47 protein-coding genes (1 of these 47 running past the window's edge) are annotated in these 57,671 nt (G+C 72.4%); 30 read left to right on the top strand and 17 right to left on the bottom strand.

Annotated elements, in window-relative coordinates:
• On the bottom strand, positions 1 to 928 hold the 5' portion of the coding sequence (locus ADK65_RS25505; protein ID WP_053672985.1) for a ParB/RepB/Spo0J family partition protein. The gene continues 155 nt to the left of window position 1, outside the view; 928 of the gene's 1,083 nt are visible here — the first part of the coding sequence; the start codon lies at positions 926 to 928; its stop codon lies off the left edge, out of view.
• Positions 925 to 2,181, bottom strand: coding sequence for a ParA family protein (locus ADK65_RS25500; RefSeq protein ID WP_053673005.1), 1,257 nt, complete (start codon positions 2,179 to 2,181; stop codon positions 925 to 927). Before ADK65_RS25500 ends, ADK65_RS25505 begins: the two co-directional genes overlap by 4 nt.
• A 1,212-nt stretch (positions 2,182 to 3,393) precedes the next feature.
• Here ADK65_RS25500 and ADK65_RS25495 point away from each other — a divergent pair.
• The 6 genes from ADK65_RS25495 (at position 3,394) to ADK65_RS25470 (ending at position 9,412) form a co-directional block, all read left to right on the top strand.
• The gene (locus tag ADK65_RS25495; protein ID WP_053672983.1) at positions 3,394 to 3,846 is read left to right on the top strand and encodes a MarR family transcriptional regulator; all 453 of its coding nucleotides are present in this window, start codon (positions 3,394 to 3,396) and stop codon (positions 3,844 to 3,846) included.
• Positions 3,846 to 4,157: a hypothetical protein gene (locus ADK65_RS25490; RefSeq protein ID WP_053673003.1), complete on the top strand. Its 312-nt coding sequence runs from the start codon at positions 3,846 to 3,848 to the stop codon at positions 4,155 to 4,157. The genes ADK65_RS25495 and ADK65_RS25490 overlap by 1 nt, the downstream gene beginning before the upstream one ends.
• A 688-nt stretch (positions 4,158 to 4,845) precedes the next feature.
• Positions 4,846 to 5,958 carry a bifunctional DNA primase/polymerase gene (locus ADK65_RS25485; protein WP_078956137.1) on the top strand — a complete coding sequence of 371 codons (1,113 nt, stop codon included), beginning with the start codon at positions 4,846 to 4,848 and terminating at the stop codon, positions 5,956 to 5,958.
• Positions 5,955 to 7,463: a DNA primase family protein gene (locus ADK65_RS25480; protein ID WP_053672981.1), complete on the top strand. Its 1,509-nt coding sequence runs from the start codon at positions 5,955 to 5,957 to the stop codon at positions 7,461 to 7,463. Before ADK65_RS25485 ends, ADK65_RS25480 begins: the two co-directional genes overlap by 4 nt.
• On the top strand, positions 7,460 to 7,837 hold the full coding sequence (locus ADK65_RS25475) for a DUF6009 family protein (RefSeq protein ID WP_053672979.1): 378 nt from the start codon (positions 7,460 to 7,462) through the stop codon (positions 7,835 to 7,837). The genes ADK65_RS25480 and ADK65_RS25475 overlap by 4 nt, the downstream gene beginning before the upstream one ends.
• Positions 7,838 to 8,395: 558 nt before the next feature.
• Positions 8,396 to 9,412 carry an NAD-dependent epimerase/dehydratase family protein gene (locus tag ADK65_RS25470; protein ID WP_053672977.1) on the top strand — a complete coding sequence of 339 codons (1,017 nt, stop codon included), beginning with the start codon at positions 8,396 to 8,398 and terminating at the stop codon, positions 9,410 to 9,412.
• Here ADK65_RS25470 and ADK65_RS25465 read toward each other — a convergent pair.
• The 3 genes from ADK65_RS25465 to ADK65_RS25455 all read right to left on the bottom strand — a co-directional run bounded on the left by ADK65_RS25465 (position 9,409) and on the right by ADK65_RS25455 (position 11,638).
• Positions 9,409 to 10,080 (bottom strand): ScbR family autoregulator-binding transcription factor, encoded by a 672-nt coding sequence (locus ADK65_RS25465; RefSeq protein WP_053672975.1) that lies wholly within the window; start codon positions 10,078 to 10,080, stop codon positions 9,409 to 9,411. The two genes, ADK65_RS25470 and ADK65_RS25465, sit on opposite strands and share 4 nt — an antisense overlap.
• Before the next feature lie 216 nt (positions 10,081 to 10,296).
• Positions 10,297 to 11,295, bottom strand: coding sequence for a ScbA/BarX family gamma-butyrolactone biosynthesis protein (locus ADK65_RS25460; RefSeq protein ID WP_053672973.1), 999 nt, complete (start codon positions 11,293 to 11,295; stop codon positions 10,297 to 10,299).
• Positions 11,296 to 11,422: 127 nt separating this feature from the next.
• Positions 11,423 to 11,638, bottom strand: a complete 216-nt coding sequence (locus tag ADK65_RS25455) for a hypothetical protein (RefSeq protein ID WP_053672971.1) — start codon at positions 11,636 to 11,638, stop codon at positions 11,423 to 11,425.
• 689 nt (positions 11,639 to 12,327) lie between these two features.
• Here ADK65_RS25455 and ADK65_RS25450 point away from each other — a divergent pair.
• From ADK65_RS25450 to ADK65_RS25390, 13 genes are all read left to right on the top strand, one after another.
• Positions 12,328 to 12,951: a ScbR family autoregulator-binding transcription factor gene (locus ADK65_RS25450; RefSeq protein ID WP_234352951.1), complete on the top strand. Its 624-nt coding sequence runs from the start codon at positions 12,328 to 12,330 to the stop codon at positions 12,949 to 12,951.
• Between the two features lie 174 nt (positions 12,952 to 13,125).
• Positions 13,126 to 13,962 (top strand): AfsR/SARP family transcriptional regulator, encoded by an 837-nt coding sequence (locus ADK65_RS25445; RefSeq protein WP_053672968.1) that lies wholly within the window; start codon positions 13,126 to 13,128, stop codon positions 13,960 to 13,962.
• A gap of 109 nt (positions 13,963 to 14,071) precedes the next feature.
• Positions 14,072 to 15,037, top strand: coding sequence for an SRPBCC family protein (locus tag ADK65_RS25440; protein ID WP_053672966.1), 966 nt, complete (start codon positions 14,072 to 14,074; stop codon positions 15,035 to 15,037).
• A 20-nt stretch (positions 15,038 to 15,057) separates the two neighbouring features.
• The gene (locus ADK65_RS25435; RefSeq protein WP_053672964.1) at positions 15,058 to 16,542 is read left to right on the top strand and encodes a hypothetical protein; all 1,485 of its coding nucleotides are present in this window, start codon (positions 15,058 to 15,060) and stop codon (positions 16,540 to 16,542) included.
• On the top strand, positions 16,539 to 17,396 hold the full coding sequence (locus ADK65_RS25430; RefSeq protein ID WP_078956136.1) for a 4'-phosphopantetheinyl transferase family protein: 858 nt from the start codon (positions 16,539 to 16,541) through the stop codon (positions 17,394 to 17,396). Before ADK65_RS25435 ends, ADK65_RS25430 begins: the two co-directional genes overlap by 4 nt.
• A 181-nt stretch (positions 17,397 to 17,577) precedes the next feature.
• Positions 17,578 to 19,638 (top strand): condensation domain-containing protein, encoded by a 2,061-nt coding sequence (locus tag ADK65_RS25425; protein WP_053672962.1) that lies wholly within the window; start codon positions 17,578 to 17,580, stop codon positions 19,636 to 19,638.
• 104 nt (positions 19,639 to 19,742) lie between these two features.
• Positions 19,743 to 19,967 (top strand): acyl-CoA carboxylase subunit epsilon, encoded by a 225-nt coding sequence (locus ADK65_RS25420; RefSeq protein WP_053672960.1) that lies wholly within the window; start codon positions 19,743 to 19,745, stop codon positions 19,965 to 19,967.
• Positions 19,968 to 20,254: 287 nt separating this feature from the next.
• On the top strand, positions 20,255 to 21,112 hold the full coding sequence (locus ADK65_RS25415; RefSeq protein WP_053672959.1) for an AfsR/SARP family transcriptional regulator: 858 nt from the start codon (positions 20,255 to 20,257) through the stop codon (positions 21,110 to 21,112).
• Between the two features lie 74 nt (positions 21,113 to 21,186).
• On the top strand, positions 21,187 to 21,912 hold the full coding sequence (locus ADK65_RS25410; protein ID WP_053672956.1) for a phosphopantetheine-binding protein: 726 nt from the start codon (positions 21,187 to 21,189) through the stop codon (positions 21,910 to 21,912).
• Between the two features lie 22 nt (positions 21,913 to 21,934).
• Complete coding sequence (locus ADK65_RS25405; RefSeq protein ID WP_063788053.1) at positions 21,935 to 23,842, top strand: polyketide synthase; 1,908 nt, start codon at positions 21,935 to 21,937, stop codon at positions 23,840 to 23,842.
• Positions 23,839 to 24,681, top strand: coding sequence for a 4'-phosphopantetheinyl transferase family protein (locus tag ADK65_RS25400; RefSeq protein ID WP_078956135.1), 843 nt, complete (start codon positions 23,839 to 23,841; stop codon positions 24,679 to 24,681). The genes ADK65_RS25405 and ADK65_RS25400 overlap by 4 nt, the downstream gene beginning before the upstream one ends.
• Positions 24,682 to 24,915: 234 nt before the next feature.
• Positions 24,916 to 25,737 (top strand): AfsR/SARP family transcriptional regulator, encoded by an 822-nt coding sequence (locus tag ADK65_RS25395; RefSeq protein WP_053672952.1) that lies wholly within the window; start codon positions 24,916 to 24,918, stop codon positions 25,735 to 25,737.
• A gap of 112 nt (positions 25,738 to 25,849) precedes the next feature.
• The gene (locus tag ADK65_RS25390) at positions 25,850 to 26,521 is read left to right on the top strand and encodes an acyltransferase domain-containing protein (RefSeq protein ID WP_159038820.1); all 672 of its coding nucleotides are present in this window, start codon (positions 25,850 to 25,852) and stop codon (positions 26,519 to 26,521) included.
• A 14-nt stretch (positions 26,522 to 26,535) separates the two neighbouring features.
• On the opposite strand, the gene ADK65_RS25385 is transcribed toward ADK65_RS25390, so the two are convergent.
• Complete coding sequence (locus tag ADK65_RS25385) at positions 26,536 to 26,748, bottom strand: hypothetical protein (RefSeq protein WP_053672948.1); 213 nt, start codon at positions 26,746 to 26,748, stop codon at positions 26,536 to 26,538.
• Between the two features lie 345 nt (positions 26,749 to 27,093).
• Positions 27,094 to 27,375, bottom strand: coding sequence for a hypothetical protein (locus ADK65_RS38635; protein ID WP_053672945.1), 282 nt, complete (start codon positions 27,373 to 27,375; stop codon positions 27,094 to 27,096).
• A gap of 412 nt (positions 27,376 to 27,787) precedes the next feature.
• Between ADK65_RS38635 and ADK65_RS25375 the strand changes: the two genes are divergently transcribed.
• A complete protein-coding gene (locus tag ADK65_RS25375; protein ID WP_063788052.1) occupies positions 27,788 to 29,101 on the top strand; it encodes an aminotransferase class V-fold PLP-dependent enzyme in 1,314 nt (437 codons plus the stop codon).
• Between the two features lie 236 nt (positions 29,102 to 29,337).
• The gene (locus tag ADK65_RS25370; RefSeq protein WP_053672941.1) at positions 29,338 to 30,573 is read left to right on the top strand and encodes a helix-turn-helix domain-containing protein; all 1,236 of its coding nucleotides are present in this window, start codon (positions 29,338 to 29,340) and stop codon (positions 30,571 to 30,573) included.
• A 577-nt stretch (positions 30,574 to 31,150) separates the two neighbouring features.
• On the opposite strand, the gene ADK65_RS25365 is transcribed toward ADK65_RS25370, so the two are convergent.
• Positions 31,151 to 33,817 (bottom strand): AMP-binding protein, encoded by a 2,667-nt coding sequence (locus ADK65_RS25365; protein ID WP_053672939.1) that lies wholly within the window; start codon positions 33,815 to 33,817, stop codon positions 31,151 to 31,153.
• 335 nt (positions 33,818 to 34,152) lie between these two features.
• Between ADK65_RS25365 and ADK65_RS25360 the strand changes: the two genes are divergently transcribed.
• Positions 34,153 to 34,617, top strand: a complete 465-nt coding sequence (locus ADK65_RS25360) for a nuclear transport factor 2 family protein (RefSeq protein WP_063788051.1) — start codon at positions 34,153 to 34,155, stop codon at positions 34,615 to 34,617.
• Positions 34,618 to 34,644: 27 nt separating this feature from the next.
• Complete coding sequence (locus ADK65_RS25355; protein WP_053672937.1) at positions 34,645 to 35,028, top strand: hypothetical protein; 384 nt, start codon at positions 34,645 to 34,647, stop codon at positions 35,026 to 35,028.
• A 173-nt stretch (positions 35,029 to 35,201) separates the two neighbouring features.
• Here ADK65_RS25355 and ADK65_RS25350 read toward each other — a convergent pair whose 3' ends face one another.
• Together ADK65_RS25350 and ADK65_RS25345 are read right to left on the bottom strand one after the other, a co-directional pair.
• A complete protein-coding gene (locus tag ADK65_RS25350; RefSeq protein ID WP_053672934.1) occupies positions 35,202 to 36,434 on the bottom strand; it encodes a M20 metallopeptidase family protein in 1,233 nt (410 codons plus the stop codon).
• Between the two features lie 262 nt (positions 36,435 to 36,696).
• Positions 36,697 to 38,046, bottom strand: a complete 1,350-nt coding sequence (locus ADK65_RS25345) for a lysine N(6)-hydroxylase/L-ornithine N(5)-oxygenase family protein (RefSeq protein ID WP_053672932.1) — start codon at positions 38,044 to 38,046, stop codon at positions 36,697 to 36,699.
• Positions 38,047 to 38,356: 310 nt separating this feature from the next.
• On the opposite strand from ADK65_RS25345, the gene ADK65_RS25340 reads away from it, so the two are divergent.
• On the top strand, positions 38,357 to 39,001 hold the full coding sequence (locus ADK65_RS25340; RefSeq protein WP_053672929.1) for an FMN-binding negative transcriptional regulator: 645 nt from the start codon (positions 38,357 to 38,359) through the stop codon (positions 38,999 to 39,001).
• Between the two features lie 72 nt (positions 39,002 to 39,073).
• On the opposite strand, the gene ADK65_RS25335 is transcribed toward ADK65_RS25340, so the two are convergent.
• The 7 genes from ADK65_RS25335 to ADK65_RS25305 all read right to left on the bottom strand — a co-directional run bounded on the left by ADK65_RS25335 (position 39,074) and on the right by ADK65_RS25305 (position 46,280).
• Positions 39,074 to 39,733 (bottom strand): LmbU family transcriptional regulator, encoded by a 660-nt coding sequence (locus ADK65_RS25335; protein ID WP_234352949.1) that lies wholly within the window; start codon positions 39,731 to 39,733, stop codon positions 39,074 to 39,076.
• A 51-nt stretch (positions 39,734 to 39,784) separates the two neighbouring features.
• The gene (locus tag ADK65_RS25330; RefSeq protein WP_078956132.1) at positions 39,785 to 41,056 is read right to left on the bottom strand and encodes an acetylornithine transaminase; all 1,272 of its coding nucleotides are present in this window, start codon (positions 41,054 to 41,056) and stop codon (positions 39,785 to 39,787) included.
• Positions 41,053 to 42,030, bottom strand: coding sequence for an acetylglutamate kinase (gene argB / locus ADK65_RS25325; RefSeq protein WP_053672927.1), 978 nt, complete (start codon positions 42,028 to 42,030; stop codon positions 41,053 to 41,055). Before argB ends, ADK65_RS25330 begins: the two co-directional genes overlap by 4 nt.
• A complete protein-coding gene (gene argJ, locus ADK65_RS25320; protein ID WP_053672925.1) occupies positions 42,027 to 43,178 on the bottom strand; it encodes a bifunctional glutamate N-acetyltransferase/amino-acid acetyltransferase ArgJ in 1,152 nt (383 codons plus the stop codon). The genes argB and argJ overlap by 4 nt, the downstream gene beginning before the upstream one ends.
• Complete coding sequence (gene argC / locus ADK65_RS25315; RefSeq protein WP_053672923.1) at positions 43,175 to 44,203, bottom strand: N-acetyl-gamma-glutamyl-phosphate reductase; 1,029 nt, start codon at positions 44,201 to 44,203, stop codon at positions 43,175 to 43,177. The genes argJ and argC overlap by 4 nt, the downstream gene beginning before the upstream one ends.
• A gap of 49 nt (positions 44,204 to 44,252) precedes the next feature.
• Positions 44,253 to 45,440 carry a serine hydrolase domain-containing protein gene (locus ADK65_RS25310; RefSeq protein WP_053672921.1) on the bottom strand — a complete coding sequence of 396 codons (1,188 nt, stop codon included), beginning with the start codon at positions 45,438 to 45,440 and terminating at the stop codon, positions 44,253 to 44,255.
• Between the two features lie 93 nt (positions 45,441 to 45,533).
• Entirely contained in the window at positions 45,534 to 46,280 is a 747-nt protein-coding gene (locus tag ADK65_RS25305; protein ID WP_053672919.1) for a thioesterase II family protein, read from the bottom strand.
• A gap of 487 nt (positions 46,281 to 46,767) precedes the next feature.
• Here ADK65_RS25305 and ADK65_RS25300 point away from each other — a divergent pair, with 487 nt between their 5' ends.
• The 6 genes from ADK65_RS25300 to ADK65_RS25275 form a co-directional block, all read left to right on the top strand.
• Positions 46,768 to 46,983 carry an MbtH family protein gene (locus ADK65_RS25300; protein ID WP_053672917.1) on the top strand — a complete coding sequence of 72 codons (216 nt, stop codon included), beginning with the start codon at positions 46,768 to 46,770 and terminating at the stop codon, positions 46,981 to 46,983.
• 334 nt (positions 46,984 to 47,317) lie between these two features.
• A complete protein-coding gene (locus tag ADK65_RS25295) occupies positions 47,318 to 48,115 on the top strand; it encodes an LmbU family transcriptional regulator (protein WP_234352948.1) in 798 nt (265 codons plus the stop codon).
• A 94-nt stretch (positions 48,116 to 48,209) separates the two neighbouring features.
• Positions 48,210 to 49,796, top strand: coding sequence for an amino acid adenylation domain-containing protein (locus ADK65_RS25290; protein WP_053672915.1), 1,587 nt, complete (start codon positions 48,210 to 48,212; stop codon positions 49,794 to 49,796).
• A gap of 50 nt (positions 49,797 to 49,846) precedes the next feature.
• On the top strand, positions 49,847 to 50,077 hold the full coding sequence (locus ADK65_RS25285) for an acyl carrier protein (protein ID WP_234352947.1): 231 nt from the start codon (positions 49,847 to 49,849) through the stop codon (positions 50,075 to 50,077).
• Positions 50,078 to 50,305: 228 nt separating this feature from the next.
• A complete protein-coding gene (locus ADK65_RS25280; protein WP_053672911.1) occupies positions 50,306 to 51,493 on the top strand; it encodes an NAD(P)/FAD-dependent oxidoreductase in 1,188 nt (395 codons plus the stop codon).
• Between the two features lie 46 nt (positions 51,494 to 51,539).
• Positions 51,540 to 57,671, top strand: a 6,132-nt coding sequence (locus ADK65_RS25275) for a non-ribosomal peptide synthetase (RefSeq protein ID WP_053672909.1), incomplete at its 3' end; no start/stop codon positions are given.

The following is a 57,671-nucleotide window of genomic DNA, read 5'->3' as shown; positions in this document are numbered from 1 at the left end:
CTGTGGTATCGGCGGCGGGGGATTGGACGGGGAGAGTCGGCGAACCCTCTCCTGTGCGTGTCTGATCTTCAGCAGCTCCCTGCCTCGGAGAGGGCGTGGGCGGCACAGCGGAGCCGCCATCGTCTATTACGCCGTAATAGCCGTCGGTCTGCTCGGCTTCCTGGGTGGCCGGAGTAGCAGCTTGGGTCTGCTTCCCTCGTTTGCGCTCCTGCTTCTCTGCCTCCTTGCGGGCTCGTTCCTGCTTGAGTCCCGCGAGCACCGTCTCCTGCTGCTCGGGGGGCTTGCTGCCCACAGCACGCAGCAGGTCGATGGGCTCTTCACCGATACGGGCCTGGAGTTCCGGGGTGAGGCCGAGCAGAGCGAGCCGTTGTGAGACCCACCCCTGGGAGCGATGAAGCCTTTTCGCCAGAGCGGTTTGGCTGCCGTGGATGGCGAGGAGTCGTTGCAGAGCTCGTGCTTCGTCCAGCTCCGACAGGTCCTGGCGGTGGATGTTGGCGACGAGGGCGCTTTCGAGGAGCTCTTCGGAGTTGCCGCCCTGGTCGTCGCTGACCATCACTTTGATGGTGGTGAGGCCGGCGTCGCGTGCGGCGGCGAGTCGGCTGCTGCCGTCGATGACGACGTGGGTGGTGTCCGGTTCGAGGTCGGTCTCCCGCTCCGGGTTGGCCTTGATGTAGGCGTCCCGGTTCATGACCGTGATCGCTTGCTTCTGCCCATGGGTCTGAAGGCTGCCTGCGAGATCGGTGAGGTCTCCGAGGCTGGAGCGGGGGTTGTCGGGGTTGAGGCTGATCCGGTGTGGGGGGAGTTCCGTGGGAGGTGCAACGCCGTCGGTTGGCACGCCGGTCGCTGCTGCGACGGCCTGCCGGCGGGCGCTGACCGGCCGCGCTCCCCCGCCGAAGCGGCCGGCTCCCAGCTGGCTGGCCTTGCTCACGACACCTCCCGCGCCAGGGCTCGCATGCCGATCGCCTGCTGCGATTTGGGCGCGTATGACAGGAGCGGCTTCTTCACTCGTACTGCTTCCTTCTGTTCCTTGAGGTCGCCGATGAGGCCGACGACTCGCGGGTCCTTTATGTCGACCCAGCCTTGGAGTGAGGAGGTGGCGATGTAGCCGCGGCGGGAGTCGTAGAGGTTGACGACGATGCCGAGGTAGTCGATGTCGACTTGGAGGTCGGCGCGCAGGTCGTCGATCTGTGTGGTCAGCAGGTCGTAGGCGTCGGCGGAGCTGTCCTCGGCCTGGACGACGATCAGCGCGCCGGATTGTCCGGGTGCCTCGCTGTCGCGGCGGCGCCCGTAGTAGGCGGCGGCGTCCATGCTGAGGCCGAGGCTGGGTGGGCAGTCGACGACGATGACGTCGTAGTCGTCTTCGAGGGGGGCGAGGGCTCGTTCCAGGGCGGCTTCTCGGGCCCGTACCGCGGACAGGCGCACATCGAGGAGGAAGGCGTCGTTGCAGGCGGGCAGGAGGTGGAGGCGTCCTCCGAAGGCGTCGTCATCGATGGAGACGATGAGATCCCGGAGATCGCCCTTCGCGTCGCCTGCCATGTGGTTGGTGAGGCTGTCGCCGTTCATCGGCAGGGGAGAGGCGCCCAGTTGATTGGTGAGGTGGCATTGGGGGTCGAAGTCGACCAGCAGCACGCGCTGCCCGAGCCCGGGCAGGTTTTCCACGTCGAGGGGATCTGTCTCCTGCTCGTCGTGTACCTCGCTGGCGCGTAGGGCTTTCGTGAGGGCCTTGGCGACGCGTACGGCGTGGAGCGCGTTGGGGTCTTCGGCGAGGGCTTCGCCGAGGCCGGCCGTGATGGCGGTCTTGCCGACGCCGCCCTTCTGGTTGCAGACGATGATGCGCCGGGTGATGGAGGGCCGCTCGACGTCAGGGGCCGGGTTGGTGTCGAGCCACAGCTGGACGGCCTGGGCGAGGCCTTGGGCGAGGGAGACGCGGCGGTCGGATGCGGTGCGCGTGAACTCTTCCCACTGTCCGTGAGGGAGGAAGGTGGAGAAGGAGCTCGCGCCTGCGGTGTCGACCTGGGCGGGGGAGGAGGCCAGGGTGCACCAGTCTGCGATGCCCTGTTCAACGGCCGCCTGGATCTCGATGCCGTGCTGGGCGGCTCTGATTTTGAGGTTCTGCCGGAGCCATCCCGGCAGCTTGGATACGACCTTCTCGCGGTCGCTGGAAGTGGCAGGCGAACTCATGGAGGACACCATACTAACGTCCATGATCCTTTGTCGTCATTGACGCGTTAGTTTGTTACCTGTTGGGGTGTCAGGGAGCGCTCACGTCTGTCCGCGAGCTATTACGGCGTAATAACCCCCAGTGGCTGCGAGCACGTGCGCCATCTATTACGGCGTAATCGTCACAGCTCGGGGAGCTCTGAGTGCACCGACGTGAACATGGCCCTCGCCGTCGGCACGAACAGCCTGGTACCCCACGTCCACCGTCACTTATATGGGGGATCTCGGCTACGAGTGCGCCCGATTAAGGCATACGTCTGCTATAGGAACGGCCACGCGCTGGCTCTCCTGTCGGGGCGCGGCTTGCGCAGAAGTCTCCTGCTGGTACCTGCAGGAGGGCGGGTGCGGGTCACGGCCCAGGCCGCAGTCGCCACAGGCCGTCATGAGACTGCGGGCCGACGAAGAGTTCCGGGATGTGGCGGGGCGGCGTGGTACCAGGGGCCTTCGCCGGCCCCTGGACCCCGCTGCCCCGCCACATCCCGGCGCGAATCCGTTTCGTCGTGGCACAGGCCCGTACGCGCCGGGAAGTGACGGGTACGGGTGGGCAGGGGTTCCGTGGGACGAGCACCTTCAGTGTGGGTAGTCCTGGTTGTGACCGCGGGCCGGGACGGGGCTCGGCCGTGGGGTGAGGTCCGTTCGTTCCCCGCGAGTGGCATTCGATGGTGGTGACGAGACGAGCTGAGCACGCCGTCCGGCCGTGCACGAGTGCAGGGATTGCGTGGGCGGTCGGGTGAACGGCGCGGCTCCTGTCGAGGTAAGAGAGCGCGCTTCCCAATCAGCCTCTGACCTGCATAAACACCTCGAACGACCAAGACCGTAGGAACTGCCTGCCAGTTCCTACGACAGCGGAGGGCGATCAGAGGATCTGGGTGAACAGTTCCTACGGTCTTGGCACTCGGTTCTGGGAACCGCACACCACGATCCTGAGGACTGGCACCGCTGTTGCAGGATCGTGGTACCCAGATCCTGCAACAGCGGCAGATTGACGTGACGTACATGAGTCGGCAGTGGTGCGGTCGGATCCGGCAGACATGAATCCTGAGCGTTTCAGCAGGCGACACGGTCGGTGGGCAGGGTTGATTGACTTCCTGCTCATGTACGTTAAGTTCATCTGGTCGGCCTCCAAGCCGCCTCTCATGAACCGTCAGACAACCCCCGTTCACGGAGGGCCCGTTGGGAGCAGTACGCAGGCTGGTTGATGCCGAGACGGGCGAGGCGGTGCCCTATGCGCCGTACGCCTTCTCCGGCAGGCACACCCAGGTCGACAAGGCGCGCGTCGAGGCGATCACCGAATCCAAGGCCTTCACGCCCAGTCAGAAGTTCCTGGTCCTGTGGTGGATCGGAGTCTCGCCCGAGGGCATGGAACCTTTGAGAGCCACCGGAGCCGACATCGCCAAGCGGGTGGGCATGTCGGCCGACGCCGTCGGGAAAATCAACAGGAAGTTGGCCAAGCACCGCATCCTGATCGTCCGCGGACGCATCGGCAACTACAACTTCTACCGGATCAGCCCGTACATCGCCTTCCACGGCACAGGGCTCGAGCAACGTGAAGCGGTGAAGACGTGCAACCCGCCAGACATCCCCGGATTCAACGAGAACGTGCCTGCACGGTGGGAGGCCCAGTGATCAGCAGCGAAGACAAGCAGAAGAACCTCGAGCTGCTGGAGAAGACGGCCGGCATGACCGCCAACCAGCGTCTCGTCGTCATGCTGTACGCCCTGCATCCGACCGACCGGGCCGGCGCTGTTCTCGAGACTGCCGCCAACCTGGCCAAGCTCGTCGGTATGGCCGCGCCCGTCTTCTCCCGCACCCGGAAGCAGGTCATCGAAGCCGGCTGGCTCGAGGAGACCGAGAGGCTCGGGCACATCAGGTATTACCGGCTGGACCCCAAGCGCCTGGGCGAGAACGTCGTCGTCCCCCTTCGCCGGGCGACCTGACGTCCCACAGGCCGCACCTCATGTACGTCACGTACATGAGGTGCGGCCTGTGGGACGTCCTCCATGTAAGAAACGTTTCGTTCCGCCGGCAGCTTCCTGGTTCGGCTTCGACCAGGGCCTTGCCCGCGAGGCCCACCGCACCTCCGACCGCGTACGCGGCCAGCTCAGGACTCACGGCCCTCCTGCAGGACCACGGAAGACCTGACGGAGGCGTCTCGGTGGGTCGGCCCAGAGTCGCTGCAGGGTCGCTCAAGAGGCGCTGCAGTCGGCGCTGTCGACTGGGCCGGGGCGGGGGACAGCGACTGGTACCCGCTTCGGTCGCTCTCGGTCGCTGTTGGAAAAGGCCTGGTCAAGCAGGGGTTTTCCGCCGATCAGCGACCGAAGCGACCGAAGGCCGGAGTATATGGAGACATTTGCGCGCGTGTGTGCGCGTGCGCGTGGCGTCATATATAGAGACCTTGAGTCGCTTCGGTCGCTGATCGGTCACTGTCAGGGCCTGTGACCTGCTTCTTCGTCGAGCGGTGCGGGAAGCGGTGCGAGGATCTTCGGTCGCTGGGCTGCTCGTTGAGTCGCTCGGGTCGCTGGTGATGCGTTCCGGTCCAGTTCCTTCTGTGTCTCGTTTTGCCTCTCACGTTTCGCTAGTCTGTTTCAGTCGTTCAGTCGCTTGGGTCGCTAATGGGGGATGCGCATGGCTTCTGAGCTGCCGTTCTTATGTAGCGACTCACGGGGATCGGATGTCCGTCCGTCAAGCGTCGGTCGTCCGCTGGCAGTTGCCCGATGGTGTGCGGGCCGGGGCTGGCCGGTTCATCCGCTTGCACCCGGCCGCAAGACCCCGGCGGGCAACTGTGCGTCCTGCCGGGAGGAGGGGCACACCCACGTCGGGTGCGGCTGTCCTGCCGCGGGCCGCTGGTGTCATGGATTCCGCGCCGCCACGCTGGACGTGACCAGGATCGAGCAGTGGTGGGGGAACCACCCCGGACTCGGGGTGGGAGTCGCCTGCGGCCCGGCCGGGCTGGTGATCATCGACATCGACGCGCACGACACGCAATTACCCGACCGGGACCGTCTGCTGCCCGGTATCAGGATCCCCGTCGGCGTCGACCTGACCGGGCTGGCCAACGGGTTCCACACGATCGCCCTGCTGGCTGCCCTCCGGGGCGCCACCAGCCCCGCCGACGACGAGACGACCCTGCGGGTGCGCACCCCGTCCGGAGGCCTGCACGTGTGGTACCGGGCCCAGCGCGGGCACACCTGGCAGTGCTCCACCGGGTCGGGCGGCGGCCGGGCGCTGGCCTGGCAGGTCGATGTACGGGCCGGCGGCGGGTACATCGTCGCCCCGGGGACGGTGACCGAGGCGGGGGTGTACGAGGCCGTCGGGCCCGTGCGGGAGCCCGCCCCGCTGCCCGTGTGGCTCGCCCGGGAGCTGAAGCGCACCGGGCACCTGCCGCGGCCGCGAGTGCCCGCGTCCCGTCCGGTGCCGCCCCGGGCCCGGCTGGCCGTCCTCGCTGCGGGCGGCGGCCGTGGGGCCGCGGGGAGGGCCCTGGCGGCGCTGCTCGCCGACGTGGCCGGTTGCGTCGCCGTACCCGAGGGAGCGGCGTTCTCCGAGAAGCTGAACCGGGCCGCCTACACCGCGGGGGGTCTCGTGGCCGCCGGACACCTGGCGCAGGAGGAGGCGGAACGGGTGCTGACGGAGGCGGCCGAGCACGCCCGTCCCGGACAGGAACGGCGCTACGCGGCCATCATCCGCGGCGGCCTGGACGCCGGCCGGCTGCGCCCGCTGGCCCTGGGAGAGCGGACATGACCTCCCGACCCGACGGCACCCTCTTCGACGCCCAGGCGGTCGCCGTGCGGATCCTCGCCCAGCCCGAGGACCAGCCCGAGGACCAGCCCCGCGTGCCGGGCCCCCGGCGGGACGGCGAGGCCACCGCCGACGGGCTGCTGCCCGACACACTCAGCGACCGGGGCAATGCCAAGCTGTTCGTGAAGCTGTACGCCGACGACTACCGGCACGTGCCTGGCCTCGGCTGGTTCCGCTGGGACAGCACCCGCTGGCAGGTGGACGAGGACGACACCGTGATGTGGGCCGCCGGTGATCTGGCGGAGTCCCTCGCGAGCAACGATCCGCGCGGGGTGTTCACGGCGGCGGCGCTGCAGCGGCACCGCAGCCGTGCGCTGAGTACCAGCGGCATGAACGCGATGCTCACCCAGGCCAGGTCCGCTCCGGGCATGGTGCTCAACGCCTCCCGGCTGGACGCCGATCCGTACGCGCTGTGCACGCCGGCCGGCATCGTGGACCTGCGGAGCGGGGCGATCCGTACGCCGGATCCGAACCGGGACTTCCACTCCCGTTCCACGACCGCGGCGCCGCAGCCGATGCCCACCCCGCGATGGGACCGGTTCCTGGCCGACACCTTCGGTGACGGACACGAGGGCGCGGAAATGATCGACTTCCTGCATCTGCTGCTGGGCTACTCCATCACCGGGGACGTCGGCGGGCAGGTCATGCCGTTCCTGTTCGGCTCCGGCAAGAACGGCAAGTCGGTGCTTCTGGACGTACTGATGAAGCTGCTGGGCGACTACGCCGACGCCGCGCCGCCGGGGTTCTTGATGGCCCGGCCCTACGAGGGGCATCCGACCGATCTGGCCGAACTGCACGGCCGGCGCGTGATCGTGTGCAGCGAGGTGAAGCCGGGGGACCGTTTCGACGAGGCACGGGTGAAGCTGCTGACGGGCGGCGACCGGATCAAGGCCCGGCGCATGCGGCAGGACTTCTTCAGCTTCGAGCCGACACACAAGCTGTGGCTGCTGGGCAACCACCGGCCGGAGGTCGGGACCGGCGGGTTCGCGTTCTGGCGGCGGATGCGGCTGATCCCGTTCGAGCGGGTGGTGCCCGACGACCGCAAGATCGACAACCTGGCGGACATCCTCGTCACCGAGGAGGGCCCCGGCATCCTCAACTGGCTGATCGTGGGCGCCCGTCGGTACCTGAGCGGCGAGAGGGACCTGACCGGGCCGGAACGCGTCCGGATCGCCACCAACGCCTACGCGGAGACCGAGGACCACACCGGGCGATTCCTCGGTGAGTCCTGCCGGATGGAGGGCGGTCTCAGGGCGGAGCAAGCGAGGCTCTACGCGGCCTACAGGGACTGGTGCCAGAATGAGGGGTCCCCGGCCGTCTCGTCGCGTGCCTTCGCCGCACGGGTCCGAGAAGTGGTGGGACTGGCCTCTCCCAAGGAGATGATCCTGTCCAACCAGCGCAAGTACTACCCGGGCATCGGACTGGTCGCCGACGAGGAGACAGCATGAGCGCCCTCATCGAGGAGTGCGAGATCGAGAACGAGGTCGACCTCGTCTGGCTCGAGGACATCGGCGATCTCGACTACGTGCGCCAGAGCCTGGACCGGCTGCCGACGCGGCGCGGCAGGCCGGCGTACCACCGTGACGGGCGCATGGTCGGGTACGCGCTGCTGGGGCCCGGCGCGAAGCCGTCGCGCTCCTCGGGTACGTTCCGGCGCCGGGTGTTCTGGCTGCTGCCGCACGACCGCGACACCGATCCTGAGGGTCTGTATGCGATGGGGGCGCCGGCCGAGGCGGTGGACCCGCGCACGCTCTCGCCGGGGAGCAAGGGCCACAAGACCGAGCGGTCGGAGGGCGGGCCGGTGTCGTGGCCGGTTGTGTAGTGCCAGGGCGTGCCGCGAGTGGAGACCCTCATATGAGGCCGCGTTGTCAGATGGCCGCGCCGTGCAGGTGGAGTCCGCCGAGGTAGCCGACCGGGTCGTGCCGTGAAGGGTGGAAAGTCCGTGCCGGTTGGCCGCCGCGGTCGGTTTTCTCGGGTACCACCGCCCGGATCCCGCGTCCGCGCAGCTACGAAGGGGACCGCGTGCGGCCGTCGGCAGCGGCGGTTCGAACCCAGCGCACTCTTCGTCCGTGAGATGGCCCCCGAGTCATCCCGCCCGTCTCCCGTCCGGTCCCGGCCGGCCCGGCGAAGAAGCCGGACCCGTGATCGCAGTCGGCGGAGCACCGGCGACGGACGGGGTACGGAGCGGGGGGTGATTACGGCGTAATCGGCTGGGCTCAGATCCTCTGGGGCAGGTTACGCAGGCATCAGTACGCCCGGTTGTGCGACGAGATGCTTCCAGCATTGAAAAGAACCATCCGCCCGGTATATTTTACTGTCGGCACAGGGGCCCACATGTCACGTCGTCGGCACGAAGGTCAGTGCTCCAGGGGGAAGAGGCATGAGCGTGCTGCAGAGCGGAACGGCACCGGCCACCGGCGCGCCGACCTCGGTACGGCGCGGTGCGGGCACCGTGCTGGTGGCGGGTGGCAACGGCTTCGTCGGAAGTGCGGTGGTCGAGGAACTGCTCATACGGGGGGCTGCGGAGGGTGCGCCCGCCATACGCGTCCTGTCGCGTCGGCCGCCCCGCTTGTCCCACCGGCACCGCGTGAGCCATGTACCCGCCGACCTCGCACAGCCCGGTGCACTGCGCGGACTGTGCGCGGGAGTGGTGACCGTCGTCCACACGGCCACGTACGTGGGGCGGGATGCCGCTCTCTGCGAGACGGTCAACCACCACGGCACCCTTGCCCTCTTGGAGGAGGCCCACCGGGCCGGCGTCGAGCACTTCGTCTACGTCAGCACGGCCTCGGTCTACGGCGCCGGTCCGCATCGCGGAGCGGACGAGTACACCCTGACCCCGAACCCGGCGTCCCCCGCGAGCAGTTCACGGCTCAAGGCCGAACAGGCCGTTCTCGACTCCGGGGGGACCGTGCTGCGCCCGCATCTGGTTCATGGTGTCGGCGACGTGTGGTTCATCCCCACGATCGTCCGTCTGCTCACCCTGGTGGCGGCCTGGCCATCCGGTGCGACGTCACACAGTTCCATGATCGCGGTCCGGGACCTGGCGCGCTGCGTGGCGAGTCTGGTGACCGCTCCGAAGGCCACGGACCGGGCACGGGTGTACCACGCGGCCCATCCCCGGCCGGTGTCCATGGAGCAGGTGCTGCTCACCCTTCATCGCCGGCTCGGCCTTCCTCTTCCCCGCAGGGACATGTCCGTTCCGGAGCACCGGGCCAGGCTGGCCCGCGCCGCGACCCAACTGTCCGATCACCAGTACACCCTGCTCACGCAGGACCACTGGTACGACAGCGACGCCCTGTGGGCCCGCACCGGCGAGGCCCCGGGGCTGGGCTTCGAGGCACGTTTCGCCGAGGCCACGCACTGGTACACGGCCCACCTCGCGAGGCGCGACTAGTGGGCGTGGGCGTGAGCCTGCATCTCTTCGTGGGCCTTCTTCCCGGCTTCGTAGACCTTCCTCCCGCGGCCCTCGCCGAGGTCCACTGACGCCAGCACCGAGGGGACCGCGATGCTGGGCAGCAGGTGACGCAGCATCGCGGTCACCCGTGCGGGGAGGTCCTGGTGGCTGTTGATCACCTGGGACATGGTCTGTACGCCGGAGTACGCGCCCACGATGACGTTGGCGGTCTCGGCCGGCACGATGTGAGGAAGCAGTTCTCCCTGGGCCTGAGCCTTCTCCAGCCGCTCCTGGAATCTCTCGATCCAGGGGTTGAACGCCTCGCCGCGGTCGAGTCCGTCGGTCACCTGGGACATGGACAGCCGCGCCCCTGCCCGCACCATGGGGTCGGTCTGCAGGAGGTAGGTGTACCGCAGCAGGATGTCCACCACTTCCTGGATCTTGGACGGGTGGTCGGGAATGCCGAATTCCTGATGCTGGGCGGTGAGAACGGCCTGAGCCAGTTCCTCCTTGGAGGGGAAGTGGAAGTACAACGCTCCCTTGGTCACCTTGGCCTCGGAGAGGATCTCGGAGATCGTCGCCGCAAGGTACCCGCGTTCCTCGAAGACCTTGGCCGCGGCCAGCAAGATGGTCATGCGCGTACGGATGGCCCGCTCTTGCTCGGCCATGGTGCCCTCCGGTCGATCGACGTGCTGAGAAAGTCTCCAGATATCAAACCATCCGGTCCTTATTTTATCAGCGGGCCCATGCCGGCGGAACAGGGAAGCCAGTTTGGTTGTGGTGTCACCGATGAGGGTCGTGAGGTGTCTGCGGTGGTGAGACCGGAGGTGAGGCGGACGGCCCTGCACCCTCGAGGGTGCAGGGCCGTCCGCCTCACCTCACATTCAGCCGTGCGCCGCCGCGGTCACGGTGGCGATGAACGCCCGCTCACCGTGCTGATGCCCCGTCACCTCCACTGCCTCGGCGCCGCCGGGCGCGTCGGCGGGCAGGCGGCGTGCCTCGATCAGGCAGGGCTCGTCCAGCTCCACGTAACTGCTGAACTCGCTGGTGATGCTGAGCGGGAGGAAGGAGGAGTCTCCCAGGACCGCGGTCGCGCTCTGGCGGACGGCTTCGAGGAGCACCATTCCCGGGACGTGGTCGACCGGGTGGTCGAAGAGCACGGGGTGCCGGGTGTCCACCCTCAGCTGCCAACGGTTTGTTTCCTCGGTGGGCGAGAGGACCACATCGGCCGGCGATGTGCGCCCCACGCTCTGCGGTGCCACCGGGGCCGTCAGCGGCAAGGGGCGGTGTTCGCTGCTGAACACCCGCTCCGGACGCAGACGGCGGTACACCGATGGGGCGATGAGAGTGAGGGAGAGCCGCCCCATCGCCACCAGCTGCCCCTCGCGCAGCACCGCGGTCTCGTAGGACAGACCGCTCAGGCGGCGGCCTCGCATCTTGACGTCGGTGCACGTCACCTCAAGATCCAGCGAGGCGGGTACCTGGTACATCGGCAGCTGCTCGGGGTGCACGGTGAGGTCGAGCTGCTCCAGCAGGAACTGGTGGCCGAAAGGAACACCGAACTCCGCGTGGCAGAGCAGGGGAGCGATCTGCCTGATCGTTTCAGCAGCCATCAGCGGGTCGTAGTAGACCCCGTTGACGGGGGTGAAGAAGCTGTGGCTGCGCGGCCATTGGGCGCGCACATCGAACCGTGTGTCCTCCAGGCGGTCCCAGCCGGTGAGCATGACCTCGGCGTTGGCCGCACGGTGCACCAGTTCCCTGGGCACCGTGGTCGTCAGACCGGCGTGGCGGAGGGTGTCGATCCTGAAAGGTGAGGAGGTGGCTTGCACCGGACGCTGGTCGATGAGTGGGTTTTCGATCCGAAGCGTGCTCGTGATCGTCATCGCTCCCCCTGGACGAGAAGGACATTCGAGTGGTGGATGGGTCTGGCGTCGGCTTCGAGGTGCCACATCAGGAACCGGTGGCCGAACGGGACGCCGAACTCGTGGTGAAGAAGTCGTGCCGGAGGCGTCACGGGGCGGCCACGGTGAAGTGGGTGTCGTCCGTACGCTCCCAGTCCGTGAGCAGCGCTTCGGTGGCGCCGGCGAGATGGACCAGTTCCCCGGGAACCGTGGTGGTCAGGGAAGGGAAACGCGGCACGACGATCCGCGCCGACGTTGTGCTGTTCTCCTCGGTGTGGCGTGCGCCGGGTACCGGGTGTTCGACGCGGAAGGTGCTCGCAGGCATGCCTGTTCCCCCTGGGCTGCGGTGTGCGAAGTTTTTGTGTGCGCCCTCAGGCCGAGAAGATACATACCATCCGGTTTAGTTTCTAGCGGTAGCAAGCACTCCGCCTCTGGGGTTTCCGGAGCGGCCCATACCGGTTCACCGACGGCTCGCCGCAGGGGTCGAGGGCGTCATGTGACATGGTCATTCTCCTTGCGTGCAGGGCGAGTTGGCATTGATCCGGGGTGTCAGGGCGTTTCCGCGCCGGGGCCTCGCTCGTGCGGTCCGGGTCGCGAAGACGCCGGTCCTCGAGCGCTCCTTTCCAGTGGTTCCGCAGCGCTGTGGCGGAGCGTCCGCCTGGGAGGGAAGCGGCGCAGGAGGCGCCCCCAGTGGCGGTGTGCCCGGGCCGGATGGTCGATGAACAAGCCTTCGCTGTAAGGGAGTTACCAGGACGCGTGACATGCGCCCGAGGTGTCGCGGTGTGCAGTCCTGGCGGGCGTGCGGGCGTGTGCCGGGCTCGAGGCCGACTCGAGGCGGACTCGAAGTGGGCTCGCCCGTGCGATCGGTGTACCTGCAACGCAAATAACAGACCTATCATGCTGTTTCTGCTAGGGGATCGGTGCTCGGTCGGTGTACTGGCACGCGCGATTCGCGACGGAGCGTTCGCGACGGCAGCGGACCGGTGTCGGCCCAGGAGGTGAAGAGTGATGGTCATGCAGGTACGGGCGGCGCAAACGCGCCAGGCCCTCATCGCCGCGGCGGCGGAGGTCTTCGCTGACGAGGGCTACGTCAAGGCCTCCCTGCCCTTGATCTGCAAACGGGCCGGCGTGAGCTCCGGGGCCCTTCATTTCCACTTCGCCAGCAAGGACGCCCTGGCCAGGGAGGTGGAGGGCGCGGCCGTGGACGTGGCGGAGCAGCTGGTGCAACGCCGCCGGGCCGCGGCCGCGACCGCGCTGGAGTCGATGGTGGACACCACCAGTGCCCTGGTGCTCGCCATGGCCTCCGACCCCATGGTCAGGGCGGGTTTCCGGTTGAGTGGTGACCCCTCCCGCAAGGGCGGGGCGGAGCTGTTCCAGTGGTGGCGTGGCGCGGTGCGCGAACTGGTGGCGAGGGCACGGGCCGCCGGGGAACTGGCGCAGGACGTCTCGCCCGAGGACGCGACCGCGGTGATCATGGCCGCCACGGTCGGTTTCGAGACGCTCGCCGGGTGGGACGAGGAGTGGCTCTCGGCCGAGCGTGCGGAGCGCTTCTGGGCCTTCGTCCTGCCGCGTCTGGCGGCGTCGCCCGAAGTGATCCCGGACGGTGCGAGCCCCGGCGCGGGGGAGGGGCCTTCCTAGGGGCGGCCGGAGGAGGTTACCCGGAGTGGGCCGGAGGAGCAGGTCCGTGGGGCGGAGAGTCGCTCGAGTGGTGCGGGAGGACGAGTGCCGCGTTGACAAACCGCACGTGCTGTTTTCTACTCGGATGTCTGGCATGGCGCTTCACAAAGCCTGCGGCAGACGGGGGGAGAGGGCGTGGACATAGGCATACTCGGCTCATTGACGGTGCGGGAGAGGGGCGTCTCGATCACGCCGACCGCACCCAAACCGCGTCAGGTGCTCGCCCTGCTGGCCCTCCGCGCCGATCAGGCCGTGACCGTCCAAACGCTGACCGAGGAGCTCTGGGGCGCCGCGCCGCCACGCAGCGCGCGGCCCACCCTGCAGACCTACATCCTCCAGCTGCGCGAGCTCATCGCCTGCGCGCTCCGGCAGGGCGACGGCGGCGAGGAAGGGCAGCGCTGTGCCAAGGACGTCCTGCTGACCGTCCCCGGTGGCTACCTGCTCAAGACCGGGCAAGGCGCCAACGACCTGCGGGACTTCGAGCGGCTGGCCGGGCTCGGCTTCCGCGCCATGGACGCCGAGGACTACCCCGGGGCCGCCGCCCGGCTGTCCGAGGCGCTGGACCTGTGGAGCGGACCCGCACTCGCCGACGTGTCCGCGGGCTTCCATCTGGAGACCGAGACCCGGCGGCTGGAGGAGAGCCGGCTGTGCGCTCTCGACCAGCGGATCGAGGCCGACCTCAGGCTCGGCCGGCACCGCGAGCTGCTCGCCGAACTGACCGTACTGGTCAGCCGGTACCCCACCCACGAGAGCCTGTGCGGCCAGTACATGCTGGCCCTGCACCGCTCCGGGCGCCGGGGGGAGGCGCTCAACGCCTACCAGCAGCTACGCGCCAGGCTGGTGCGCAACCTGGGCCTCGAGCCGTCGGCCGCACTGGCCAAGCTCCAGCGTTCCATCCTGGTGTCCGGTCCGGCGGGCGCACCGGCACCCGCCGCCACGCCCGCCGCCGGCCGCCTCGCTCCGGTGGGCTGATCCTGCCGCCCGGTCCGGACACCTGATCCGGCCGGCCCGGCCGGGGCTCGAGCGGCGCTCGAGGCGCGCGGGACAGCCTGGCGGCGCACTGTGAGGAGAGGGGTCACTCATGCCGTCCCAGCGAGTGCACTCCACCCGGCGCACCGTCTCCGTGGCCGCACCCGCCCATGTGGTCTACGGCATGCTCGCCGACGCCCCGCGCTGGCCGGTGCTCCTGCCCTCGTACGTCCACGTCGAGCAGATGGACTTCGACGGTGCCGGGCAGACGCTGCTGGCCTGGGAGTTCGAGGCCGGCCGCGTCCGCTCCTCGCGCCTGCGGCGCACGCTGCGACCGCAGGCGCGCTCCGTCGACTTCGTACAGGAGGACCCCGCCTGGCCCGGTGACACCGTCGCCGGCTCCTGGAGTGTCGAACCCGACGGCGCCGAACGGTCGCTGGTGACCTTGCGGCACGAGACGCCGCACCCGTACACGGCTGCGGGGCCGGACGGCCTCGGCGCGGACGTGGACGAGCGGCTGGCCCGGCTGCGCGAGGCGGCCGAGCGGTGGGACAGGCTGGACGAACTGCTGCTCGCCTTCGAGGAGCGGCTGCGCGTCGACGGCCCCGCCGAACTCGTCTACGACTTCCTGTACCGCGTGGAGGACTGGCCCGAGCTGATCCCCCACGTCGACGACAGCAGCGTGCTGGAGGACCGGCCGGGCACGCAGGTCGTGGTGCTCGACACCGGTGCGCACGACGCCGGTCCCACGGCAGGCTCCGGCGAGGCGGGAGGCTCCGAGACCGTACGGCTGTGTTTCCCGCATGCCGGGCGGATCGTCTTCAAGGAGACGGCTCCGCCCGGGCCGATCGCCGCGCACAGCGGTGAGTGGAGCCTCGTACCGGACGAGTCGGGGCTGACGGTGGTGTGCGCGCACCGGGTGCTGCTCCGTGAGGAGTCGGTGGAGCCCGCCCTGGGGGCCGGCGCCCTGCCGGTGGACGCACGTCGACACGTGCGCGAGCGGCTGGGGCGGGAGAGCCGGGAGACGCTGCGCCTGGCCAAATGGCATGCCGAGAGCCCCGTACGCCGGTTGCGATGAGGACGAGGAGGAAGCAGGCGATGACGCTCACCCGACCGGATCCGCTCGCACCCCAGGAGGCCGCGGCGCCCACCGCGACGCCCCCGCACGCCGATGTGCCTTCTCTCGGCGACGGGCCGCTGTCCGCCGACGTCGTGCTGCGCGCACGGTGGCTGGAGGTGCTGCTCGGAGATCCCCTCGCCCCCACGGGTCCCTGCGGCCGTACGCCGTCGGAGGCCGCGCGGGAGGTCCCGGCCCCCTCGGGCGCGCTCGGCGCCGTGCTCCCCGGGCCGGCCGACGTGCGCCGTATCGGCGCCGCCGGGATCGTGCGCGTGCTGCGCCCGCTCTTCCGCCGCGACCTGGGCCTCGGCCACGCCTGGGCCGTCCGTCCCCTGTCCGGCGCCGTGGCCGGTACGCAGACGGGCCGGCCGGGCGGCGAACTGGGCGCGCTGCTCGGTCCGGCGGCGCTGATCGCGGCGGCGGGCGGCGCGCTGCACACGACCGCACGGCTTGTGGACTCCCTCGCCGCGCGCCAACCGGGCGTACGGCAGTGGCAGCCCGTGCTGGCCGCGGCCTTCGCCGACCTGCTGGCCTGCGAGAGCCTGACCGCGGTGGCGCTGCGGGCCCTGGACCTGACCGCGGGCGGGACGCCGGCCCTGACCGCCGCGGCCGGCTACGTGGTGCCCCAACTGGTCGGCCAAGTCCTGGACGACCTCGAACTCGCCCTGCACGAGAGCGGCTTCGGGCCGGACACCGTCGAACGCCGGGCCCTCGCCAAGCTGGCCGCGGACCATGTGGCGGCCGGGGCGGACCATGTGGCGGCCGGGGCGGACCCGGCGGCCGCGGCCGCCGCCCAGGCACGGCTCATCCGCGCGCTGCCCTCGCTCGCCGACCCGGCGGGCGGCGCCTTCCCGGCGGATGCGGAACTGGGGGAGGGCCGTGAACACGCCGTGTCACGTGAGGTGTTCCGGCTCGGGCGGCCGGGTGCGGTACGTACCGGGACGCGCGTGGGCGCGGTGTCCACCGCCGACGTCGCGGCGGCCCTGCCCCTCGCCGCCGCCCGGCTGGCCGAGCGCACCGACGACGATCCGGCCGTCGCCGCGCTCGCCCGCGTCGCCCGTCGGCTGGCGACCGAGCAGCGGACGCTGCGCCTGCCGTACCCGGCGGCCGGACACACCGGCCCGGCCGACCCGGTGGCCCGGGCCCTGGCGGACCGTCAGGCCCTTTTGCTGCTGGCCGCGGCCGTGCTGGGAGTCGGCCAGGAGGCCGGCGGTTTCCTCGGCCGCCCCCACTGGGCGCTGCTCGTCCTAACCCGCGTCATCCGGCGGCTCGGCGCCCCGCTGCCCGGGCCCGCCGTCGACCCGGCCGGTGACGTGTGGGCGGAGCTCGCCGAGCGGACCCGGCAAGGCGTCGACTGCGACGTGTACGGCTCGGAGTTGCTGTGGGCGGGGGCACAGACGAGGACTGGGGCAGGGGCAGGGGCAGGGACGGAGGCCGGCGTGCGGCGGGGCGGGGGCGGGACATGAGCGGCGTGGAGCCCTCCGGGGCGCCGCTGCACGTGGCCGGGCCCGAGGGGCCGTGGGACGAGGTCTGCGAACGGTTCGAGTCCGTCGGGCGGGCCGTCGTCCACACGACATGGGGCGAGTGGCTGACCGCAGCCCTGCTCGATCCGGAGCTGCGCGGCCTGCTCGGCCGGGACCGGCCGCGCTACCGGCAGAACCCCGCGGCGGCCGGGCGCCTCGCCTTCGCCGTGTCGCGCGTGGTCATGAAGCACACGGCCGCGGCGGTTCTCTACACCGCCCCGGCAGCCCTGGACATCGCCTACCTGCCCGGCGGTCAGCCCACGCTGCGAGGCTTCGCGGGCGAGCTGTGGCTGAGCCTGGCCCACACCGAGGAACTGGTCGTCGTCGCCGTGAGCCGCCACGGGCCGGTGGGCGTGGACACCGAGTCGGTCACCCGGCGGGTGTCCTTCGAGGCGCTGCACGGGCAGGTGTGCACCCCGCAGGAGGCGGAACTGCTCGCCGCGCTGCCCGACGACCGGAGGGCGGCCCGGTTCCTGCGGCTGTGGACGCTGAAGGAGGCGTACACCAAGGCGCTCGGGCAGGGGATGCGGCGCGGCTTCGGCACCGTCGGCTTCCGCTGGGACGGCGACGGGCACGCGGTGCTCGCCGACGACTCGCCCGCCGCCCGCGCCTGGTCCTTCACCACGAGCCTGGTCCGGGACCGCTACCTGGTCAGCGAGGCCTGCAACATCACGGGCCAGGTCCCCGGCCAGGTCGAGGACCGCTTGCGCGACGATCCAGACGCACTCGCGCGGACGGGCCCCTCACCTGCGCAAACAGTACGGTCTTGGGGGACTTGGAGCCCTGGTCGGCGATGAACGGGGGCGATGGGCGGGACGGCGAGCGGGCGCCGCGGACTGCGAGGTACCGGGTAGGGGGCGGGGTGCGGAAACGATGCCAGAGGAAGGCGGGGGAGCCGGTCCGCCGCGGCGCTAGTCAGGCCGGGGGACGACCGGTCCGCCGCGCCGCGACGGTGGTTCCAGGCGCCCGGGAGAGCGGATGAGCAGCCATGACGCGCAGCCAGGGGCCGTGTTGGCCGTGGTCCACGAGCCGGGCGGCGCGGCACCCGGCTCCGCGCTGGTCTTCGAACTGTGCGCGCCGCTCGGCACCGCCCAGGCCGAGGCGGTCGCGGCCAGGATCGCCACCCGGCACCGCGCGTACTCCGTCGCGCTGGAGGAGGCGGCGGGCCGGTACCTGGTGCGGCTGAGCCGGGCCGGCGCGGCGGGGGGCCCGGAACCGGTGCCGCTCACCGCGGAGCTGCTGGCCGACCTGCTGCAGCCCCCGTGCCTGGGCACCGTCCCGGTGACGGGTCACCAGCGTGAGCTGCTGCTCGCCGCCGTGAACCGGCCCGGCGCGGCCGGCCGCCACATCGAACAGCTCCACTGGTCCTGGACCGGCCCGCTGGACATCGGCCGGTTCACCGCGGCCTGGCAGTCCGTCACCGACCGCGAAGTCGTCCTGCGCGCCTCCTTCGACTGGACCGGCGCCCCCCGGCTCGTCCTGCACGAACGGGCGGCCGTCGAGGTCGTCCACCACCGCCACACCACCGTGGCCTGGAACGACCTCCTGCGGCGCGACCGGGCGCGGCAGTTCGCCCTGCACCGCCCCGGGCTGCTGCGCGTCAACCTGCTCGACGGCCCGCCGCAGCACGATGCGACCGGCCGGGCGACAACGACCCGGATCCTGCTGAGCTACCCTCCCGCCCTGCTCGACGAGCGCGGCGCCCAGCTGCTGGTACGGGAGTTCTACCGCGCCTACCTCGCCGACGGTGTCGTGCCGGGCGGCGAACGACGGCCCGACATCCGCGACCACGTGGAGTGGCTCCGCAACCAGGACACCGACGTCGCACGGCGCTTTTGGACCACGGCCGCCCCGCCCGCGAACGCAGCGGTGAGCCCCGGCCGGCCGGGTGGGCGCAGCCGCAACACCGGCCCCGGACGCATCCAGCGTCGCCTGCGCCCCCAGCAGACCGCGCGTCTGCGCTCCTGGGCCGCGGCCTGGGGCGCCGGCGAGAGCAGCGCCCTGCACGCGGTCTGGGCGCTGCTGCTGTACCGGGCGGCGGGTGTGCGGGGCCCGGCCCCGGTCAGCTTCGGCATGCACCTGTCCGGCCGCGACCTCATGCTGCGGGGCGCGGCCGACATCCCCGGGCTGCTCGGGAACCCGCTGCCGGTGACCGTCACGGTCGACCCCACCGCCCCCCTGGTGGACCTGCTGCGGCAGGTGCGCGACGCCGCGCTCGACCTGAGCGCCTACCCCTGGGTCTCCGGCGACCTGATCCGCGAGTGGAGCGGCCGGGACCCCGGTGACCGCCTCACCGACACGCTCGTCCGCTTCGACACCCGGCCCGAACTGCCCAAGTCGCTGAGGTCGGAACTGACCGCGCAGGGCATCCGGGTGGACGTGCCGCAGAGCGTGAGCAGCGACACGAGTCTGCCGGTGACGCTCGTCGCGCGGCACGACAGCCAGGGCGGACTGACGCTGACCGCCACCCATGACCGGGCCGGTCTGTCCGACGCAGACGCCTCCGGGACGCTGTCGCAGTGCATGCACCTGTTGCGCCTGCTGCCGGACCACCACGATGAGCGGGTCACCGTGGCCCAGGTCCTCGACCTGCTGCGGGCGGGCGAGGTGCCGCTGGCGGCGCGGCAGGAGCCCGGACCGCGCGGTTTCGCCCTCGCGGTGCTGCGGGCCGGGGAGCCGGGGGCGGACGTCATCGTCCTGGTCATGGTCCCGGGCGTGCCGCCCGGTGCCTACGACCTGCTGCTCAGCGAGCACGACGGTCCGGAGCGGATCGTGTCCCTGGTCCTCGACGACGCGGGCGGCCTTCCGCCGCCCTCCGGTCTGCGGGAACTCGGCCTGCGGGAGGGGCCGGGTCCCGGACGCCGGCTGGTGCTGTGCGGGTGCGGGCCCGCGAGCCGGGCCGCCTACGAGATCGCCCGGAATGCTCCGTTCGGCACCGACGGGCCGACGACCGTGATCATGACGGGGGCGGGTGACGCCGCCGACAGCGCCCGCGCGCTCCTGCTGGCCCTGGAGTCCGTCCGCGTGCGCAGCGTGTGAACTCGCGCGGGGCGTGTGGCCCGGCCCGGCGGTGCGCGCGCACCGCCGCACGGCCGCCGCTCGAGCGCGATGCCCGACGATGACCGGGACGCCGGAGGAGGGACATGGGCGATTCGGACTGCGGGGCCCCCGGAAACCAGGGGGAGTTCGCCCTGCGCATCGTGCGGGGCCGGCCCGGCGAGGAGGAACTCGCCGCGCTCACGGCCGTGCTGCTCGTGTTGCGGTCGGGCGGGGCGAAGGCGGCCGAGGAGGCCGGAGGACCGTCGAACGACCCCGGCTGGTGGCGGGGGCCGGACGTGGCCCCACGGGCACCTCACGGTCCGCGGTGATCGGAACCACGTAAGACCGCACGGTCGCTTCCTCGCGGGAGCGGAGCTCCGGGACGGTTGGTTTTGGTGCGGGTCCTCGGCAACGGCTGGAGAGGCCGTCCATCGGGGGTCGAGTGGACATCCAGGGCGACAACGCTTGGACCCCAACGGAACTTACGACGTCTGACGTCGACGAAGCATTGCTTGCATAGGCCATTAAAAACAGCTCATGCGGTTTGTTATTGACATACCGCACATGCTGTTTTTTAATCGGAGGGCCCGCAGCGCACGCGAACGAGGGAGACGGCGTGGACATCGACGTACTGGGCGCACTGGATGTGAGGGAGAACGGGGTGTCCGTCGCCCCCACCGCGCCGAAGCCCCGCCAGGTCCTGGCCCTGCTGGCCCTGCACGCCGACCGGATCGTCCCGGCCGACTCGCTCGTCGAGGAGCTGTGGTCGGACCGGCCGCCGCGCAGCGCCCGCACCACCCTGCAGACCTACGTCCTGCAACTGCGCGAACTCATCGCCGTGGCTCTGGCGAAGGATCCCGCCCGGGAGGGCGAGCAGCCCCGGACGGCCAAGGACGTGCTGATCACCCTGCCCGGGGGATACCTGCTGGCCTGCAACGGCGGCACCAGTGACGTGCGGGAGTTCGACCAGCTGGCCGGCCAGGGCTACCGGGCCATGGACGCGGGCGACTTCACCGGCGCCTCCCGCCTGCTGGGCAGCGCGCTCAAGCTGTGGAACGGCACGGCCTTCGCGGACGTACCGAAGGGGCCGCAGCTGACCATGGAGGCCGCGCGGCTCGACGAGAGCCGCCTGTGCGCCCTCGAACAGCGCATCGAGGCCGGACTCAGGATCGGCCGCCACCGGGAACTGCTCGCCGAACTGACGGTGCTGACCAGCCGTCACCCCACGCACGAGAACCTGCACGCCCAGTTCATGGTGGCGCTGCACCGCGCGGGCCGACGCGGCGAGGCGCTCGGCGTCTACCAGCGGCTGCGCACCAGCCTCGTGCGTGACCTCGGGATCGAACCCTCCCCGCGCCTGCGCCGCCTGCAGCACTCGATCCTGGCCGCCACCCAGGACGGCATGCCCGTGCCGGTGGTGCCGGGCCCCTCTTCGCAGCCCCCGCCGGAGCACAGCCTGACCCCGGCCGGCTGACCCGCACCACCCGTCCCTTCCCGGGAGAGCGGCACCGCTTCCGGGAGACCGGTACCGAACAGGAGGCGTCCGCCTTGACCAGCCAGCCGCAGACCGTCCCGCCACCGGGCCCCGACGGCCCCACGGCCGACATCCTCGCCGGTCTGACGGCCGTGCTGGCGGACACGCTGGACGTCGAACCGGGCCGGATCGACCCGCGACAGCCCTTCCAGGCGCTGGGTGTGGACTCCATCTTCGCCGCCGAGTTCGTGGCGGCCCTCAACGCCCGCTTCGGCACGGCCGTCACCGCGGCCGCGCTCTACGAACACCCTGCTCCGGCCGACCTCGCCCGCCACCTCGCCGCGGCCGGCGTCCAGGGCCGTACCGGGGTGCCCGGCACGTCCGGCGTGCCGGCCCGGTCCGGTGCGGACGCCGTCCTCGCCGGTCTGCGCGACCACCTGGCGGCGACCGTCCACTGCGACCCCGCCGAACTCGACCCGGAGGCCGGCTTCCCGCTGCTCGGTCTCGATTCGATCCTGGCCGCCGAGTTCGTGGCCGCGGTCAACCGGGCGTACGGCCTCACCGAGCGGCCCGTCACGCTCTACGACCACCCCAGTCTCCGGGCCATGGCGGAGTACATCGCCGGTGCCGCGCCGGGCGTTCCGGAGGCGGCCGGGAGCCTTACCGGGGCGGGCGCCGCGCCGCACGCGGCGCGGAGCGACCTCACCAGGGACGAGGTGAACGCGCTGCTCGACGCGGTGCGCGACGACATGCTCACGGTCGACGAAGCGGTCACCCTGCTGACGCCGCGGCCCGCCTGAACGGGGACAGCACGTGCAGACCATGGACCACAGGGACATCCTGACCCGTTTCAAGAACGGTGACCTGGGCCGCGAGCAGGCGGCGGCCCTCCTGACCGGCGCGGCCCTGGACCCCGGGGCGGAGGCCGCGCCCCACCCGACGACGGTGGCCGAGCCGCGTGCCGCCGTGTCCCAGCCCCCGCCGGCGCGTGCCCTGACGACCGCGCCGGCGGGCGTCGCACGTCCCGCCCCGGCGGACGGGTACGCCATCACGGCCGTACACGGACGCTTCCCCGACGCGGACGGTCTGGACGCCTTCTGGCACACCGCGCTGCTCGGCGGACACGACGCCGGGCAACGGGCCTCGGCCGCCGGGGAGAAGACCCCGGTCGCCGGTGAGGGGCATCCGGACGAGGGTGACGTGCGGCGGACGGGCCGTTTCCTCCGGGACGCCGACGCGTTCGACGCCGTCTTCTTCGGGCTCAGCCCGCAGGACGCCGCGTCGATGGATCCGCGGGAGCGGATCCTCCTCGAAGCGCTCTGGCAGACACTGGAGACGGCCGGCTGCACCGGCGCCCGCCTCGACACGCTCACCGCGGCGGACGGCGAACCGCGCAGCGTCGGCGTCTACGTCGCCCACGCCCCCGTCGGCCACGCCTCGACCGCCGCCGGGTCGCGTCCCGTACCGTCGGCCGGCTGCTGCGCCGGTGCCGGTCTGCCCGCGCGCCTGTCCACCCTGCTGGACCTGCGGGGACCCGGCCACTGCGTCGGCGGCGGCGAGGCGTCCTTCCTCGTCGCCCTGCACCAGGCGCTGTCCGCGCTGCGTGCCGGGGAGTGCGGTGCCGCCCTGGTCGGCGCCGTCGACCTGCGGCTCGAGCCCTCGCGCCGGCACCCGGGAGGCGGCGAGGGCGTGGGGGCCGTACTGCTCCGGCCGCTCGCTGCCGCCCAGGCCGCCGGCGACACCGTCCACGCGGTCGTGCGGGCCACGGCCGTCGCCCACCCCGGCCGACGCGCGCCGGCCGCCGCCGCCGACCGGCTGGCCCGCCGGGCCCTGGCCGCGGCGGGGGTCACGGCGACCGGTGTCGCGCTGCGGGAGACCGAGGCCACCGCGGCGGCCACGACCGGCGGCACCGGCGCGGCGACCGGACCGGCGGCCCTCGTGCGTGCGGTCCTGCAACTGCGCCACGGCACGCTGCTGCCGGCCCCCGGCGACTCCTCGGCCGTGCCGTGGGCACGGCCGCACGACGAGTCGGGACGCGAACTGCCGCGCCGCGCCACTGTCGCCGTACGCCCGACGGCCGGGACCGCGGCCGCCCATGTGCTCCTCGAGGAGCCGCCGCGGCGCGGGCCGGGATCGATTCCGGAAGGGCGGCCGACCGGGCCGGCCACCGCGTCCGGGGATGAGGAGCTGGTGCTGCTGTCCGCGCCGACGCCGGAGCACCTCGCCGCCACGGCCCGGCTGTTCGCCGACCGGGCGCTGCCGGTGTACGGAGCACACAGCGGTGTTCAGGGCTCCGTACCGGACGATCGGCAGGAGCTCGCCGCACTCGCGCGTGAACTCAGGCTCGGCCGTGCCGTGAGGGACTGCCGCCTCGCCGTCGTCGTGCGGGACACCGGGGAACTGGCCGCCGCGCTCCGGGCGTTCGCCGACGACCGGGACGGTGCCGCAGCCGGCGGTCCGCGCCAGGGCGTGCGGCATGCCGATCTGCGCGGTGCCCACGGACCCGGTGTGCTGTCCGGCGACCTCCCCGAGACCCGCGCGTACCTGGCGGCGCTGTGGCGCGGGCGCCGGCTCGATGCCCTGGCGCGGCTGTGGCTGGCCGGGGTGGACGTCACGGCCGCCGACGCGGCCGGTGCCGCTCCGGTGCTGCCGCTGCCCACGAGCGCGCTGCTGCGCCGGCCGCTGCGGGAGGCCGGACGCCCGAGCACGGACGAGCCGGCGCCGTCATGACCGTCACCGAGCCCGAGACGCGCATTCCCGAAGGACTCCCGCCCCCGGAGCAGGCCCCTCCCGTCAAGTTGTGGCTGTGCCCCAACGACGATCTGACGCCGGCCCTCAGGGACCTGCTCGCCGCGCACTGGCTGGACGACCAGGAACGGCAGACGGCGGGCAAGTTCCTCTTCGAACGTGACCGTCGGCAGTACCTCGTGGCGCACATCCTCGTCCGGCGTGCGCTGGCGCTGGAGGCCGGGCTGGCCGAGAGCGAACTGGTCATGTGGCGCTCGCAGCGCGGACGTCCCTTCCTGCGGCCGGTGGCGGGCGGACTGCCGCGCGGCGGAACCCATCTGGACTTCAACCTCTCCCACGCCGGCGGCTACAACCTCCTCGGCGTCGTCCGCAGGCACCGCATCGGCGTGGACGTCGAAGGGCTCGACCGGGATGCGCGGGGCATCGACACCATCACGGGCACCTTCGCGCCCGAGGAACAGGAATGGGTGACGCGGGTGCCACCGGGCCACGCCCGTGACCGGCGGGTGCTGCGGCTGTGGACGCTGAAGGAGGCGTACTCCAAGGCGCTCGGACTCGGACTCGGCCTGCCCTTCGACGAGTTCGCCTTCACTCTCGACGACGACCGGGGCGTGACCGCCTTCCGCCCGCCGGAACAGGACCGGTTCGGCCGGTGGTGCTTCGTGGAGCTGGAGCCGGTGCCCGGCGTCCTGGTCGCGGTCGCCGTACCGGCCGGCGACGGACAGCCCGCCGTACTCCAGTTCCACCACGGCTTCCCGTGGGCCCGCGCGGCCCCGCAGGACATCCCGCTGCCCGAACCGGTGGGCGGCCCGGCCGTGTGACGACGCGCGGACCGGGTCGGACAGGCGCCCCGGTGAACGGGACGGACGGCCCCGGCCGGGCCGTCCCAGCACCCGGCACCACACCGCACGTGGAGCTCCGCTTGAGGGCGACTGCAGAAAAACGCTGGGGAACACGGACGCGGCTAGCGTGCTCGTGACGCAGTTTTCTGGCCATCGAAAGGAACTGGACAGAGGACTCGAGGAGCTCGACGAGCTCGACGAGCGGAGGACACCGTGAAGATTCAAATCCTGGGTCCGTTGAGTGCCGAGGTCAACGGGGGCTCGATCGTTCCGACGGCCGGGAAGCCGCGGCAGGTGCTGGCGCTTCTGGCGCTGTACCCGGGACGGGTCATGCCTGTGCCCACCCTCATGGAGGAACTGTGGGGCACCACGCCTCCCGCGAGCGCGCTGACCACCCTGCAGACGTACATCCTGCAACTGCGGCGGAAACTAGGCACGGCGATGGGACCCGGCTCACCGGCGGGCGCCAAGGACGTGCTCGCCACCCGGCACGGCGGCTACCTGCTGCAGATCGACGGCGACTGCGTCGACGTCCACCAGTACGAGAAGCTGGTGCGCGAGGGACGGACCGCCTTCGGGGCCGGGGACAACGAGATCTCCGCCGCCCGCTTCCGCGCGGCCCTGGACCTGTGGAGCGGCGCCCCGCTGGTGGACGTGAAGGTCGGGCCCGTGCTCGACATCGAGGTCGTACGGCTGCAGGAGAGCCGCCTGGTCACCGTGGAGCGGCGCATAGACGCCGACCTCCGGCTGGGCCGGCACACCGAACTCATAGCCGAACTCGCCGACCTGACGGCACGTCACCCCCAGCACGAGGGGCTGCACTCGCAGGCCATGGTGGCCCTGTACCGGTCGGGCCGGCAGGCGTCCGCGCTCGAGGTCTACCGCCGGCTGCGGATGCGGCTCATCGACGAGCTCGGAGTCGAGCCCTCGCCCCAGTTGCAGCGCATGCACCAGGCCATGCTGTCCGTCGACCCCCAGCTCGACGTCCTGGCGGGGCCGCGCAACACCTCCACCTTCGACCTGTTCGCCGCCTGAGCGGACCCGTGAGCCAGGGTACGGCGGCCGGGGCGCGGGAGGAGGCGGACCGATGAGCCGGGGCCGTGGCGGGAACGGGCCGGAAGCCTCGGCAGCACGTACACCGGTGCTGGTGGCGGGCAAAGGTGAGACGGCGGTGCTGTTCGTCGCCGGGCGGCGGGTGCGGCCCGCTATGGTGCGGTCCCTGTACGGGGCGTTCCCCGTCTTCCGCGCGCAGTTCGACACCGGGTGCCGGGTGCTCGACGCACGCCTGCCCCTGCCCCTGGCGGCGGCGGTCTTCGCGCCCGAGCACGGCGCCGACGCCGGGCTGCTGGACCGTGCGGACTTCGGCCGGGCCGCGCTGTTCGCCTACCAGGTGGCGCTGTACCGGACGTGGCAGGACTGGGGGATGCGCATCGGCGCGGTGGCCGGGGCCGGTTCCGGCACGGTGGCCGCGGCCCACGTGGCGGGCGGCCTGGACCTGGAGAAGGCCGTCCGGAACATTCTGACCGGGCGTCATGACGTGCATGACCGTCACGTCCCTCGGGCGCCCGTCCCCGCAGGCGGTGACGCGGAGGGCCTGTCGGCGCTGCGCGCGGCGGGCTTCCGGCGCGTGCTGGCGTGCGGGCCGGGCCCGCGGGAGGACGCGGAGACGGCCGTCGCGGTCGGCGAGGTGCCGGCGCTGCTGGCCGCCATGCCGCATCTGCAGCTCTCCGGTCCGCGCATCGACTTCGAGGCGCTGTGGTGGTCCCGCCACCGCGCCGACGTGCACGCCGTGCTCCGGCGGGTGCTGGAAGCGGCTTGAGGGACGGGCGGCGGTCAGCCGTCGAGTCGCCGGCGCACCGCGGTCGCGCCTCTGCGCAGACGCACGCGCGCGAGAGTCAGCAGGGCCGAGCAGACGGCCAGTGACGACTCGGTGAGCGAAGGGACGGCGGCCCCCGCCATCGGAGAGGGCGCGCGGCGGGGCAGTACGTCCTCCCGCGCGATCCCGAGCAGGTCGTCGTGCGGGCGGGACGGGAATGCCGTGGTCATTCGTCACCTCTTGGGCCATCCGATGTCGTCGTCGGACGGCACGTCCCGCTTCGGCCCCCGAGGTACGCATCCGCTCCTGGGGGCAGCACGCCGTGCAGGAACCGGATGCTTCATGGACGACTCCCTGGCGGGGGCAGGACAGCGCGCAGGCGCTTCCGACGTATGGCGCTGGAAATCCTGGCCGGATCCGCTAAAGGGCCGCTCGAGGAACACGTGAGAGCCGTGCGGACGCGCGCACGCGTCCGCGGATGCCACCCCGCCGCTCCCGAACGACCGAAGCCCCCGTGACGGCCGGCGGCCGACGGGGGCGTATCGGTGGGCGGGGTCCGGTCGCCCGGCGGAGGCTCAGGCGACGTCCTCGGTGGCGGTGGTCTTCGGGGCGACGGGCCAGCCGATGTCGTCGGAGGTGGCGCCCGGGGCGACGGGCCAGCCGATGTCGTCGGTGGCGGTGGTCTTCGGGGCGACGGGCCAGCCGATGTCGCCCTCGGTGGTGGCGGCGGCGGTGGTGGTGGGCTTCGGGGGGACGGGCCAGCCGATGTCGCCCGCGGTGGCGACGCCGGCCGTGGAGAGGACGGTGGCGGCGACGGCGGCGGCGACGGTCGTGACGGCGGCGGCGATGCGCTTCATGGCTGGCTCCTCGGTGGCAATGTCGTTTCGGTGCTTGGCAACTTCTTGCCAAGAGATTGGCAAGGAGGTCTCGGGAATCACTCGGAAATCAGTCGACGGATACTCGAGCAGGGCACCGAAAGCGCTCCTCGGCGCGGGGCGAGGTACGCGTTTTGCCATCACTAAGGCCCTCTGAACAGCGAGGACGCGAAATCTTGGCAGAACGGGGAACGGCTTGGCAACGCTAGGAAATCTCTGGGGAACGCGCTGAGGAACGCCTTTGCCGCACCCGGTCCGCAGCCCTCGTACTAGAGCGCCGCTGGAGCCGGCGTTGTCAATCCGCCCGAGAGTCTGGCAACTTATTGCCAAGCGAGAGGCAATAAGTTGCCAATATGCGCTCGCTGATCGGGGGAGGAGGTCGGAAGTGAACGCGATGCCTCACGGTGACCGGGGCCGAAGGGTCCACCTGGACAGCGCCGGCCTGGGCCGGATGACAGTCGCCGCCCACGCGGAACTCACCGAGTGGACACGGCACGAGGACCGCCATGGTCCGCACGAGGTGGACGAGCACGTCCATCACGTCGTGCGCCGCGAACTCGACGCGCGCCTGGCGGCCCTGCTGGGCACGCCGGCCGGCGACACCGTCCTGTCCACCGGCGCGGCCGACGCGTTCGCCACCTTGGTGCAGCGCCTCCCGCTCGGCCCGGGCGACCGGATCTGGACGACCCCCTACGAGGGCGTCGCCAACCTGACCGTGCTGTCCGCCCTGCGCGACCGGGCCCGGTGCCGGCTGGAGGTCGTACCGCTGCGCCCGGACGGCGACCTGGACCTGGAGTGGATGGCGGCGCACATCGACGACGACGTCGCCCTGGTGTCGGTGGCACACGTCCCGGCGGGCTGCGGCATCGTCGCCCCGGTGGAGGACATCGGCCGCATCCTCGCCCCGTACCGGTGCCTCTACGCCGTCGACGCCTCGTACGCCGTCGGCCAGCTCCCCGTGGACGCGGGACGCATCGGCTGCCAGCTGCTTACCGGGGACGGCTGGCGGTTCCTGCGGGGCCCGGAGTCGGTCGGGTTCGCCTACGCGGCGCCCGAGTTGCGTCGGGTACTGGCCCCGTACGGCATGGCACCCCTGGTTCCGCCGGAGGGCGCGCGCGTCGTCGCGCTGAACGCCGCCCTGGCCGAGCAGGAGAAGGCCGTTCCCACCGCCGGGGACCTCGCCGCCGTCCTGCGTGCCGCCGTGGAGGAGACGCCCGGCGCCGAGCTGATCGCCCCCGGGCGGGTCCAGTGCGGCATCGTCACTTTCCGGCACGCCGAGGTGCCCGCCGGACCGCTGCGCCGGGAGCTCGCCGCCCGTGGAGTCACCGCGGGCAAGACGGTCGCGCAGGAGACTCCGCTGTACCTGCCCGGACACGGAGTCACCGCCGCCGTGCGCGTCTCCGTCCACCACGACAACTCGGCGCAGGACATCGCCCGGTTCGCGGAAGCGCTCCGGGACGTCCTGGCCGGGCACGGGCACCACACCGTGCCGACGGCCGTCCGGGCGGTGGCGCCCGCTCCCGTGGCGGCGGCGGGAGCAGGGGCGGTGGCGGCCCCGGCGGCGGGACCGCACGCCGTGTCCGCCTTCCCGGCAGCCGAGGGCGGCGGCGCGGCCCCGGCGGTACGCGTCCCGCGTCCACGGCGGCGTACGGCCGGGCGACGGCACCTGGCGCTGGTGTCCGGCACCGCGTCGGACGGCACGGCCTGAAGCCCGGCGGGTGGGACCGGCCGCCGGCCGGGGCGCGCTCCGGCGGGCCGTGCCGTGCGCCCTGCGCTCGAGAAACGCACGAGAAACGCGAGAGGTCCGCACGAGACGATGCCACGGCGCCTGGCAAAACATTGCCCGGCTGTTGCCCGGCGCCCTACGCTCGTCGCGGCTTCGGACGGCTCGCCCCTTCTGCCTCGTGGCCACCCCCCACCCGCCTGCCCTCAGGGATTGGTCACATGCTGCAGCAGCCGGCTTTCGGCCGACGTCTCCGGAAACTGCGCCAGGCCCGCGGGCTGTCCCAGACCGCGCTGGCCGGTGACGGCATGTCCACCGGATACCTCTCCCGGCTGGAGTCCGGCGCCCGCCAGCCCACCGAACGGGCCGTCGCCCACCTCGCCGGACGGCTCGGCCTGGAAGTGGCGGACTTCGAGGAGCCCGCGGGCGGTTCACTCGCCCACGCGCTCACCCTGGCCGCCTCCACCGGCTCCGACGCGGCGATGGAAACCCTCCGCGAGGCCCTCGCCGCCGAGGGGCACGAGACGCCGGTGCTGCGCTGGCAGGCACTGTGGCACCTGGCCCGGCAGCGGCGCGTCCAGGGCGACCACACCGGTGAACGGGAGTACCTGGAGGAGCTGGTACGGCTCGGTGACCAGGTCGGGCTGACCGCGCTGCGGGTGCGCGGGCTGACCCGGTACGCCCGTTGCCTGCGCTCGCTCGGCGAGATCACCGGCGCCCGCGACGCCGCGACGACCGCCCATCGTCTCGCCCAGGAGGACGAGCTGGAGGCGGACGACCGTGCGGCGGTGCTGCTCGCCCTGGTCTCCGTGGAGGCCGAGGCGGGCCGGATGCCCGACGCCCGGGCCCACGCGGACGAGCTGGTCGCGCTGGTCATGGGCCGGTCGGACGCGGTGTGGGCCGAGGCGATGTGGACCGCGGCGGCGGTACTGGTCCGGCAGGGCGACCATGCCACCGCGCAGGCGCATCTGGAGGAGGCGCTGGAGAAGTTCGACAGCGGTGAGGACCTCGTGCTCTGGCTCAGGCTCAGGACCGCGACGGGCCGGCTGCACCTGCAGAAGCGGCCCCCGGACCCCGAGGCCGCCGAACGGTGCGCCACACAGGCGGAGTCGGCGCTCGCCTTCGTCGGGACGCCCGGCCTGCGCCAGGAGCTGACCGCGCTCAAGGCCGACCTCGCCTTCCTCACCGCCCGGTACGACGACGCCCGCGTACTGCTCGGTGAACTCGCCCAGGCGCAGCCCATGATGACCTACCGGGACCGGATGCGGCTGGACATCCTGCGCCACCAGCTGCGCATCCGCTCCGGCGACGACAGCGGCGTCCAGGGCCTGCGCGCCCTGGCCGAACAGGCCCAGGCCGACGCCAACATCGACCTGGCCGCGGACATCTGGCGCATCCTCGCCGAGTCCCTGGTCGAGTCCACCGGAGAGCGGGGCACGGCCGCGTCCGGGGCCTGACCACCCGGTCGGCCACGGGCCGGGCCCGGTGTGCGGCCGGCCCCGCCCGCTTCCCCGCCCGCCTCCCCTGCCGCGCGTGGGCCGCCGGCCGGGCCGTCCGCCTCCCGGGCGGAGCCGCCACCGGCGCGGGGAGCAGGGGCGGACAGCCGCGCACCCGAGGCGTGCCGGTGCTCGCCGGACGCCGGAGGCCGGACGTCCCGTGCCGGGCGCCGCCCCACCGACGGGACCGCCGGGACCCGGCGCGACGCAAGGGTCCCTCCTTTGCCGCGCCCGGTTGTGGCGGCGTACGTCCGGCGGCGGTTCGCGCGCGAGGGCCGACGTCCCGTCCAGGCTGCGCGGGTCGCCCGCCCGCCGGCGCGGGGACGGGCGGGCCACGGGCGGCGCGCGGTCGGCGGCGGGGTGGCCCGCACGGGGGACGGGGCCGGGGGCGCGAACACGGGGCGGTTGCAGGTGACGTTCATGGGATCCTCCGGAAGGCTCGTCGTCGGTGCGTCGTCGGTGCGTCGTCGGTGCGTCGTCGGTGGGTGCTCGGTGGTCACGTCGGTGGGTTCTCGGTAGGCGCCGGGGTGGGAGGGGACTAGAACAGGTCACCGAGGTCGTCGTCGAGGGGGCTGTGGAGGTGGCCGAGGCAGGGCTCGTAGGCGTCCTCGCCGTGGGTCTCGTACCAGCCCTCGGGGACGGCGGCCGTCGCCGGCCACAGGGCGCGGTGACCGGCCGCGTCGGTGAGGACGACGAAGGTGGTGTGCTCGCCGGCGAACGGGTCGTCGTGGGCCGGACCGTCCAGCACGCGCAGGCAGCCGTCCTCGTCGAGGCGGGCGGCGCGGCCGGTGCGCCACATGCGGGCGGTGCCGCCGTCCGGGCGGCCGAACGGGTCGGGCAGGAACCGTTCGCCGTCGCCCCCGGGCCCCCCGGCGTACCCCTGGGCCACGCCCGCGCCCGCGATGTACAGGGCTCCGGTCTCTCCCGGGCCCACCGGACGCAGCAGCGAGTCGAGGAGGTAGGCCCGGTAGCCGGGGGCGGGCCGGGGCGGGGAGCCGGGCACCTGCTCGACGACCAGCCTGCCCTCGGCCCAGCCGCCGCTCACGCTCAGCCCGGCGCCCTCCGCCCGGGCGAGCGTCAGCAGCGCGCACAGCACGTCGTCGGCGCCCCCCAGCACCATCCGGGCGCCCCGCCGGCGCAGCCAGCCCAGCACCTCGTGCGGCACGTCCCGGGTGAGCGAGCCGTCCGGGACATGGACGCGCGCGCCGCACACCAGGGCGCTCAGCAACCCGATCGCCGCGTCCCCGTCCGGGTAGCCGCGCACCAGCCAGGCCGTGTCCACCGGTGCGGCCCCGGCCGCCGCGGCGACGGCCTCGCCGCCCACCGAGACCGTGCCGTCCTCGCCGGGCACCAGCAGCAGCGGAGCACTGGGGCACGGCGGCCGGAGCCGGTCGGCGTCCGTCACCGGCCAGTGTCCGGCCGGCGGCAGCGGGCCGGCGCTCTCCTCGCGCACCAGCCGGGCCGCGCCGGGCACGGCGGGCAGCAGCAGGTCCGCGGTCTCGTCGAGCAGCAGCACCGCGGGGTGCGGTGCCTCGGCGAGGTCCAGCGCCGGGTCGACGGGCAGCAGCGCGGCTCCCGTCTTCACCACGGCCAGCGCGGCCACCGCGAACCCGGCCGGTGAGGACAGGGCGGTGAGCACACAGGTGCCGGGGCCGGCCCGGTGCTCCAGGAGCGCGTGCGCCAGCAGGTCGGAGCGGGCGTCGAGTTCGGCGTAGTCGAGGCCGGGCAGGGCGACCGCCCCGGGAGCCCGCGCCACCTGCGCCGCGAACAGCGAGGCCACGTCCCCCTCGGCCGGCGGCGCGTCCGCACCGGCGCACGCCCAGATCCCCGTACGCGGCCGGGTGTCCGGGCGGGTGGCGGTGACGGTGGGCGTGGACGGAGTGGACGGCGCGGGCGGCGCGGGGCGGGGCGCGGGTGCGGCTGCGCCGTCCGGGTGCGGCGGCAGGGTCTCCGGTGCCGTCCGCGCGGACGGGATCGCGCCCTCCGGCGGACGGGCCGGCCGGCGGTTTTGCGGGACGGCGTCCGGGCCGGCGTCGCGGCCCGCTGCCGCCGGGGTGCCGGCGCAGCCGGCCGCCTCGACGACCGGTGCCGCGTAGACGCCGGTGAGCGGGCCCGCGGGCACCTGCTCGGGGTCGAGCAGGACGAAATCCAGGAGGTCGGGGCGCTCGCCCCAGGTGGGCACGGCGCGGTATCCGAGGCGCTCGGCGGCCCGGCACAGCGCCTCCGGGGCGGGGGCGGGCGCGTCCTGCGGGGCCAGGTCGATGCTCTCCAGGGGGTCGAAGAGGGACTGCATGGCCGCGTACTCGTCGTGCACCCGGCGGTTGGGTACGGCGGCCAGGCGCAGCAGGGCGGGGCGCCGGGCGCGCAGGTGGTCGACGAGCCCGGCGGCGGTGGTGATCCCCTCGCCCCAGCGGGCGCGGGGCGCGGTGGTGAGGTCGGCGGCGGGTTCTGCGGTGGAGAGGACCACGTCGTAGCGGTAGCGGGTCAGTTCGTTGTGCTGGACGCCGCGCTTGACGCGTACGTCGACGGCGCGCACCGCGGGCAGGTCCCGGGCGAGGGCGTCGAACAGGGCGGGAGAGAGCAGCAGTTCGGTCTCCAGGGCGACCTCGCGCTCGACGCGGCGGCGCAGCGCCTCCCGGTCGCCCCGGGCGGCACCCGGCCTTGCCAGCGCGGTGCCGGTCCGGAAGCAGTGGGCGAGGTCGAGGTTGCGCAGGTCGCCGAGGAACAGCGAGCCGCCCGGGGCGAGCAGCGGCAGCAGGCGCTCGACGAGAGCGCGCAGGTGAGCGAGGTCCGGGACGTACTGGACCACCGAGTCGACGACGATCGTGTCGAAGTGCCCGGCGGGCAACCCGAAGGTGTCCTCCGCGCCGCGCAACTCGAGCCGGACCTTCTCCCGCAGGACCGGGTCGGCCTCCACTCGCGCGGTGAGCGCGGCGACGGCGGCGGGGGAGGAGACGGTGGCCCAGTACTCCCGGACCTCCTCGTCGCGGGCGAGGCGGGTCGGCAGCGTCCTGGTGGCGGCACCGATCTGCAGGACCCGGCGGCGCGGCAGCTCGCGGATCCGGCCGAGGGTGGCGTTCCGCCACTCCCGCAGGTGCGCCGGCGGGATCGGCAGGGCGTCGTAACTGCTGATCCCGCCGGTCGGGCCGTCGCCCGGCACGGTGGCGAGGGCGTCCTGCTGCTCGTTGAGGCCGGAGTCGAACATCGGCAACCCGCTCCTTAGGACAGCGCCTTCCGGCTGGGCCCGGCTTGGCAAAACGTTGCCCGAAGGTTGGCAAGGGCGTCTCGAGGTGATGTCTCGCACCGGTCGAAGGGCGGTGGATCGGCTGGTGGCACGGGATGCTCCGGCGCCCGGACGCGATGCGTCCGGTTGCCGGGGCGGCGTCGGCGGCCCCTCGCGGCGGGAGCCTTGAGGAGTATTTGAAGGATGCTCGATCCGGGCCTCAGAAACTGTCCGCACCGAGTTCGGATTCCTTGGAGCGACGCCGGGCCACCCCCGGTGTCGCTCCAAGGACACGGACGGAAGCGGAGGCTGAGATCATGACCGTCGAGCTGGTGGGCACCACCGTCGAACGCCCGCTCCAGAGCCGGACGTTCGCCGCTCTGTACGCGCAGGCGCAGGAGTTCTACGCGCACCAGATGCGGATCCTGGACGCGCACGACGCCGAGCGCTGGGCGCTCACCTTCACCGAGGACGCCGTCCTCGAACTGCCGTCCCTCCCCGAGCCCGTGCGCGCCCTCGACGGGCTCGCCCGCTACGTACGGTCCGGCGCGGAACGCCGGCGGCGGGCCGGCGGCCGCCTCGACCACTGGGTCGGCATGCTGGACGTACAGCCCCAGCCGGACGGAACACTGCACACCCGCTGTTCGGCCCTGGTGTACGTGACGCCGGGCGGGGGAAGCCCCAAGGGGCTGCGCGTGTGCGTCATGGAGGACGTCCTGGTCCGCACCGCAGGCGAGTGGCGCGTCGCGCACCGCCGGGTGACCCGCGACGACCTGGCCTGAACCCTCGACCGAGAGCAGGAGGCAGCCATGCCGGAGCTACGTCCCATCCCGGTACCGCAGGCGCGCGAGGACGAGACGACCGCCTCCCGGGCCTGGGCCGAGGCGCTCGCGATGACTCGCGGGGACGCGGACCGCCCCGACCGCGCCCGCCGCTGCCGGGGTGAGCTGGTGGCAGCCGCGCTGTCGGCGCACCGCACGCTGTCGCGGGAGTTCGGAGGGAGCGTGCCGGTCACGGCCCTCGGGCCGGACGGTGCCCCGCGAGGACTCGCCGCCTTCGTCGCCGTGTACGCCGTCCAGCAGGCGCGGGAGCAGAGGGATCAACGGGCGCGGCAGGAGCAGGAACGGGCGGCGCAGCGGGACTGGGGCAAGCGGGTACGGCGGGACGGGCGCGGGCTGGGAGAGGCGGCCTGACGCGGACGCCCCGGGCGACGCGTCTCGCCCACACGGAGCGGGCCCCGGTGCTGCGACGACGCCTCCGGCTTCGTCGTGCTGCCCAACAAGGAAGCCGACGCCTGCAGACGGCTGAGACCCCAGCCTTCGCGGGATGGGGCGTGATGCAACGGCAGCAGGTCAGGCAGTCTGCGCTAGCTGGGTCCGCCTGACAGGCCCTGGGCTCTGTGGGTGCGCTCCGCAATCCAGCCCGCCATCGCCCGCACGCCGACGCCGATGGCGCGCTCATCCGGAGAGAAGTCGGGGTAATGCGGATAGCTCGTTGTGATGGATGTGCCAGGTGCACGGACGCCGAGAAAGGTGTACGTACCGGGGATCCGGTTCAAGAAGAGGGCGAAGTCCTCGCCACTGAAGGGCGGGAAAGCGGCGCAGAGCTCGGTGACCATGTCCTGGCCGACGGTGCGGCGCAGGTGGTGGGCGAGCAGGCGGGCGTCGCGTTCTGAACAAACCATGGCCGGGAACGGCTCAGCGGGGAAGCTCACCTTGGCCCCCGCATATGGCATGGCCACTCGACGAATGCTTTCGCGTACCTGCACGTACCGCTCCTGCGGCCAGCAGCGATAGGAGACACTCACCTTGGCTTCCTGCGCTGCTGCCCGGACGGCCACGAACCGGGCCAGCGGCCCGTCGGGTGTCTGGGCGTCAGCGACGATCCGCTCCAGGTCGGCTGGTGTCCGTGGTAGATCCACGGTTGCGAGCGCGCCGATATCGACGGCCAAGCGCCGCGCGGCATCGAGTGCGTCCGGCCCGGAGAGGGTCACCTCCGCCTTGTCCTGGCCCGGCATCCCATAGCCCGGAGTCACGGCGAACCGGCCGACTGGGAACGGCCCGCAGTGCAGGGCATGGATTTCCTCGACGTACTCGTGCTCCAGCACACCTGAGTCGATCAGTGCGCGGGCACCGGACAGCGTCTCCTCGGCAGGCTGGAAAAGGAAGACCACCGTTCCGCTCAATTGCCGCCGCAGCCGCGCCAGGACCCGCGCGACGCCGATACCCACCGTGGTGTGGATGTCGTGTCCGCAGAGATGGGCCGGCGCGGGACCTCCTCCGACGATGTCTTTGGGCGGAACCGCGTCCATGTCCGCCCGATAGGCAACGGTCCGGCCTGGACGCGAGCCTCGCAGGACCCCGACGACCCCGTGGCCGCCCACTCCGGTGGTGACAGCCAGCCCCGCCGCCCGCAGCTCCCGGGCCACCACCATGGCCGTGCGCTGTTCCTGCCCCGGGGGCTCAGGGTGCCGATGGATGTCCCGCCGCAGCTGAATCAGCACGCGGTCCAGACGCGCCGCCTCGGCGGCCACCGCCGCATGCTTCACCGGCCTTCTCCACCCACCGGCGACGGCCTTCCCCGTGCCTCCCCACACCATCCCCGCGCCGGCCGCCGCTGCGCCGGCCAGTAACGTGCGGCGCGCGAGCGCGTGCTCTGTCGGACGATTCACTGTTACCCCTTTGACCCAAGTCGTCTTCTGGGACACACAATCGCCGCGCACCGATGTCATTGCCCATCCGGTGAGCCACCCCTTGGCGGTGGGGACAGCCACACCAGGAGACATCTCCGCATTGAGGTTGATGCTCCTCCGGTCTCGGTCCCTGACCGTCAGGACAGAACCGGGGTGCGGAAACACGTACTCAGGCGGCCGAGGAGACCTCCTCCACCGAGTGGGTGCGGCCCAGCTCCCGCTCGGCGCGCCCCAGCACGATCGAGTCGGCGATCTCACCGCTGCGTACCGCCATGTTCGACAGCAGGGCCGACGTCAGACCGTGCGTGTGCTCGGTGCCGCCCTGGAGGTAGACGCCGCAGGTCAGTCCCGATGAGGACACGAGGCGGTAGTCGCGCTCTACCCGGTGCCGGCCCGACGCGTCGCGCGCGAAGTGGGCGTCGAAGTCGTCGCCGAGCAGGCGGGCCGGGTCCACCCCGTCGTAGCCGGTGGCGAACACCAGCGCGTCCACGGCCAGGTCCTCCGTCCGGTCGTCGAGCAGCGAACGCAGCACCATCCGCGTGCCCTCGCCGGTGCTCTCGACCTCGACGACGCGGGTGAGGTTGCGGAAGTGCAGCCGCTGGGTGCCGCGCACCTGCTCGTCGTACGACCGCTGGTACAGCGCCCGGATGACGTCGGTGTCGACCACCGAGTAGTTGGTGTTGCGGTGGTAGCGCCAGAACGCGTCCCGGGCCCGGTCGGTGCCGTAGTAGTACTCGTCGACCGCGCCGGGGTCGAAGACCTGGTTGGCGAAGGGGGTGTCGTCGGCGACGGAGTAGCCGTAGGACGGGATGACGGCGGAGACCTGCGCGTGCGGCAGCGAGTCGTAGAAGAACCGGGTGATCTCGGCCGCGCTCTGGCCGGCGCCGACCACCGCCACGCTCTTGAGCTCCCGCGGGTCGCGCGCGTTGAAGCTGCTCAGGAACTGCGAGCTGTGCCACACCCGTTCGTCGGCCGTCACGCCCTCCGGCAGGCGCGGCACCAGACCCGTGGAGATGACCACGTTGCGGGCGGTGACCACGCTGGTGGTGCCGTCCCCGGCGCGCACCTCGATCTCCAGGAGGTCGAGGGTCCCGCCCCCGGGGGCGGGACGGATCGAGGTGACCTCGGTGCCGTAGGTGACCCGGTCGCTCAGGCCGGCGGCCGCCCACTCCAGGTACTGGTGGAATTCCTGCCGGGTCGGGAAGAAGTCCTGGTTGTTCACGAACTGCACCAGCCGGTTCGAGGCGTGCAGGAAGGAGATGAAGCTGAACCGGGACATCGGGTTCCTGAAGGTCGCCAGGTCCTTCAGGAATGAGATCTGCATGGTCGTGGACGGCAGCAGCATGTTCCGGTGCCAGCCGAAGGTGGGCTGCCGCTCGAAGAAGTGATACTTGAGCGGATGCTGTGGAGCGCTCGCCTCGTGCTCCTCCAAGGCGATCGCGAGCGACATGTTGGACGGGCCGAACCCGATACCGATCACGTCGTAGATCTCTTGGTGGCGCCTGCCCGTTATGCCCATGGAAAATTCTCCCGCTTACGTCTGGAAAACTCGACCGGTGGCCCGAGAGACCGTTCTGTGCTGCTGCTCCGAGGAGCACGAGGAGCATCTCAAAGGCAACTTGAAGACGGCATGAAGACCATTCGAGAGCTTCTCGAGGTGCGCGATATTCGAAAACATTGTCCTGTCGACGGGACGCCGGTATGGTCGGCAGAGATTTGTCATGACTCCGCGTGACGCGGCCGACGGTGTAAGTGCCCGGAGTAATGCGATCAGTCACACTCTGAGCCTCAGTCATGCCTTGAGTCAATTGCCGAGAGGGTGAACCCGGATGTTCGTGCCCAGTTTCTATCGCGAACCGGATAATTCGTGGATGGTGGATCTGGTCCGTGGTAATCCATTGGCACTGGCCGTGTCCAATGGGAGTCCCGAGGACGGTCCTTTAGCCACGCATCTGCCGGTCATATTCGACCCCGAGAGGTCCGGCGACCGGCCCGGCCGGCTGCCGGGGGCCACGCTGCTCGGGCACATGAACCGGGCGAACCCGCACTGGTCGGCCCTTCGGACGGGCGGCATCCTGCTGCTGACGTTCACCGGGCCGCACTCCTACGTGTCGCCCACGACGTACCGGACGACCCCGGCCGCCCCCACCTGGAACTTCACCGCGGTGCACGCCCGGGGCGTGGTGGAGAAGATCGACTCGACTCGGGAGACGCTGGAGGTGGTGCAGGCCACCGTGCGTGCCTACGAGGGGGAGTTCGGCGACGGCTGGGACATGACCGAGTCGGTCGACTACTTCCGCAAGATCCTGCCCGCCGTGGGCGCCTTCCGGTTCACGGTGACCGGGGCCGAGGGCATGTTCAAGCTCAGCCAGGAGCAGCCGGCCGAGGTGCGCGAGAGGGTACGGGAGTCGTTCGGGCAGAGCGGGTGCCGGTACAAGCGCGAGACCGCCGGGCTGATGAGCCGGCTGCCGTGACCGCCCGGGGCCACCGGTGCCGGGACTCCCGGCCCCGGGGCCCCGCACCGAGGGCCCCGCGGCACCGACGATTCACGCGCTGACGGCCACCGGCCGGACGGGGTCCCGTGCGTCGAGGGCGCTGGCCGCCGCGCTGTCCAGCGTGGCCGTCACCCACTGCTCGAAGTCGACGCCCAGCTGCTCCGCCGCCGCGTGCCACCGTCGCAGACGGTGGCCGGGGACCTCCAGGCGGCCGCTCGGCTCGGTGAGGGTGCGCGGCCGGCGCTCGTCCGGGCGGGCGGCGCGCAGGGCGGCGCGCAACTGCTTGGTGCTCCACCGGCCCGCCTCGGCGCGGTCGAGCCAGAGATCCTGCTCGCCGGCCGGCATGGAGGCCAGCTCGGCGTGGTGCTGGAAACTCAGGGCGGGGCGGCGCCGGGCGAGGCCGAAGCGGCGTGCGACCCACGCGTAGTTGCGCAGGGTCTGGTACGAGAGGCCGGCGGCGCGGATCCCGCGCCGGTAGCGGTCGGTGTAGTGGTCCTTGCCGTAGACGAGCCAGTCGCCCAGCCACCAGGAGGACGAGTCGAGGACGCCGGCGAGCTGCTGTCCGGCCCGTTCCCACTCGTCGTACGCCATCCGGGCCGGCATCCGCAGGCCCACTCTCGTCGTCAGCACCTGGCCCCCGTGGGGCTCGGGGTGGGTGTTCGCCGGGCCGCCGGGCGACCCCGCGGTCCGTCCGGCCTGACGTGTCATCATGCCTCCAGGGGAAGTGCGCTTCATCGGTGGGCCCTCTCGCCCGCTCTCGGCTCAGGCCGCCGCCGGCACCTCGCCGAGGGCCTCGCCCAGGGCCGCCCGGAAGCGGTCGAGGAAGATGTCCACCTCGCTGTCCGACACGATCAGCGGCGGGGCGATCCGGACGACGTCCGGCATCACCGCGTTCACCAGGAGCCCCCGGTCCTCGGCCGCACCCTGCACGCGCGCCGCCGCGTCCCCGGCGAGCACGACGCCCAGCAGCAGCCCGGCGCCGCGCACTTCGCGCACCAGCGGGTGGCGCGGGTGCTCCAGCCCGTGCCGCAGCCGCTGCCCCGTCCGGGCCACGTGGTCCAGCAGGCCCGCCTGCTCGATGGTGTCCAGTACGGCGAGGGCGGCCGCGCACACCACGGGGTTCCCGCCGAAGGTGGAGCCGTGCGCCCCGGGCGTGAGCAGCCGCGCGGCCCGGCCGAAGGCGAGTGTCGCGCCGATGGGCAGGCCCCCGCCCAGGCCCTTGGCGAGGGTGACGACGTCCGCGTCGACGCCCTCGGTCTCGGCCGCGAACCAGCGGCCCGTGCGCCCGATGCCGGTCTGGATCTCGTCCAGGACGAGGAGAGTCCCGGTTGCCGCGGTGATCTCGCGGGCGGCCCGCAGATAGCCGGGTGGGGGGACGACCACGCCGTTCTCTCCCTGCACCGGCTCCAGCATCAGCAGCGCGGTGTCCGGCGTGACGGCATCGCGCAAGGCCTCCGCGTCCCCGTACGGCACATGGGTGACGTCGCCCGGCAGCGGCCGGAAGGGGCGCTGCTTGGCGGGCTGGCCGGTGAGGGCCAGGGCGCCCATGGTGCGGCCGTGGAAGCCGCCGGACGCCGACACCATGTGCGTACGGCCGGTGAGGCGGCCGATCTTGAACGCCGCCTCGTTGGCCTCGGCGCCGGAGTTGGAGAAGTAGACCCGGCCGTCCGGGCGCCCGGCGAGCCGCAGCAGGCGCTCGGCGAGCCGCACGGTCGGTTCGGCCATGAACAGGTTGGAGACGTGGCCGAGCGAGGCGACCTGCTCGGAGACGGCCCGGACGACCGCGGGGTGAGCGTGGCCGAGCGAGTTGACCGCGATGCCGCCGACGAAGTCTAGGTACTCGTTGCCCTCCGCGTCCCAGACCCGGACGCCCCGGCCGCGGACCAGCGGCAGCCGGGGGGTGCCGAAGTTGTCCATCATGGCGCCCTGCCAGCGCCGGGTCAGCGCCGCGTTGCCCGCATCCGCGCCGACGAGGTCCGTGACGCCTTCGCCGGCGCCGGCGAGGTCCACGCCGCCGTGCACGCCGTCGCTCATGCCGTCACCTCCCGGACGCCGGCGTCGTCGTCCGGGACGACCACCGTGCCCGCCCCGTCGTCGGTGAACATCTGCAGCAGGATGGAGTGCCGGACCCGGCCGTCGACGACGCGGGCGGAGCCCACGCCGTTGTTCACGGCGTGCAGGCAGCTCTCCATCTTGGGGATCATCCCGGAGGACAGCCGGGGCAGCAGCCCGGTCAGTTCGCCGGCGGTCAGGCGGGGGATCACCTCGTCGCTGTCGGGCCAGTTGCGGTACAGGCCCTCGACGTCGGTCAGGATCAGCAGCGTCTCGGCGCCGAGCGCGACGGCGAGGGCCGCGGCCGCCGTGTCGGCGTTGACGTTGAACACACCGCCCTCGGCCGCGTCCTTGTCGTCCTCGGGCCGGGCGATGGGGGAGACGACGGGGATGCGTCCGTTGTCGATGAGGCCCCGCACGATCCCGGCGTCGACGTGGGCGATCTCGCCGACGCGGCCGATGTCGACGGGCTCGCCGTCCTTGTCGGCGTAATGCTTGACGGCGGTCATCAGACGGGCGTCCTCACCCGTGAGGCCCACCGCGTGCGGGCCGTGCGCGTTGAGCAGCCCGACCAGCTCGCGCTGCACCTGCCCGGCCAGGACCATGCGGACGACCTCCATGGTCTCGTCCGTGGTGACTCTCAGGCCGCTCTCGAACCGGGACTCCAGACCCAGACGCCCGAGCTGCGCGCTGATCTGCGGGCCGCCGCCGTGCACCACGACCGGGTTCAGGCCCGCGTGCCGCAGATAGAGGATGTCCATGGCGAAGGCCGCCTTGAGGTCGTCGTCGACCATGGCGTTGCCGCCGAACTTGATGACGACGGTCTTGCCGTGGTGGCGCGCCACCCACGGCAGCGCCTCGATGAGGGCGCGGGCCTTGGGCAGGGCCGCGTGCTCGCCGGAGCGGTCGTGGCCGAAGGAGCGGGGGAGTGGCCGAGGAGACGGTGAAGCGCTCATGAGGAGTACTCGCTGTTCTCGTGGACGTAGTCGGCGGTCAGGTCGTTGGTCCAGACGACGGCGTGGTCCGCGCCCTCGGCGAGGTCCACGGTGATCCGGACCTCGCGGCCGGTCATGTCGACCAGCGCGCGGTCCTCGCCCACCGAGCCGTCCTTGCACACCCACACGTCGTTGATGGCGACGCTCAGCCGGTCCGGCGCGAACGCGGCGGAGGTGGTACCGACGGCGGACAGCACACGGCCCCAGTTGGGATCCTCGCCGTGGACGGCGCACTTGAGGAGGTTGTTGCGGGCGATGGAGCGGCCCACCTCGACGGCGTCGTCCTCGCTCGCGGCGCCCACGACCTCGACGCGGATCTCCTTGGCGGCACCCTCCGCGTCCCCGATGAGCTGCCGGGCCAGGTCGGCGCAGACCGCGCGGACGGCGTCGGCGAACTCCTCGTAGCCCGGAGCGACGCCGGCGGCACCGGAGGCGAGCAGCAGCACCGTGTCGTTGGTGGACATGCAGCCGTCGGAGTCGACGCGGTCGAAGGTGACGCGGGTGGCGGCGCGCAGGGCGCGGTCCAGCGCCCGGACGTCGACGTCGGCGTCGGTGGTGAGGACGACGAGCATGGTGGCCAGGCCCGGGGCGAGCATTCCGGCGCCCTTGGCCATGCCGCCGACCGTCCAGCCGTCCTTCGTCACGGCGGCCGTCTTGTGCACCGTGTCGGTGGTCATGACGGCGCGCGCCGCGTCCTCGCCGCCGTCCCCGGACAGCCGGCCGGCGGCGTCCTCGATCCCGGTCAGCAGCCGGTCCATGGGCAGCGGCACACCGATGAGCCCGGTGGAGCAGACCGCCACCTGGGAGACGTCCAGGCCGAGCCGTCCGGCCGTCCGCTCGGCGGTGGCGCGGGTGTCCGCGAGGCCCCGCGGCCCGGTGCAGGCGTTCGCGCCGCCGGAGTTGAGGACCACCGCGCGGACCGAGCCGTCCGCGAGGACCCGCCGGGACCACTGGACGGGGGCGGCCTGCACGCGGTTGGCGGTGAAGACGCCCGCGGCGGCACTGCCCGGCCCGTCGTTCACGACGAGCGCCAGGTCCCGGCTGCCGTTCTGCTTGATTCCCGCGGCGATGCCCGCCGCCCTGAAGCCTCGTGCTGCGGTGACGCTCACGGTGCGACTCCGATCGTGGAAAGCCCCAGTGACTCGGGCAGGCCGAGGGCGATGTTCATGCTCTGGACGGCGCCGCCCGCGGTGCCCTTGGTGAGGTTGTCGATGGCGCTGATCGCGACGATCCGGCCGGCCTGCGGATCGAGGGCCACCTGGACCTGCCCGGCGTTCGACCCGTACACGGCTCCGGTGGCGGGCCACTGCCCCTCGGGCAGCAGCCGCACGAACGCCTCGTCGCCGTACGCCTTCTCGTACGCGGCCCGTACGTCCGCCGCGCCCACCCCGGGCCGGGCCGCGGCCGAGCAGGTGGCGAGGATGCCGCGGGGCATGGGGGCCAGGGTGGGGGTGAAGGAGACGGTGACCGGGTGGCCTGCCGCGGCGCCGAGGTGCTGCTTGATCTCGGGCGTGTGCCGGTGGCCGCCGCCCACGCCGTAGGGCCGCATGGAGCCCATGACCTCGCTGCCGAGCAGGTCAGCCCTGGCCGCCTTGCCGGCGCCGGACGTGCCGGACGCCGCGACGACCACCGCCTCGGGTTCGGCCAGCCCGGCCGCGTACGCGGGCGAGAGGGCCAGCAGGATCGCGGTCGGGTAGCAGCCCGGCACCGCGACGCGCCGGGTGCCCGCCAGCGCGGCGCGGGCGCCGGGCAGTTCGGGCAGGCCGTACGGCCAGGTGCCGGCGTGCGGCGAGCCGTAGAACGCCTCCCAGTCGGCCGCGTCCGCGAGGCGGAAGTCCGCGCCGCAGTCGACGACGAGCGACTCCTCGCCCAGTTCCTCCGCCACGGCGGCGGACTGCCCGTGCGGCAGGGCGAGGAAGACGACGTCGTGCCCCGCGAGGGCGTCGGCGGTGGTGGGCAGCACCTCACGCCCGGCCAGCGGGGCCAGGTGCGGTTGCAGCGTGCCCAGCCGCTGACCCGCGCTGGAGTGCCCGGTCAGGGCACCTATCTCTACTTCGGGATGGGCCAGGAGCAGACGCAGGAGTTCGCCCCCCGCGTAGCCGCTCGCTCCCGCCACGGCTGCTCGCACTGTCATGAATTCTCCCCGTCGACGGACACGTGCCCGGTCCTCGCGGCCCGCCGCCTCAGCGTGCGCGGGCGGGTGCCTCGCAGAACTCGGCGTCCAGAATGGCCAGGATGCTCTCCGCTGCCCACGTCCCGTTGTAGTTGAACGCGAGCTGGTGGCGACCGTCCTCGGTCATGGCGACCAGGGAGATCGACCCCATCGTTCCCCCGTCGTGGTACCAGAGGGTGGTGCCGCAGCCCAGCGTGAGCCGTTCGATGCCGAGCCCGTAGGACGAGCCGGGGGCGTCGGGGTTGGCCACGGTCGCCTTCATCTTCGCCAGCTGCCGCGGCGGCAGCAGCTTGCCCTTCAGCAGCGCCGCGTAGAACCGGTTCAGGTCCCCCGTACTGGAGATGATGTCGCCGTCGCCCCAGAACTGTGACCCGTTGACCTCGGTGACGTCGTCGATCCGGTCCGGCTGTGCGGGGAAGAGCCTGGCGTGCTCGCGGCCGCTGGGCCGGGGCAGGCCGAAGGCCGTGCCGGGGTGGGACGTCGCCTCCAGCTTCAGGGGCGCGACGATGCGCTCGCGCACCTCTTTCTCGTACGACCTGCCGCCCGCCTTCTCCACGATCAGCGCGGCCAGGATGTCGTTGGTGTGGGAGAACGAGTGCCTGGCGCCCGGCTCGAACTGCGGCGCGTGGGAGAACGCCACCCGCAGGCGGGTCCCGATGGGCAGCGTGTCGTACCGGTGCTGGAGGAAACCGTCGCCCAGCACGTACGTGTCGAGGTACCGCGGGTCGCTGAAGTAGTCGGTCAGACCGCTGGTGTGGTTGAGGAGCTGGCGCACGGTGATCCGGCTGCCGTCGTTGCCGTTGCCGGTCACCAGGCCGGGCAGATGCCGCTCCACGGTGTCGTCCAGGCTGAGTTTCTTCTCCGACTCCATCTGGAGCAGGACGACCGCCACGAACGTGTTGGTGATGCTGCCGACACGGAACCGGTCGTTCTCGCCGCGCGGGGCGCCCGTCGCCAGGTCGCCCACACCCGACGCCGACTTCCAGACCCCGTCCGCGTCCCGCGCCTCGGCGGTGACGCCGGGGACGCCGGCGGCGACGGCCGCGTCCATCGCACGTTGCGTCGCCTGGTGGCCGGCCGCGGCGGCGGGAGCGTCCCCGGCCGCTTGGGCGGGATGCGTGAGGACGGTGGCCGTGAGGGCCGCCGCCGCCAGCGCGACCAGGCCCGCGCCCGGTCTCTTCCGTGTCGTCGTCCGCATCGTCAGTTCCCCGTTTCAGAAGACTCGTCCGTAGGTGGCGGATGCCGTGCTCGTGCTTGCCCGCGTGCCGTGCGTGGGGGAGGCACGGGAGGTTCAGGAGGAGTGCGCCGCGGTCACCGCTTCGAGCGCCGTGGTCGCGTCCCGTTCGATCCGCCGCAGCAGCGGCCGGGGATCGTCCTGGAAGTAGAAGTGACCGCCGTCGAAGACCCGCAGGCCCAGGAAGTGCTCGCTGTGCTCCTCCCAGCCCGCCATCCGCGGCGGTGAGGCGTGGCGGTCCCCGGCGCCCGCGTAGGCGGACAGCGCCACGGGCAGCGGACCGGTGCCGGGAGTGGGGCGCCAGGTCTCCACCAGACGCAGGTCGTTGCGGATGACCGGCTCGAACAGGGCCCACAGCCCGGGGTCGTCGAAGACGCTGTCGGGCGTGCCGCCGAGCGCCTTCAGACGTTCCCTCAGCTCGGCCTCGGACAGCGAGTGGTAGCGCCGCCCCGGAACCACGAGCTGCGGCGCGGTACGGGCCGACACACCGAGCCATACCGGCCGGGGCAGCCCCCGGTCGAGCGCCCGCCGGGTGATCTCGTACGCCAGGAGGGCACCCATGCTGTGCCCGAACAGGGCGTAGGGACTCGTCAGTTCCGGCTCGATGTGGTCCAGCAGGAAGTCGGCGAGGCGGCCGGCTTCCGCGATCGGGGGCTGGTCGAGGAGGAAGCCGTGCCCCGGGGCGTCGAGCAGCCGTACGTTCCACGTGTCCGGCAGCCCGGCAGGCCAGTGGCGGTACAGCACGTGCGAGCCTCCCGCGTGGTGCAGGACGAACAGGCGCAAGGCAGGTGGTGTGCTGTCCATCGCTCCCCCTCGGATCGGGCTGCGCACGTTCGCACCATAGAACGGCCGTGGCCGAAACGGAGCGGCCACCAGAGGGACTCCGCCGCCGGTGTGGGAACCCTCTAGCGAACCTCGGGCGGCACGCCCACGACGTGGGGTCAGTGCTCTGCGTACCGGGGTGACTACGCATCGGACGCCCGCCGGACGCCCGTCTCAGCCCCCGTTCGGGCGCCCGCCACGCCCCGGTCCGCGGGCGCCGTCCGCCGCCCGGCGTCTCGAGCGGAACTCGACCGGATCTGAGCGGTGCCCTGGCTACAGTGGTCGGCGAGTCGGCTACCGGCCACGTGGGGCAGCCAAGCCCGTACGACGACCGCGCCCGGTCCCAGGAACGCGGGCGGCCGATCTCCGTGTGTACGTCGAGGGCCGGCGGCCCCGGCCCGAGGCCGGGCCGGTGGGCCCGGCGTTCTCCCATCCCGAGTCACCCCGTGACGGTTAAGGACGGTGCCAGTTGAGCACGAACCCCTTCGATGACGAGGACGGCCGCTTCCACGTCGTGGTCAACGACGAGGAGCAGCACTCCCTGTGGCCGGCGTTCGCCGAGGTTCCCGCGGGCTGGCGGGTGGTCTTCGGCGAGGCGGCCAGGGCCGAGTGCCTGGAGTACGTCGAGCAGAACTGGACGGACCTGCGCCCCAAGAGCCTGCGGGAGGCCATGGCGGCGGGCTGAACGGCCCGCCCGGACTCCCGTCGAGCCGACGCGGCGGATCCCGCCCGCGCCGTCCCGGTCCCTCTGCTGACCGCCGCCGGGTCCGCGGTCCCGGCCGGGACGGCGCTGTCCGGACGTGCGAACGGAAAGAACCTGGTGGAAGGCGCCGCGGCCCGCGACGCCCGCGACCGGCTTCGCGGGCCCGCACACCCATGTCCCGCCGGCGCTCACGCAGTACATGCCGCCCGGGTGCCCGGCCGTGTGACCGGCCGACGCCCCGGGAAACGCTCTGAGTTGGGAGATGAAGGTTGTGACGGGGGCTGTGAGAACGGCGAGCAGGTACAAGGCGAGGCCGGTGGACACCAGCGGTGAGCCGGCGCAGCGCGATGTGGTCCTGTCCTTCGTGGGGACGCAGGCCAAGGTGCAGAAGTCGGGGATGCTCTTCCCGCAGAACCTGCCGGAGCGGTCCTGGGAGCAGATCGGGACCAACCTGCGCGAGCTCGTGAACTCCTCGGCGTGGTGGCTCGCCGACTGGCTGCTCTTCGGGGAGGCCACCTACGGCTGGCGGCGGTACAAGGAGGCCATCGAGCGCACCGGGCTCGACTACCAGACCCTGCGCAACTACGCATGGGTGGCCCGGCGGTTCGATCACGACCGCAGGCGGGACGGCCTCAGCTTCGCCCACCACGCGGAGGTGGCCCGTCTGTCGCCGCCGGAGCAGGACTACTGGCTGCGCAAGGCCGAGCAACAGAAATGGTCGCGCAACGAACTCCGCAGGGCACTGCGCGCCAGCCTGGCCGCGCAGAGCGACACCACCGAGATCTCCCCGGACCGCGACGAGGAGCAGCAGGCGGCACCCCGGTCCGCAAAGCCGCCGGCCGCCGAGCAGCGCCGGACGCAGGTCACCACCCTCACCATCGAGCTCTCCGCCGACCAGCTCGAGCACTACTCGAAGGCGGCCGCCGCGCATGGTCTGCCCGTCGGCGAATGGGTGACTCAGGTGCTCGCGACCGCCGACCGCCACACCGCCGCCCCTCGCACCGCCGCCCCTCGCACCGCCGACCGCCACACCGCCGCCCCTCGCACCGCCGCCCCTCGCACCGCCGCCCCTCGCACCGCCGACCGCCGCACCGCCGGGAGCGGCACCGCCTAAAGGCCCGTCGCGCCGCACGCGCCGGGCCGCCACCCGTTCCCGTGACGCGCCGGCGACTCGTCCGACCGGACTTCTCTCACATCGGAGCCAGTTGATGATCCTTCAGGGAAAGCGGGTCGCCCTGCCCCCGGCGCCCGTCGTGCACCAGCAGTTCGAGGCCAACGCGGCGGCCACCCCCGACGCCGTGGCCGTCGTTCACGCCGGCCGTCGGACGACATACGCCGAGCTGGACGCGCGGGCGAACCGGTTCGCGCACTTCCTCGCCGCGCGCGGGCACGGCCGGGGAGCGAAGGTCGGCGTCTGTCTCGACTACTCGGCCGACATGCTCGTCGCGATCCTCGGCACGCTGAAGGCGGGCGCGGCGTACGTGCCGTTCGACCCGGCCTACCCGGCGGCCCGGCTCCAGCTCCTGCTGGGCCAGGTCCCCTCCCTCGCCCTGATCGTCGCCTCCCCCCAGACGCGGGGGATGGTCGACTCGGCGGGCGTCGAGGTCGTCGACCTGGAGCAGCTCACCGACCACCTCGCGCAGCTCCCGGCGATCGCCCCCGACGTCCACGTCACCGGCGACGACGTGTGTTACGCGGTCTTCACGTCCGGTTCGACCGGAACGCCGAAGCTGACCGCGGTGCGGCACGAGGGCTGGTTCAACCTGATGAACTGGCTGAAGCTCGAGTACGGCCTGCACAGCGGATCGCACAACCTGGTCGTCAGCGCCTTCGGGTTCGACCTGTCCCAACGGGCGCTGATGACACCGCTGTTCTGCGGAGCCACCCAGTACCTGATGGCGAGCCGGAACTTCGACGCCATGATGGCCTACCGCATCCTCACCCAGCACGACATACGGGTCGTGCACTGCGCCTCCAGCACCCTGTACCTGCTCGTGGACTGGGAGACCGCGCGCGGCGGCGACGCGCTCACCCGGCTCGACTACGTGCTCTTCGGCGGCGAGCCGCTGAAGACCGAACGGCTCGCCAACTGGGCGCGGCGCGAGGGCAACGCCTGCACCCTCCTGCACCAGTACGGCGTCGCCGAGTGCACGGACGTCGCCACCTCCTACGACCTCGCCGGATACTGGCGCGGCGGACACGACATCACCCCGGTCGGCAGGCCGGCCTACAACACCGACATCCACCTTCTCGACGAGGAGCTGCGCGGCGTCGGCGCGGGGGAGTACGGCGAGGTCTGCATCTCCGGGGCGAGCGTCGGCGCGGGCTATCTGGGCGGAGCGGGCCCCGAGAACGCGAAGTTCGCGACGATCGAGGTCGACGGCGTGCCGCTCAGGGTGTACCGCACGGGTGACCGCGGCCGCGTCGACGAGGCCGGCAACCTCGTCGTCGCCGGCCGGATGGACGCGCAGGTGAAGGTGCGGGGCATGCGCATCGACCCCACCGACATCGAGCGCGCGCTCGGCCGGCTGGCCGGGATCCGGGAGGCCGCCGTGGTCGTCGCGCCCAACGACGCCGGCGAGGCCGAACTGACCGCGTTCATCGTCCCGACCCGGGACGAGCTCACCGAGGACGACGTGCGCATCCGTCTGCTGCAGACCCTGCCGCGCAACATGGTCCCCGCCAACTTCGTGAACGTCCTGCGGCTCCCGCTGAGCCCGCACGGGAAGGTCGACCGCGCGGCGCTGGTCGACTCGCTCCAGAAGCAGTACGCGATGAGCGGCGCGGCGCGATAGCCGACGCGGCAGCCGACAACAAACCTGTCGGCGAACCAGAGAGGACAATGATGATTGCCGACAGTGTGCGTGACATCTGGTGCCGGGAGCTGAAAGTCGACGACATAGCGGCCGACGACGATTTCTTCACCCTGGGCGGCCAGTCCGTGATCATGTTCCGAATTCAGGATGCTTTCATTCAGGAACTGGGCGTCGAGGTCCCGATGGACCAGATGTTCCTCAACCCGACGGTGGCGTCCATCTCCGCGTACATCGAATCCCTGGAGCCGATGGCTCCGTAGTGGCGGGCGCGGGCTGTGTCGTGTCCCGCCGGCGGGACACGACACAGCCCGCGCCGACCTGCGGTTCCGGTCGCGGATTCTCTTTCTGCCGTCCGTCCGGGCGGCTAGCATCATTTTCGTGCTCGGCAGCGTTCATTCATTCGCTGCGTCGATAGCGCGCACCAACACGATGACTTTTCCGGCTGCTGCCGCGTTGGGCAAAAAACTACCTGGTAAGAGAGGCGCGCCATGTACGACGTGATTGTCATAGGTGCCCGTTGTGCGGGTTCGCCGACGGCCATGCTATTCGCGCGGCAGGGTTATCGAGTCCTGCTCCTGGAGAAAGCGCGGTTCCCGCAGGACACGCTCTCCTCCCATTACCTCCACACCCAGGGCGTTGCCCTGCTCAAGCGATGGGGGCTGCTCGACAGGCTCGTCGAGGCGGGCTGCCGGCCGATCGACCGTCAGCGCTACGAGGCGCCCGGGGTCCGTATCGAGGGATTCTCCCTGCCGATCGACGGCCAGCGGACGACGTACGCGCCCCGGCGGTACGTACTCGACCCGATCCTCGCGGACGGAGCCGTCGCGGCCGGCGTCGACTTCCGGCAGGGCTGCGCGGTCAACGACCTGCTGTTCGAGGACGACCGGGTCGTCGGGGTGCGGTACACGACCCCCGGCGGAGGCGAGGCGACGGACCGGGCACGCCTCGTCGTCGGCGCGGACGGCATGCGGTCGCTGGTGGCCCGCAAGACCGGCGCGCAGAACGTCATCGAGCACCCGCGGATGACCTGCACCTACTACAGCTACTGGTCCGGGGTCCCCTCCGACTTCGAGCTGTACGCGCGGCCGGGGCGGTGGATCGGCGTCATCCCCACCAACGACGACCTCACCCTGCTCATGGCCTACTTCCCGCAGGACGAGTTCTCCGAGATGCGCAAGGCGGTGGAACCCGCCTACCTCGACGCCTTCCGCACGACGGCGCCCGAGCTGTGGGAGCGGATGGCGGCGGGCAAGCGCGAGGAGCAGCTCTACGGCACCGGGCACCAGCAGAACTACTTCCGCAAGGCCTTCGGGCCCGGGTGGGCGCTGGTCGGTGACGCGGTGAACCACAAGGACTCCATCACCGCCCGCGGCATCACCGAGGCCTTCGTCCAGGCGCAGTCGCTCACCGACCACATCGGGGACGGGCTGCACGACGACGCCGTGCTCAACGCGGCGCTGCGGCGCTACGAGAACGACCTGGGCGGCGAAGCCCTCAGCCACTACCAGGGCGCGCTCAACGTGGCCGAACTCAAGCCCGAGGGGCGGGCCGAGATGCTGCAGAAGCTGGTCGGTCACCAGGAGCAGATCGACCGGTACTTCTCGACGCTGTCGGGGGCGATCTCCCTCGACGACTTCTACAACGACGAGCTCCTGGACCTGCTCGACCAGAGCTGACCGACGACCGCCGACCGCTGACCGGTTCGCCGATTTTGGAGACACAATGATCCCGTTGTCGTTCGCGCAGCGCCGGCTGTGGTTCGTGGACCGGTTCGAAGGACCGTCGCCGACCTACAACGGCGCCTTCGCCCTGCGCCTGACCGGCGACCTGGACGGGGAGGCGCTCCAGGCGGCGCTCCGCGACGTCCTCGACCGGCACGAGGCCCTGCGCACGGTGATCGTCGAGGACGACGACGGCGTACCGCACCAGCGGGTGCTGGCGTCCGGGGAGAAGCCGTTCGGCCTGCCGGTCGTCGAGGTCACCGAGGAGGAGCTGGCGGCGGCGGTCGACCGGACGGCCACCGAGACCTTCGACCTGGCCGCCGACGTGCCGGTGCGCGCCGCCCTGCTGCGGTGCGGACCGCGCGACCACACCCTCGTCGTCGTGGCCCACCACATCGCCGTGGACGGCGAGTCCTTCGGGCCGCTGTTCCGCGACCTCACCACGGCCTACGCGGCCCGCGCCGAGGGCGGCGCCCCGGCGTGGGAGCCGCTCCCGGTGCAGTACGCGGACTACACGCTGTGGCAGCTGGACGTGCTCGGCGACGAGGCCGATCCGGAGAGCCTGGCGGCCCGGCAGCTGGAGTACTGGCGCGAGGCGCTGGCCGACCTGCCGCAACCGCTGCCCCTGCCCACGGACCGCCCCCGCCCTAGAGTGATGCGCTCCGAGGGCGACCGGATCCGGTTCGCGATCGACCCCGCCCTGCTCCGCTCCGTGGAGAAGCTGGCCGTCGAACGGGACGCCACGGTGTCGATGGTCATGCACTCGGCGCTGGCGGTGCTCCTGCACCACCTCGGGTGCGGCGACGACCTGCCCATCGGCGCGCCCATCACCGACCGCACCGACGAGGAACTGCGCGACCTCGTCGGCTTCTTCGTCAACACCTGGGTGCTGCGCGCCGACCTCTCCGGCAACCCGACCTTCCACGAGGTGCTCGAGCGGGTCCGGGAGCGGTCGCTGGCCGCGTACGACAACCAGGACATGCCCTTCGAGCGGCTGGTGGAGCGGCTCAACCCGCACCGGTCCACCGCCTACAACCCGTTCTTCCAGGTCATGCTCTCCTGGCAGCCGCCCGTACCGCCGCTGGAACTGCCCGGCCTCGGCGTCGAGGTCGAGCGGCTGGAGACCCGCACGGCCAAGTTCGACCTGTTCTTCGACCTGCTTCCGGACAACGACGGCGGGGCGCAGTGCCGGCTGGAGTACGCCACCAGCCTCTTCGACCAGGACACCGCCGAGGCCATCGCGCAGCGGTTCGTCCGCGTCCTGGGCCGGCTCGTGGCCGACCCGCAGCGCGCGGTCGCCACCGTCGACGTGCTCGACGACGCCGAGCGGGAGCGGTGGCTGACCCGGGGCGACGACCGTACGGCCGCGGTGCCGGAGCCGACCGTCCCGCAGCTCTTCGAGAACCAGGTGGCCAGGACGCCCGACGCCCCGGCCCTCGAGTGCGACGGCCGGACGCTGACCTACCGGGAGCTGGACGACCGGGCGAACGGCGTGGCGTGGGAGCTCATCCGACGCGGTGCCGGGCCGGAGGACCTGGTGGTCCTCGCCCTGCCCCGCACCGAGGACCTGGTCGCCGGCCTGCTCGGCATCCTCAAGTCCGGCGCCGGATACGTGCCGATGGACCCGCAGTATCTCGGCGGGCGGGCGCACACCGTGCTGGCCGAGGCACGCCCCCGGTTCGCGGTCACCGACACCGCCACCGCCCGGGAGCTGCCGCCCGGTGACTTCGAGACCGTCGACGTCGACCAGCGCGCGGGGTGGACCACGCCCCAGGGAGCGCCGGACGACGCGGGCCGCCGCGCGCCGCTCGGCCCGGACAACCTCGCGTACGTGATGTACACCTCCGGCTCCACCGGCAAGCCGAAGGGCGCCGCGATCACCCACCGGGGCGTCGTCAACGGCGTGCGCGAGCTGGCACGCGTCCTCGCCCCGACGCCCGGGTGGCGGATGCTGGCCGGCACCTCCGTCAACTTCGACGTCTCCGTCTTCGAACTGCTCACCGCCCTCACCACCGGCGGCACGGCCGAACTGGTGCCGAACGCGCTGGCGCTCGGCGAACGGGACGGCTGGAACGGCCACGTCATCAGCGGCGTCCCCTCCGTGCTCGGCGAACTCGTCGGCCACCTGGACAAGACCCCCGACGTGCGCACGGTCGTCTTCGCGGGCGACGTGCTCCCGGCCCGGCTGGTGCGCCAGGTGCGCGAGGCCCTGCCCGGCGCGCGGATCGTCAACTCCTACGGCCAGAGCGAGAGTTTCTACGCCACCACGTTCTCCCTCGACCCGTCCGAGGAGTGGGCGCAGGGCGACGTCGCTCCCATCGGCACCCCGCTCGGCAACATGCGCGCCTACGTCCTCGGCCCGGGACTCGCCCCGGTCCCGCAGGGCGTCGTCGGTGAGCTGTACGTGGCCGGTACCTGCCTCGGCCGCGGCTACCACGACCGGCCGGGCCTGACCGCCGAGCGCTACGTGGCCAGTCCCTTCGGCCCCGCCGGCGAGCGGATGTACCGCACCGGCGACCTGGCCCGCTGGAACGCCGAGGGCCGGCTGGAGTGCGTCGGCCGCGGCGACGGCCAGGTGAAGGTGCGCGGCTTCCGCATCGAGACCGCCGAGGTGGAGGCGGCCATCACGCAGCACCCCGGCATCAGCGAGGCCGTGGTGATCGGCCGCGAGGCGCCCTCGGGCGGCAAGCAGCTCGTCGCCTACGTGGTGCACACCGGCGAAGGGGCCGTCGGCGACGACGGCGCCGGCGGCATCGGCGACGTGGACGTGCAGGCCGGGGCCTCGGCCGCCGAACTGCGCAAGTTCGTCGCCGCCCGCCTGCCCGACTACATGGTCCCGTCGGCGTTCGTGGCCCTCGGCCGGCTGCCGCTCGGACCGACCGGCAAGCTGGACCGCAAGGCGCTGCCCGAGCCGGAGTTCCTGGGCGAGGCCTACCGGGAGCCGCGCACCGAGGCCGAGCGGATCATCGCCGCCGCCTACGCGGACGTGCTCGGTGTGGAGCGGGTCGGTGTCGACGACGACTTCTTCGCCGTCGGCGGCGACAGCCTGCGGTCGATCCAGGTGGTCGCGCGGGCCCGCGCCCGGGGCCTGGAGCTGACCACCCGGGAGATCTTCGAGTGCCGCACGGCGGCCCGGCTGGCCGAGGCGGCCGCCGACCGCCAGGGCCGGGTGCCCGTGCTCGCGGAGCTGGAGGGCGGCGGCGTCGGCCCGATGCCGCTCCAGCCGGTGGCACGACACGTGTTCGAGCACGGCGGCGGGACGAATCGTTTCGCTATGTCGATGGTGCTGGAACTGCCCGAGGGCATCGACGCGGACGGCCTCGCCGCCACACTCGACGCCGTACTCGACCGGCACGATCTGCTGCGCGCCCGGCTGGTCCGCGGCGACGAGCCCGCCCTCGTCGTGCGCGAGCCGGGCACCGTACGCGCGGCGGGCCTGATCCGCCGGGTCGACTGCGACGGCCGGTGGGACGAGCCGGAGTCGCTGACGGCGGCGAAGGCGGAGCTGGACGACGCGGTCGGACGGCTCGACCCGGAGGCCGGGACCATGGCGGACTTCGTCTGGTTCGCCGCCGCCTCGGGCGAGGGCCGGCTGCTCGTGGTGCTGCACCACCTGGTGGTGGACGGCGTCACCTGGCGGATCCTCATGTCGGACTTCGCCGAGGCGTGGCAGCAGGTCCGCTCCGGCAAGGCACCCGAACTGCCCGCGGTCGGCACCTCGGCCCGCCGCTGGGCCCTGGCGCTCCAGGACGAGGCGCTCTCCGAGAGGCGCGAAGCCGAACTGGAGTACTGGCGCGACCTGCTGGAGGCGTCCGGCCCGCCCCTGGGCACACGGGCGTTCGACCCGGCGGTGGACGTGTGGGCCACGGTCGACACCGTGCGCGTGGAACTGCCCGCCGACGTCACGGAGGCGGTCCTCACCAGGCTGCCGGCGGCGTACCGGGGCACCGCCACCGACGTACTGCTCGCCGCGCTCGCGTGTGCCGTCAACCGGTGGCGCGGCACGGACCGCTCGACCCTGGTCCGGCTGGAGGGACACGGCCGCGAGGAGGACGTCGTCCCCGGCGCCGACCTCTCCCGGACCGCCGGATGGTTCACCAGCATGTACCCGGCCCGGGTCGACGTGCGCGGGGTGGACCAGGCCGGCGTCCTGGCCGGCGGCCCCGCGGCCGGCCGGGCGGTCAAGCTGGTCAAGGAACAGCTGCGCGCGGTCCCCGACAAGGGCCTGGGCTACGGGCTGCTGCGCTACCTGAACCCGGAGACCGCCGAGCAGCTCGCCGACTACCCGGCGCCGCAGATCGGCTTCAACTACCTCGGCCGGATCTCCGAGTCCGACGTGCCCGAGCATCTGCGCGCACAGGGCTGGGGACCGGCGTCCTGGTCGTCCGAGCTGATCGCGGCACCCGACCCGGACCTGCCCGCGCTGTCCGCGCTGGAGGTCAACTCGGTCGCCACGGACACCCCCGACGGCACCCGGCTCCAGGCCGCCCTCATGTTCGCCACCGGCGTCCTGACCCGCGAGCGGACCGAGGAGCTGGCCCGGCTGTGGGTCGAGGCGCTGCACGGCATGGCCGCGCACGCCGCCCGCCCGGACACCGGCGGCCTCACCCCCTCGGACGCCCCGCTGGTGGCGGTGCGGCAGGAGGAGATCGAGACCTGGGAGGAGCGCTACGGCCGGCTGGAGCAGGTGTGGCCGCAGGCCCCGGGACAGTCCGGCATCCAGTTCCAGGCCGCACTCGCCGAGGGAACCTTCGACGTCTACCACATGCAGTTCGTGCTGCACCTGTCCGGACACGTGGAGCCGGCCCGCATGCGGGCGGCCGGGCAGGCGCTCCTGGAGCGGTACCCGAACCTGCGCTCCGCGTTCCTCACCGCGGCCGACGGCGACCCGGTGCAGGTCGTGGCGGAGCACGTCGCCGTGCCCTGGCGGCACCTGGACCTGACCGGCCGCGACGAGGCCGAACAGGACGCCGCGCTCGACCAGGCCCTCGCCGACGACCGCGCCGACCGGCTCGACCCCGCCCGGCCGCCGCTGTTCCGCCTGGCCCTGCTCACCTGCGGGCCGGAGCGGGCAAAGCTCGTCATCACGGCCCACCACACCCTCTTCGACGGCTGGTCCTCCCCGCTGGTGATCAAGGACCTGATCCGTCTGTACGCCGGGACCGACGGGCTCGCCCCGGTCCGCGGGTACGGCGACTACCTGGCCTGGCTGTCCCAGCAGGACCGGGAGGCGTCGGCGGCCCGCTGGCGGGCCGAGCTCGACGGGTTCGACGAGCCCACTCTCGTGGCCGCCGGCCGCCGTGCCGAGGGGGACGCGTCCGCCCTCGGCCGGGTCGAGGTGCCGCTGTCGATCGACAAGGGCCGCGAACTCGCCCGGCGCGCCGCCGAACTCGGCGTCACGCTGAACACCCTCCTGCAAGGCGCTTGGGCCATCCTGCTCTCCAAACTGACCGGACAGCGGGACGTGGTCTTCGGCGCCGCCGTCAACGGCCGCCCGGCGGACCTGACCGGGTCGGAGGACATGGTCGGCCTGTTCATCAACACCCTCCCGACCAGGGCGCGGTGCCGGTCCGACCAGAGCGTGGCCGACGTCATCACCGACCTGCAGGACCGGCAGATCACCCTGCTCGACCACCACTACTACGGCCTCGCCGACATCCAGCGCGGCGTCGGACTGCCGGCCCTCTTCGACACGATCGTCGTCTTCGAGAACTACCCGATCGACCGCGAGGGCATCGTCGAGGCCAACACCTCGGCGGGCGTCACGATCGACGCGATCCGGCCCTTCGCCGGCTCGCACTACCCCCTCACCCTCAACTCCTCCGACCCCTACCTGCGGCTCTCCCTCGACTACCAGCGCAACCTCTACGACCGCGACACGGCCGAGGTGATCGCGGCTCGGCTCGTCCGGGTGCTGGAGCAGGTCCTGGAGAACCCGCGCGTGCCGGTGGGTGCGGTGGAGGTGCTGGGCGAGGAGGAGCGGGACTGGCTGGTGCGTCGGGTCAACGACACGGCGCGTGAGGTGGCCCCGGGCACGTTGCCGGGTGCGTTCGAGGCGCAGGTGGCGCGGGATCCGGAGCGGGTGGCGCTGGTCGGTGAGGAAGGATCGCTGACGTACGGGGAGTTCAACCGG

Source organism: Streptomyces sp. NRRL B-1140 (genome assembly GCF_001280065.1).
Classification (GTDB): Bacteria; Actinomycetota; Actinomycetes; order Streptomycetales; family Streptomycetaceae; genus Streptomyces.
This window is presented reverse-complemented; position numbering and strand designations above follow the sequence as displayed.

Coding starts and splice junctions, on each gene's coding strand:
- ADK65_RS25500 (WP_053673005.1), bottom strand. CDS start 2,181: ATGAGTTCGCCTGCCACTTCCAGCGACCGCGAGAAGGTCGTATCCAAG.
- ADK65_RS25485 (WP_078956137.1), top strand. CDS start 4,846: ATGGCTTCTGAGCTGCCGTTCTTATGTAGCGACTCACGGGGATCGGAT.
- ADK65_RS25480 (WP_053672981.1), top strand. CDS start 5,955: ATGACCTCCCGACCCGACGGCACCCTCTTCGACGCCCAGGCGGTCGCC.
- ADK65_RS25475 (WP_053672979.1), top strand. CDS start 7,460: ATGAGCGCCCTCATCGAGGAGTGCGAGATCGAGAACGAGGTCGACCTC.
- ADK65_RS25470 (WP_053672977.1), top strand. CDS start 8,396: ATGAGCGTGCTGCAGAGCGGAACGGCACCGGCCACCGGCGCGCCGACC.
- ADK65_RS25465 (WP_053672975.1), bottom strand. CDS start 10,080: ATGGCCGAGCAAGAGCGGGCCATCCGTACGCGCATGACCATCTTGCTG.
- ADK65_RS25460 (WP_053672973.1), bottom strand. CDS start 11,295: ATGACGATCACGAGCACGCTTCGGATCGAAAACCCACTCATCGACCAG.
- ADK65_RS25455 (WP_053672971.1), bottom strand. CDS start 11,638: ATGCCTGCGAGCACCTTCCGCGTCGAACACCCGGTACCCGGCGCACGC.
- ADK65_RS25450 (WP_234352951.1), top strand. CDS start 12,328: ATGCAGGTACGGGCGGCGCAAACGCGCCAGGCCCTCATCGCCGCGGCG.
- ADK65_RS25440 (WP_053672966.1), top strand. CDS start 14,072: ATGCCGTCCCAGCGAGTGCACTCCACCCGGCGCACCGTCTCCGTGGCC.
- ADK65_RS25435 (WP_053672964.1), top strand. CDS start 15,058: ATGACGCTCACCCGACCGGATCCGCTCGCACCCCAGGAGGCCGCGGCG.
- ADK65_RS25430 (WP_078956136.1), top strand. CDS start 16,539: ATGAGCGGCGTGGAGCCCTCCGGGGCGCCGCTGCACGTGGCCGGGCCC.
- ADK65_RS25425 (WP_053672962.1), top strand. CDS start 17,578: ATGAGCAGCCATGACGCGCAGCCAGGGGCCGTGTTGGCCGTGGTCCAC.
- ADK65_RS25420 (WP_053672960.1), top strand. CDS start 19,743: ATGGGCGATTCGGACTGCGGGGCCCCCGGAAACCAGGGGGAGTTCGCC.
- ADK65_RS25405 (WP_063788053.1), top strand. CDS start 21,935: ATGGACCACAGGGACATCCTGACCCGTTTCAAGAACGGTGACCTGGGC.
- ADK65_RS25400 (WP_078956135.1), top strand. CDS start 23,839: ATGACCGTCACCGAGCCCGAGACGCGCATTCCCGAAGGACTCCCGCCC.
- ADK65_RS25385 (WP_053672948.1), bottom strand. CDS start 26,748: ATGACCACGGCATTCCCGTCCCGCCCGCACGACGACCTGCTCGGGATC.
- ADK65_RS38635 (WP_053672945.1), bottom strand. CDS start 27,375: ATGAAGCGCATCGCCGCCGCCGTCACGACCGTCGCCGCCGCCGTCGCC.
- ADK65_RS25375 (WP_063788052.1), top strand. CDS start 27,788: ATGCCTCACGGTGACCGGGGCCGAAGGGTCCACCTGGACAGCGCCGGC.
- ADK65_RS25370 (WP_053672941.1), top strand. CDS start 29,338: ATGCTGCAGCAGCCGGCTTTCGGCCGACGTCTCCGGAAACTGCGCCAG.
- ADK65_RS25365 (WP_053672939.1), bottom strand. CDS start 33,817: ATGTTCGACTCCGGCCTCAACGAGCAGCAGGACGCCCTCGCCACCGTG.
- ADK65_RS25360 (WP_063788051.1), top strand. CDS start 34,153: ATGACCGTCGAGCTGGTGGGCACCACCGTCGAACGCCCGCTCCAGAGC.
- ADK65_RS25355 (WP_053672937.1), top strand. CDS start 34,645: ATGCCGGAGCTACGTCCCATCCCGGTACCGCAGGCGCGCGAGGACGAG.
- ADK65_RS25350 (WP_053672934.1), bottom strand. CDS start 36,434: ATGGTGTGGGGAGGCACGGGGAAGGCCGTCGCCGGTGGGTGGAGAAGG.
- ADK65_RS25345 (WP_053672932.1), bottom strand. CDS start 38,046: ATGGGCATAACGGGCAGGCGCCACCAAGAGATCTACGACGTGATCGGT.
- ADK65_RS25340 (WP_053672929.1), top strand. CDS start 38,357: ATGTTCGTGCCCAGTTTCTATCGCGAACCGGATAATTCGTGGATGGTG.
- ADK65_RS25335 (WP_234352949.1), bottom strand. CDS start 39,733: ATGATGACACGTCAGGCCGGACGGACCGCGGGGTCGCCCGGCGGCCCG.
- ADK65_RS25330 (WP_078956132.1), bottom strand. CDS start 41,056: ATGAGCGACGGCGTGCACGGCGGCGTGGACCTCGCCGGCGCCGGCGAA.
- argB (WP_053672927.1), bottom strand. CDS start 42,030: ATGAGCGCTTCACCGTCTCCTCGGCCACTCCCCCGCTCCTTCGGCCAC.
- argC (WP_053672923.1), bottom strand. CDS start 44,203: ATGACAGTGCGAGCAGCCGTGGCGGGAGCGAGCGGCTACGCGGGGGGC.
- ADK65_RS25310 (WP_053672921.1), bottom strand. CDS start 45,440: ATGCGGACGACGACACGGAAGAGACCGGGCGCGGGCCTGGTCGCGCTG.
- ADK65_RS25305 (WP_053672919.1), bottom strand. CDS start 46,280: ATGGACAGCACACCACCTGCCTTGCGCCTGTTCGTCCTGCACCACGCG.
- ADK65_RS25290 (WP_053672915.1), top strand. CDS start 48,210: ATGATCCTTCAGGGAAAGCGGGTCGCCCTGCCCCCGGCGCCCGTCGTG.
- ADK65_RS25285 (WP_234352947.1), top strand. CDS start 49,847: ATGATTGCCGACAGTGTGCGTGACATCTGGTGCCGGGAGCTGAAAGTC.
- ADK65_RS25280 (WP_053672911.1), top strand. CDS start 50,306: ATGTACGACGTGATTGTCATAGGTGCCCGTTGTGCGGGTTCGCCGACG.